Below are 57,671 nucleotides of genomic sequence, written 5' to 3' on the forward strand. Positions count from 1 at the left end.
GTTCACTCGTTGAGACTTGGTATTCATTTAGTGTCCGAAGACATTAAGAATCCATGTCACTTTGAGTGCCCACACAGATTGTCTGATAAATTGTTAAAGAGCAGTGCCGCTTCGTTTTCGCTGCGGCGCGGGGTGTGCATATTACGCTTTCCCGCTTCAGAGTCAAGCGTTTATTTTGCTTTTCTCTGCTGACCCGGCGGCTTGCGTGCCGTTGTTCCGTGTCAGTGGAGGCGCATTATAGGGAGTTCTTCTGAAGTGACAAGAGGAAATTTAAAAAAAGTTTCTGACCGTGTTTTTTTTCACCAAAAGCGATGAGATCCAGCTACAAATTGTTCTATTTGATGTATCTGCAACCACAATCACACCTGAGATGGCATAATTAGCCGCATCAATATCTAAGGAATAAAAGCGATGCCATTAAGCGCACAACAGCTGGCAGCTCAAAAAAACCTGTCCTATGTGCTGGCAGAGAAACTGGCGCAGCTGATCTTAGCGGGTAAATATGCTCCAGGTAGCATCCTGCCCAGCGAGATGGAGCTGGGAGATCAGTTTGGCGTTAGCCGTACCGCCGTTCGCGAAGCGGTAAAAACATTAACGGCGAAAGGGATGGTGCTTCCACGCCCGCGCATTGGCACCCGCGTTATGCCTCAGGGAAACTGGAACTTTCTCGATCAGGAGTTGCTCACCTGGTGGATGACCGAAGATAACTTTAATCAGGTCGTCGATCACTTTCTGGTTATGCGCAGCAGTCTTGAGCCTCAGGCCTGCCTGCTTGCCGCCACGCTCGGCACAGCAGAGCAAAAAGCGCAGCTCAATACTTTGATGGAAGAGATGGTGGATTTGAAAAAGCACTTTAACCGCGAGCGCTGGATAGCGGTCGATATGGCCTGGCATGAACATATCTATAATATGAGCGGAAATCCTTTCCTGACCTCCTTTGCTTCTTTATTCCATTCTGTGTACCACACTTACTTTACCTCTATCACACAGGATGAGGTGGTGAAGCTGGATCTGCATCAGGCGATAGTCGATGCCATTCAGGAGAGCGACGGGCAGCGAGCCCTGAGTGCGTGCCAGGCGTTGCTGGCCGCGCCAACCCACCAGCAGGTAAATAAATGACAGAGAAAAAAGCACGCAGTATGGCCGGACTGCCGTGGATTGCAGCCATGGCGTTCTTTATGCAGGCACTGGATGCCACTATCCTCAATACCGCCCTTCCCGCCATCGCCCAAAGCCTTAACCGCTCCCCGCTGGCGATGCAATCCGCCATCATCAGTTATACCCTGACGGTGGCGATGCTTATTCCGGTCAGCGGCTGGCTGGCCGATCGTTTCGGCACACGCAAAGTGTTCATGCTGGCGGTGACGCTGTTCACGCTCGGTTCTCTGGCTTGCGCCCTCTCCACCTCTCTGACGGAACTGGTTATCTTCCGCGTTCTACAGGGGATAGGCGGCGCGATGATGATGCCCGTCGCACGTCTGGGGTTATTACGCGCCTATCCGCGCAGCGAACTGCTTCCGGTGCTCAACTTTGTGACTATGCCGGGGCTGGTCGGTCCGATACTTGGCCCGGTTCTCGGCGGCGTACTGGTGACCTGGGCAAGCTGGCACTGGATCTTCCTGATTAATATTCCGATTGGTGTGGCAGGGCTGATTTATGCCCGCAAATATATGCCGAACTTCACCACGCCAAGACGCAGCTTCGATATGGGCGGCTTCTTCCTGTTTGGCCTGAGCCTGGTCCTGTTCTCCAGCGGGATGGAGCTGTTTGGCGAGAAAATCGTAGCGACGTGGCTGGCGCTGGCCGTCATCCTCAGCGGTATTCTGCTGTTCCTTCTATATATACGTCATGCGCGTCGCCATCCGACACCGCTTATCTCTTTATCTCTGTTTAACACCCGAACGTTCTCCGTCGGGATCGCGGGCAATATTGCTTCGCGTCTGGGCACGGGCTGCGTACCGTTCCTGATGCCGCTGATGCTCCAGGTCGGTTTCGGCTATCCGGCCCTGATTGCTGGCTGCATGATGGCGCCCACAGCGATGGGCTCCATTCTGGCAAAATCGACGGTCACGCAGGTGCTGCGCTGGTTTGGCTATCGTAAGACGCTGGTTGGCGTGACGATCTTTATCGGATTGATGATTGCGCAGTTCTCCCTGCAATCTGCGGCGTTACCAATCTGGATGCTGATCCTGCCGCTGTTTGTGCTGGGTATGGCCATGTCGACGCAGTTTACGTCGATGAACACCATCACCCTTGCGGATCTCACCGACGAGAACGCCAGCAGCGGCAACAGCGTACTGGCGGTCACTCAACAGCTGTCGATCAGCCTCGGGGTTGCCGTGAGCGCGGCGGTACTGCGGTTTTATGAAGGGTTTGACGGTACGAATACCGTTGAGCAGTTCCACTATACCTTTATCACTATGGGCGCACTTACCGTGGTATCGGCGGTGGTCTTTATGTTGTTAAAACCAAAAGACGGCCGGAACCTGATTAAAGAGCGTCACAAAGAGAAGGCTAAACCGAACCGCGTTCCATCAGAACAGGAGTAAGCTGCAAACGTTGCTGTTGCAGCGTGGGCTGGGCCATGCGGTGGATCAACACATCGATGGCCAGCTCGCCCAGTTCATCTTTCGGCTGATGGATGGTGGTCAGCGGCGGCGTCATGTAGCGCGCCAGTTCGATATCATCGTAACCGACGATCGCCATGTCGTCCGGAACACGTAATCCCGCCTGATACAGCGCCTGATAAGCTCCGAATGCCATCGCATCGTTACCGATAAACACCGCCTGCGGACGCGGCTCTTGCGCCAGCAGTTTCTGCATTGCTTCAAATCCACCGTTAAATTCGAAATCGCCGGTGATGCGATAGCCATCAGGAATGGCAAGCCCCGCCCGTGCCATGGCCGAAAGATAGCCTTCCAGACGCAGGCGCGCCGGGGTTTTATCCAGCGGGCCGGTAATACAGGCAATGCGGGTATGACCTTTATCGATCAGATGCTGAGTCGCCATATCGCCGCCCAGCAGCGAGTTATCCTGGATCAGATCGCTGGTGCCGTCGAACGGCGCCCAGTCCATCATCACCGTGGGAATAGAAGGGTAGCGCTGGATGATCTCTTTCGAGGGTTGATGCGTTTCGGTACAGAGCAGCAGCAGCCCGTCGACGCGTTTTTGCATCAGCGTCTCCAGGTTTCGGTTCATGCGCTGCTCATCACCTTCGGTATTACATAGCACCAGGCTGTAGCCGCGTTCGAAACAGCTGCGCTCCACGCCGCGCACCAGTTCAGAATAAAAAGGGTTGGTACTGGCCGTGATCAGCATGCCGATGGTGCGCGTCTGGTTGAGCTTCAGGCTGCGGGCCAGCGCAGACGGCGCATAGTTGAGTTCTTTAATTGCAGCGTCAACTTTCTCCCGAATCGCCTCGCTGACGAAGCGATCGTTATTGATTACGTGGGAAACAGTCGAGGTAGAAACGCCCGCCATACGGGCGACATCTTTCATTGTGGCCAAGCGTTACCCCTGCTGACTTAAGAATTCATCAATCTCTTTACGCCATGGAACAGAAGGCTGAGCGCCTTTACGCGTCACCGCAATCGCAGCGGCGGCATGCGCGAAGCGGATCGCGTCATCCATTGCTTTTCCTTCCAGCAGCGCCGTTACCAGCGCACCGTTGAAGGTGTCTCCTGCGGCGATGGTATCAATGGCTTTGACCTTAAAGCCCGGTACGCGACGGCCTTCGCCATTGACGCTAGTCCACACCCCACGGCTGCCGAGGGTGATGATCACGGTGCCGATGCCTTTATCATGCAGCGCAAGCGCGGCACGCGCTGCATCGTCATCATTTTCGACACGGATACCCGTCAGCTTTTCCGCTTCGGTTTCGTTCGGGGTGATGATATCCACCAGCGCCAGCAGCTCGTCTGATAATACACGGGCAGGCGCAGGGTTAAGTACGACAGACGTATGATTTTCATGCGCAATTTTCGCGGCGGCCAGCACGCTTTCAACCGGTGACTCCAGCTGCATCAGCAGGGCTTCCGCTCCGGCGATGATTCCACGCTGCGCTTCGACGCATTCAGTCGTTAACGCGGCATTAGCCCCCGCATGAATACCGATGACATTCTCACCTTCCGCATTGACGAAAATCAGCGCCACGCCGGTAGATTCTCCTGCAACCACGCTGACGGGTGCAATGTCGATGTTGTCACTTGCCAGCTGTTTGCGTACGCGCTCGCCGGTATCGTCATCACCCGTACAGGCGATAAACGCGATATTCGCCCCGCTGCGTCCGGCGGCAACCGCCTGGTTTGCGCCCTTACCGCCGAACGCCACCTGATACTGATTGCCAGTGACGGTTTCGCCCGGAGTGGGGAACGTTTCAAGGTTAAGAATGTGATCGGCATTGATACTGCCAAGGACGACGAGGTTGCCTGCGGTTTTCATGTATTGAGGTGTCCATCTGAGAGCGCCACCGGTATTACCCGGTGGCGTATGCCACACTTTTCTTTTATTTGGTGTCCCTCAGGCAGCCAGCGACTGCCTGAATCGCCTTTACTGCTTAATGACCAGTTTCAGGTCAACAGGATATTTGGCCTGAACTTTTTCGCCCTTCAGCACTTTATCGGCAGTTTGCACGCCAGTCGCGCCAATCTGCTCAGGCAGCTGAGCGATGGTCGCAGCCAGTTTGCCATCATTTACTGCTTTTTCACCATCCGGCGTGCCGTCAAATCCGACAACCATCACATCTGATTTACCCGCAGTCTGGAGCGCACGCAGCGCACCGAGCGCCATTTCGTCGTTCTGTGCGAATACCGCCTGCACATCAGGATGCGCGGTCAGCAGGTTCTGCATGACGTTCAGGCCCTTTGTACGGTCAAAGTCTGCCGGCTGGCTCGCCAGCACGTTGAATTTGTGCGCCGCTACAGCCTGCTGGAAGCCTTCACCACGTTCACGGGCTGCGGAAGTCCCGGCGATACCCTGCAACTCGATCACTTTCGCGCCTTCACCTGCTTTCTTCGCGATGTAGTCACCGGCGATTTTACCACCCAGGACGTTATCAGACGCAATGTGGCTGACCACATCCCCTTTCGTTGCCTGACGGTCCAGGGTGATGACCGGGATCTTCGCCTGGTTTGCCATCTTCACGGCGTTACCGACCGCGTCGGAATCGGTTGGGTTGATCAGCAGGATTTTGGTACCACGAACGGTTAAGTCCTGAACGTTAGCCAGCTCTTTCGCCGGGTTGTTCTGAGAATCCAGCACCACCAGGTTGTAGCCCAGTTTATCGGCTTCTTTCTGCGCGCCATCCTTCAGGGAGACGAAGAAAGGGTTGTTCAGGGTAGAGACAACCAGCGCGATGGTGTCCTTCGCCATGGCGTTAGCACTTACGGTTGCGCTCAGCGCGACAGCAGAAACCAGGGTAGCCAGTTTTTTCATGTTCATATCTAAGATGTCCTGTAGTGTCGTCAGTTACTGTTTTTTGTTGTCTACCAGTACCGCCAGCAAAATCACCACTGCCTTAACGATCATCTGGTAATAGGAGGAAACACCTAACAAATTCAAACCATTATTCAGGAAACCGAGGATCAGTGCGCCGATCAATGTCCCAACAATGCGACCTTTACCGCCCGCAAGACTCGTACCGCCCAGAACCACTGCCGCGATGGCATCCAGCTCATAGCCCGTACCCGCCGTTGGCTGTGCGGAAGAGAGGCGCGCCACTTCGATGATGCCCGCCAGCGACGCCAGCAGGCCGCACAGGGAGTAAACGATAATTTTGACTTTATTAACGCTGATACCGGACAGGCGCGTTGCCGCTTCGTTACCGCCCAGCGCATAGATATAACGACCCAGACGGGTATGGTGCAGCATGTACCACGCCGCCAGGAAAACGATAGCCATGATCCAGACCGGGGTCGGGACACCCAGCGGGCGTCCGATACCGAACCAGCCAAACAGATCGGCGTTATCGGTAAAGCCGGTATTAATCGGGCTGCCGTTGGTGTACACCATGGTCACACCGCGCAGCAGCAGCATCATCACCAGCGTGGCGATGAACGCCTGAACGCGACCTTTCGCCACAATCACGCCGGTTACGGCGCCAATTGCCGCACCTGCCGCCAGCGCAGCGGCAACGGCCACCAGCGCGTTGACCTCAATACCAACAATCGACGCGGCGATCGCGCCGGTGAGGGCCAGCAGGGAACCGACGGACAGATCGATACCCGAGGTCAAAATCACCAGCGTCATCCCCACCGCCATAATGGCGTTGACGGAGGTCTGCTGAAGAATGTTGAACAGGTTATTGACGGTAAAAAAGTTCGGGCTCATGGTCGACACAATCGCGATCAGCACCAGCAGGGCAATCAGCGATTTTTGTTCCATCAGCCATGCCTTTGTGAAATAGCGGCGACCAGAAACAGCCTGGGTAGTCATCTTCTTACTCCTGATTCACGCGATTAAGCTTGCCCACAGCGGCAGCCATCAGAACTTCCTGGGTGGCCTGCTCGCGAGTGAATTCACCGCCGAGATGCCCTTCATGCATGACGATAATGCGATCGCTCATGCCTAATACTTCTGGCATCTCGGAAGAGACCAGAATGATGCTCAGACCGTCGGCCTTGAACTGGTTAATCAGCTGATAGATCTCTTTCTTCGCGCCCACGTCCACGCCGCGGGTAGGCTCATCGAGGATCAGCACTTTCGGGCGCGTCATCAGCCCGCGGGCAATCGCCACTTTCTGCTGATTCCCGCCGGACAACAGGCCAATCGCCTGCTCCATCGATGGGGTTTTAACGTTAAAGAGACGGATAAAATCGCTGACCGCCTGCTGCTCATCTTTGTGTTTCAGGCTGCCGCCGCTGCGGCTGAAATAGCCTAGCGCCGTCAGGGACATGTTCTCTTTCACCGACATGCCCAGCACTAAGCCGTCGCGCTTACGGTCTTCGGAAATATAGACAATGCCGTTCGCCAGGCCATCCTGAGGCGAGCGGGTGACCACCTCATGGCCGTCAAGGGTAACGTAGCCGCTGGTGCGCGGCAGTGCGCCATAGAGCACTTTCATCAGTTCGGTACGCCCCGCGCCCATCAGGCCCGCGACGCCAAGGATCTCGCCCTTGCGCAGAGTAAAGGAGACGTCATTCACGCCCGGCCCGCAGAGGTTATCCACCTTCAGGCGGATCTCTCCCGGCGCTTTCTCCAGATGCGGATACTGATCTTCGAGCTTACGTCCCACCATCATTTCAATCAGGGTATCTTCGGTCAGGGTTGCCACTTCGCGCTCGGCAATAAACTGCCCGTCGCGAAAGACGGTGACGTCGTCGCAGATCTCGAAGATCTCTTTCATGCGGTGTGAGATATAGACAATGCCGCGGCCCTGGGATTTCAGCTCACGGATCACGCGGAACAGGGATTCGGTTTCGGTATCGGTCAGGGCGTCGGTCGGTTCATCCATAATGATGACCTTCGACTCGAAGCTCAGCACCTTCGCGATTTCCACCATCTGCTGATCGCCGATGGAAAGGTCGCCCACCAGTCGGTCGCTCTTAAAGCGCAGATTCAGCTTCGCCAGCAGTTTGTCCGCTTCGGCATACATGGTTTTCCAGTCGATTTTTCCAAACCGGTTCACGAACTCACGGCCGAGGAAGATGTTCTCCGCAATGGTGAGCTGCGGGATCAGGTTCAGCTCCTGGTGGATGATGCCGATGCCCGCTTCCTGAGAGGATTTCGGGCCGTTGAAGGTGGTCTCTTTACCCAGCCACAGCAGCGAACCGGCATCGCGTTGGTAGATACCGGTCAGCACTTTCATCATGGTGGATTTGCCCGCGCCGTTTTCGCCCACCAGCGCCATGACGCGCCCGGAATAGACGTTCAGCGCCGCGCCGGAGAGGGCTTTTACGCCCGGGAACGACTTATCGATCCCTTTGAGTTGCAGTAATGCGTCCATGATGGCCTCAGAAGGTGACGCCAGCACAGAGAATGATATTCGCATACGGGGAACACTCCCCGCTGCGAATCACCGCCTGACTGTCTGCGGTTTGTTGTTTGAACTGCTCGTGCGTTGTGTAACGAATTTCTATGGTGTTTCCCTGGTGCTGTTGCAGTTGCTCAATATGGCTGAGCAACGTTTCGTGGAGTTGCGGATTATGTTGTTTGATTTCCGCCGCGAGAATGGCCGCCTCAACCTGCATCTCCGCGGTGACCACTTCCAGTACCTGCATGAACGAGGGTACGCCCTGCGTTAACGCCATATCGATACGGGTTGTGCTGCGCGGAACCGGTAAGCCTGCATCGCAAACCACCAGCGTATCGGTATGCCCAAGACGGGAGATCACCGATGAGATTTCTGAGTTGAGTACTGTGCCTTTCTTCATTTTTTGCTCCACTAGCGAAACGTTTCGCTAAAAACAGTGTAGCCGCAGAAGTGTTCAGAAAACCATCATGACGTAACGGATTTGTGATCAACGTCGAAACGTTTCGCTAAGTGAAATGCAATAGAGGAAAATTGCCCGGCGGCGCTACGCTTGCGCGGGCCTACGGGTCTGGTAGGCCGGGTAAGCGCAGCGCCACCCGGCATATTCAGAAGGGTTAAATCTCGACCTGCGTCCCCAGCTCAATCACGCGGTTAGGCGGGATCTCAAACTGGTCAGGCGCACGCAGGGCGTTACGTTGCAGAATGAGATACAGCTTGCCGCGCAGGCGCAGATACCATGGGCGCTTGCCGATGATCAGCGACTCGTGGGACATAAAGAACGACGTCTCCATCATGCGGCAACTCAGGCCTTCCAGACCGCAGCGGTGGAACACCTCTTCCACGTTCGGCGTTTCGCGCCAGCCGTAGCTTGCCACCACGCGCCAGAAGGTTGGCGATAGCTGTTCAATCTGTACGCGACGGACGTTGTGAACGTACGGCGCATCTTCGGTACGCAGCGTCAGCAGGATCACGCGCTCGTGCAGCACTTTGTTGTGCTTGAGGTTATGCATCAGCGCAAACGGGATCACGTTCAGCGCGCGAGACATATACACCGCTGTGCCCGGCACGCGCACCGGTGGGGATTTCTCCAGCGAGGCGATCATCGCCTCCAGAGAGTTACCGTGCTCGTGCATACGACGCAGCAGGCGGAAACGTTCGCTCTTCCACGTCGTCATCACAATAAACATCACCAGACCCAGCGTCAGCGGCAGCCAGCCGCCGGAGACAATCTTGTCGAGGTTCGCAGAAAACAGCGGCACGTCGATGCAGAGGAAGCCAACCAGGATCAGCCCCACGAGGAACTTATTCCAGTGCCAGTTACGGTACGCCACGGTAGTGGAGAGAATAGAGGTCAACACCATCGTTCCGGTTACCGCGATACCGTACGCCGCCGCCAGATTACTGGAGTGCTCAAAGCTGACGATAACAATCACCACCGCGAAATAGAGCAGCCAGTTGACGAAGGGAATGTAGATCTGGCCAGACTCCATCTCCGAGGTATGGATAATGCGCATTGGGGAGAGATAACCCAAACGCACGGCCTGACGCGTCAGGGAGAATACGCCGGAAATGACAGCCTGAGAGGCAATGACCGTCGCCAGCGTCGCCAGGATCAGCATCGGAACCAGCGCCCAGTCCGGCGCCAGCAGGAAGAACGGGTTTTTAATCGCTTCAGGGTGTGCAAGCAGCAGCGCGCCCTGACCGAAGTAATTCAGCACCAACGAAGGCAAGACCACGCTAAACCAGGCGACGCGAATAGGGAGTTTCCCGAAGTGGCCCATATCCGCATACAGCGCTTCAACACCGGTAATGGACAGCACCACCGCGCCCAGCGCCACAAACGACACCACTTTATATTCAAGGAAGAAATGCACCGCCCACATTGGGTTCAGCGCGTGCAGGACATCCGGGTTGGCGATAATACTGCGTAAGCCCAGCGCCGCCAGGATCAGGAACCAGGCCAGCATAATAGGCGCGAACAGCTTACCCACCAGCCCGGTACCGTGTTTTTGTATGGCAAACAGCAACGTCAGCACGATAATAGCGAGTGGCACCACCCACGTATCAAGCTGTGGCGCGACAATCTCCAGCCCCTCTATGGCCGACATTACAGAAATCGCCGGCGTAATCACGACTTCTCCATAGAAGAAGCTGCCGCCAATCAGGCCGATGATGACCAGCACGGAGGTCATTCTTGCAGACGTATTGCGCCCGGCAAGGGACATCAGGGTCAGAATACCGCCCTCGCCCGCGTTATCAGCCCGCATTACGAAAGAGAGATACTTAAGGGAGACCACCAGGATCAGCAGCCAGAAGATGAGCGAGAGGAAACCAAATACGGCGTCACGCTCTACACCAAAACCAAACTGACCGGACAGACATTCACGAAGCGTATAAAGCGGGCTGGTGCCGATATCACCGTAGACAACCCCGATCGCCGCAAGCGTTACAGCGGGTAATGATTGCTTATTATCAGTGCTCATAGACTAGTCTTTTCGTTTGAATAACAAATGTGTGCTTAGTCCCTTGGCCCACAAAAAGCGCACAGTATGCACGATTCAATGCAAAATCGTACCCCTAAATGCAGCCGCATTAATGTAGCGCAAAGAAAATAGCGCCGCACTTCAGCCTATTACCAGGCCAGACCGAAACGTCTATACTCGCTTCAATTAGCCGCCACGACGGCGAAAGGATGCAAAACTATTATGGCTCACTCACATTTATTAGCAGAAAGAATTTCCCGCCTCAGCAGTGCGCTGGAGAAAGGCCTTTACGAGCGTAGCCACGCCATTCGCCTCTGTTTACTGGCGGCGCTGAGCGGGGAAAGCGTGTTTCTGCTGGGCCCGCCGGGCATTGCCAAAAGTCTGATTGCACGCCGCCTCAAATTCGCTTTCCAGAACGCGCGCGCATTCGAGTATTTGATGACGCGCTTCTCCACGCCGGAAGAAGTTTTCGGCCCACTCTCCATTCAGGCGCTAAAAGATGAGGGACGCTATGAACGTCTGACGGCGGGCTATCTCCCGGAAGCGGAAATCGTCTTTCTTGATGAGATCTGGAAAGCCGGCCCCGCCATTCTGAATACCCTGCTGACGGCAATTAACGAACGTCGATTCCGTAACGGCGCCAGCGAAGAGAAGATCCCCATGCGCCTGCTGGTGGCCGCGTCAAACGAACTGCCCGAAGCCGACAGCAGCCTGGAAGCGCTGTATGACCGTATGTTGATCCGCCTGTGGCTGGATAAAGTCCAGGATAAATCAAACTTCCGTTCTATGCTGGTGAGCCAGCAGGATGAAAACGAAAACCCGGTGGCAGCGTCATTGCAGGTCACGGACGAGGAATACCACCAGTGGCAGGAGGAGATCGGCAAGATAAAACTGCCCGATCCCGTTTTTGAGCTGATCTTCATGCTGCGCCAGCAGCTTGATTTACTGCCCTCCGCGCCGTACGTCTCCGATCGTCGCTGGAAAAAAGCCATTCGCCTGCTCCAGGCAAGCGCGCTGTTTAGCGGCCGCGATGCTGTCGCCCCAATCGATCTGATCCTGCTGAAAGACTGCCTGTGGCACGACGCAGAAGGGATGAATCTGATGCAACAGCAGCTGGACGTTTTGATGACCGGACACGCGTGGGGTCAGCAGTCGATGCTCAATCAGCTGGGCGCGATTGCCCAACGTCGCCTTCAGCTTCAGCAGCAGCAAAGTGACAAAACCGCGCTGAAGGTGAACCGTCTTGGCGGGATGTTTGCCCGTAAACCGCACTACGAACTGCCCGCCGGGCTGACTGACGCCTCGCTCACGCTTCTTCTTCAGCAGCCGCTGAAGCTGCATGATATGCAGGTTGTGCACGTGACGATCGAACGCGTTGCGCTGGCTCAGTGGCTGGATAAAGGCGGTGAGATCCGCGGTAAACTCAACGGTATCGGCTTTGCACAGCCGCTGTCGATGGAAGTCGACAGCAGCCAGCACCTTGTGATCCGCGACGTCAGCCTTCAGGGATCGCGCCTGGCGCTGCCGGGCACGACCTCCGATACTGTTCCGGAGGAGATCAAACAGCAGCTCGACGCGCTGGATAACGAATGGCATCAGCAGCACACGCGCTTCAGCGAGCAGCAGAAATGCCTCTTTATCCATAGCGACTGGTTAGGTCGCATTGAAGCCAGCTTGCAGGATGTCAGCGCGCAGATCAAACAGGCGCGTCAATGCTAACGCTGGACACGCTTAACGTCATGCTGGCGGTTAGCGAGGAAGGGTTGATCGAAGAGGTCGTCATTACCCTGCTCGCTTCACCGCAGCTGGCGGCCTTCTTTGAAAAATTCCCGAAGCTCCGAAAGGCAATGACGGACGATCTTCCCCGCTGGCGCGATAACCTGCGCCAGCGGTTTAAGGAGACGGAAGTCCCGCCGGAACTGACAGAGGAAGTGGCTGGTTACCAGCAGTGCCAGCGGCTTTCAACGCCGCAGTTTATTGCCCGGCTACAGCAAACCCTGACGCTGCTTAATAACGTTCACTCCCCATTTGCCAGCCAGGCCAGAGCGCTGGTCACGGATAACCCCAGCTTTACTCCCGCCCTGCATACGCTGTTTTTACAGCGCTGGCGACTGAGCCTTGTGGTCCAGGCCACGGCCCTTAATCAGCAGTTGCTGGACGAAGAGCGCGAACAGTTGCTCAGTGAGGTCCAGGAGCGAATGACCCTGAGCGGCCAGTTAGAACAGGTGCTGGTGGAGAATGAAAACGCCGCCGGCCGACTCTGGGATATGAGTGCCGGCCAGTTAAAGCGGGGCGATTATCAGCTGATCGTGAAGTACGGCGATTTTCTGGCACAACAGCCGGAGCTGATGAAGCTCGCAGAACAGCTCGGCCGCTCCCGGGAGGCCCGGTCGGTCCCAAAGAAAGATGCGCCAATGGAGACCTTCCGTACGCTGGTACGCGAACCCTCCACCGTACCGGAGCAGGTGGACGGGCTACAGCAAAGCGATGACATCCTGCGCCTGCTGCCTACGGAACTCAGCACGCTGGGCATGACCGAACTGGAGTATGAGTTTTATCGTCGGCTGGTGGAAAAACAGCTCATTACCTATCGACTGCATGGCGAAGCCTGGCGCGAGAAGATCAGCCAGCGTCCAGTGGTGCACCAGGATTTTGATGAGCAACCGCGCGGCCCATTCATTGTTTGCGTCGATACGTCTGGATCGATGGGGGGCTTTAATGAACAGTGTGCAAAAGCGTTCTGCCTGGCCCTGATGCGCGTGGCGCTCGCCGATCGTCGTCGCTGCTACATCATGTTATTTTCCAGCGAAGTGGTAGGGTATGAACTGACCAGCCCACAGGGGCTGGAGCAGGCGATCCGCTTTTTAAGCCAGCGCTTTCGCGGCGGCACCGATCTGGCCAGCTGTTTTCGCAGCATCATTGAGCGCATGCAGGGCGGAGACTGGTACGACGCGGATGCGGTGGTGATTTCCGATTTTATTGCCCAGCGGCTGCCGGACGATGTCGTGAATAAAGTGAAGGAGATGCAGCGCGTGCACCAGCACCGTTTCCATGCCGTGGCGATGTCTGCACATGGAAAACCCGGCATCATGCGCATCTTCGATCATATCTGGCGCTTTGATACCGGGTTGCGTAGCCGCCTGCTCAGACGCTGGCGACGTTAATTAAAGAAGAGAACCGACGCTCTCACGTACCTGCTGCGGCCAGACCCCACACTGTACCTGACCAATGTGAGACAGTTGCAGCAGCAGCATGGTCAGACGAGACTGGCCAATCCCACCGCCGATGGTCTGCGGCATTTCACCGCGCAGCAGCGCCTGGTGCCACTCCAGTTGCAGACGATCTTCATCACCGGTCACGGCCAGCTGACGCTTCAGTGCTTCAGCATCCACGCGGATCCCCATCGAAGAGAGTTCAAACGCATCTTCCAGAACCGGGTTCCAGACCAGAATATCGCCGTTCAGACCGGCATATTCGCTTTCGCCCACGGTGCTCCAGTCATCGTAATCCGGCGCCCGGACGTCGTGACGTTTACCATCAGACAATTTCCCGCCAATGCCGATCAGGAATACCGCACCCAGCTCTTTGGCGATCGCCCGCTCGCGGCCTTTGGCATCCAGATCCGGGAAACGGTTCAGCAATTCCTGACTGTGAACAAAGTGGATCGTTTCCGGCAGGAACGGTGCCAGACCAAACTCTTTGCTCACGGCCGCTTCGGTTGCTTTGATCCCGGCGTAGATCGCCTCAACGGTGGATTTCAGCGTACCGACGTGACGCTCGCCATCTCCCATTACGCGCTCCCAGTCCCACTGGTCAACGTAGACAGAGTGAATCGGGGAAAGGCGGTCTTCATCGGGGCGAAGGGCTTTCATGTGCGTGTAAAGCCCTTCGCCCGCGCTGAAGTCGTGTTGTCCCAGGGTTTGACGCTTCCACTTCGCCAGGGAATGAACCACTTCGAACTGGGCGTCTGGCAGTGTTTTCACTTTTACCTGTACCGCTTTTTCGCAACCAGACAAGTTATCCTGCGTCCCGTCCCCCACGCGGCTCAGAATCGGCGCCTGAACTTCAATAAGGCCAAGCTTCTCTTCCAGCTGGCGGGAAAAATGGGATTTTACGAAACTGATCTGGCGTTGTTTTGCGATGTAAGCGGTTTTCATTATTTATACTCCTGCGTCCTGTTGATACTGATTAAGCAACAGAACAGGCGCTTAATTCAATAACACATCAACAAAAAGCCGCCTTCACTTTTGATTCGTTAAAATAAGACGCTAGAATAGAAGGAATCATTAATCTTCATAAGAAAAACCTATGGAAAATTATCAGATCGACAATCTGGACCGCGGCATTCTGGAAGCGCTAATGGCCAACGCACGCACCGCGTATGCTGAACTGGCGAAACAATTTGGCGTCAGCCCGGGGACCATTCACGTTCGCGTCGAGAAAATGAAGCAGGCCGGGATCATCACCGGCGCACGTATAGATGTCAGCCCGAAGCAACTTGGCTACGACGTCTGCTGCTTCATTGGCATTATTCTGAAAAGCGCCAAAGATTACCCCTCCGCGCTGGAGAAACTGAACGCGCTGGATGAAGTCACCGAGGCGTACTACACCACCGGGCACTACAGCATCTTTATAAAGGTCATGTGCCGATCCATCGACGCCCTCCAGCAGGTACTTATCAACAAGATCCAAACAATCGATGAAATTCAGTCCACTGAAACCCTGATCTCCCTGCAAAACCCGATCATGCGTACTATCCGCCCGTGATCGGGCAATTTCATTCCCACATTTTCCACAGGTAGATCCCAGCTCGTTCACAGCGTACAATGGCCGCCTCTTTATCTGAGCGAGCGATCAATGGCGGACATTACTCTTATCAGCGGCAGCACCCTGGGCGGTGCGGAATATGTAGCGGAACATCTGGCTGAGAAGCTGGAAGACGCGGGCTTTTCTACACAAACGCTGCACGGACCGCTGTTGGAAGATCTCCCGACTGACGGGGTCTGGCTGCTGATCACCTCCACGCACGGCGCGGGCGATCTGCCGGATAACCTGCAACCTTTATATGACGAACTGCTGGAACAGCAGCCCGACCTGTCAAACGTCCGGTTTGGCGCTGTGGGGATCGGCAGCCGTGAATATGACACTTTCTGTGGCGCCATAGAGAAAGTAGAAGCTGCGGTGACCGCCTGCGGAGCAAAACAGCTGGGTGAAACGCTGAAGATCAACATCCTCGATCATGACATTCCCGAAGATCCAGCCGAGATCTGGCTCGCGGAATGGAAAAATTTACTCAAAAACGATTAAAGATTGTGCGATCAGATGTGGATAACTCTGGTTAAAAGCTCGTATTAAGCCGTAGTTATCCAAAGAACAACGTTGGTTTAGTTTTTGACCTGTGCATAAAGTGGCGATCTGATCCCAGCTTATACGGTCCAGGATCACCGATCATTCACAGCAAACGATCCTTCCTAACTGCATGATCTTATTTATGGGATCGGACTTATCCACAAAGGTCTGCGATCCTAATAAGAGATCACAATAGAACAGATCTCTAAATAAAAAGATCTTCTTTTTAATAGCCCAGGATCCCAATGCTTTCTCGAAAGACTAAAGTTGAGTAGAATCCACGGCCCGGGCTTCAATCCATTTTCATACCGCTTTACGCGAGGCAGACCACCATGTTTTATCAGGATCCTTTTGACGTCATCATCATTGGCGGGGGTCACGCAGGCACTGAGGCCGCAATGGCCGCAGCGCGAATGGGTCAGCAGACCCTGCTTTTGACACACAATATCGACACGCTGGGACAAATGTCCTGTAATCCGGCGATTGGCGGCATTGGGAAAGGACACCTGGTAAAAGAAGTGGATGCACTTGGCGGCCTGATGGCGAAAGCGATCGATCATGCAGGCATCCAGTTTAGGATACTAAACGCGAGTAAAGGTCCGGCTGTTCGCGCCACCCGTGCACAGGCAGACCGCGTGCTTTACCGTCAGGCTGTGCGCACCGCGCTGGAAAACCAACCGAACCTGATGATCTTCCAGCAGGCGGTAGAAGATCTTATCGTGGAGAACGATCGTGTTGTTGGCGCCGTGACCCAGATGGGTCTTAAGTTCCGCGCAAAAGCGGTGGTGCTGACGGTCGGGACATTCCTGGACGGTAAAATCCATATTGGTCTGGACAACTACAGCGGTGGCCGTGCTGGCGATCCGCCGTCGATTCCGTTATCTCGTCGTCTGCGTGAACTGCCGCTGCGCGTAAGCCGCCTGAAAACCGGTACGCCGCCGCGTATTGATGCGCGCACCATTGATTTCAGCGTGCTCGCACAGCAGCACGGCGATAACCCGATGCCGGTGTTCTCGTTCATGGGCAATGCGGCGCAACATCCGCAGCAGGTGCCGTGCTACATCACGCACACCAATGAAAAAACCCATGACGTGATCCGCAATAATCTCGATCGCAGCCCAATGTACGCCGGTGTGATCGAAGGGATCGGCCCACGTTATTGCCCGTCGATCGAAGACAAAGTGATGCGCTTTGCCGATCGTAATCAGCACCAGATCTTCCTCGAGCCGGAAGGGCTGACCTCTAACGAAATTTACCCGAACGGCATCTCCACCAGCCTGCCGTTCGACGTGCAGATGCAGATTGTGCGTTCGATGCAGGGCATGGAAAACGCGAAGATCGTTCGTCCTGGCTACGCTATTGAGTACGATTTCTTCGATCCGCGTGACCTGAAGCCGACGCTGGAAAGCAAATTCATCCAGGGTCTGTTCTTCGCAGGCCAGATTAACGGCACCACCGGGTACGAAGAAGCTGCCGCGCAAGGGCTGCTGGCCGGTCTGAACGCTGCTCGCTTCTCTGCCGAGAAAGAGGGCTGGGCACCGGCGCGTTCTCAGGCTTACCTGGGCGTTCTGGTCGACGATCTCTGCACGCTGGGGACCAAAGAACCGTACCGCATGTTTACTTCTCGTGCGGAATATCGCCTGATGCTGCGCGAAGACAATGCCGATCTGCGTCTGACCGAGGTAGGCCGCGAATTGGGACTGGTGGATGACGAACGCTGGGCGCGCTTCAACGAGAAGCTGGAGCGTATAGAACAGGAACGTCAGCGCCTGAAAACCACCTGGGTGAATCCGCAGGCGGAAACCGCTGCCGAAGTAAACGCTCACTTAACAGCACCGCTGTCGCGCGAAGCCAGCGGGGAAGATCTGCTGCGCCGTCCTGAAGTCACCTACGAGAATCTGGTCAAACTGACCGCGTTCGCACCGGGCCTTGAAGACGCTGAAGCGGCTGAACAGGTCGAGATCCAGGTGAAATACGAAGGTTACATCGCGCGTCAGCAGGATGAGATCGAAAAACAGCAGCGCAACGAAAACACGCTGCTGCCGGAAATGCTGGACTATCGTCAGGTGACGGGGCTTTCCAACGAAGTGATCGCTAAGCTGAACGATCACAAACCTGTGTCGATTGGCCAGGCCTCACGTATCTCCGGCGTCACACCTGCCGCGATTTCGATTCTGCTGGTGTGGCTGAAAAAGCAGGGTATGCTGCGCCGCAGCGCGTAATTGACATTGCTTTTGGCGGGTGGCGCTTCGCTGACCCGCCCTACTTATTCGTAGGCCCGGTAAGCGGCAGCGCCACCGGGCAAAAAAACTCTCAACAGGTATCCACCGTGCTCAATAAACTCTCTCGTCTGCTGGAACAGGCAGGTATTTCGCTCACCGATCACCAGAAAAATCAGCTGGTGGCCTATGTCGATATGCTGAACAAATGGAATAAAGCGTACAACCTCACCTCCGTACGCGATCCCAACGAGATGCTGATTCGCCATATCCTCGATAGCATCGTCGTGGCGCCTTACCTGAACGGTGAACGTTTTATCGACGTGGGCACCGGTCCGGGCTTGCCGGGCGTTCCGTTGTCTATTGTTCGACCGGAAAGCCATTTCACGCTGCTGGACAGCCTGGGTAAGCGCGTACGCTTTTTACGCCAGGTCCAGCATGAGCTGAAGCTGGAAAACATCACGCCCGTGCAGAGCAGGGTAGAGGAGTTCCCAGCTGAGCCACCGTTTGACGGCGTTATCAGCCGCGCATTTGCGTCACTCAATGACATGGTGAGCTGGTGCAAACACCTGCCGGCGGAGAAGGGGCGTTTTTATGCGCTGAAAGGGCAACTTCCGGGGGACGAAATCGAGCAGCTTCCGGACGGTTTTGCTGTCGAATCCATTGAGAAACTTCAGATCCCTCAGCTCGAAGGTGAGCGTCATCTGGTGATAATTAAGCCAAACACTTTTTAAAAATTAATAAAAAATGTGGAATTTGTGCTGTTCTGATCGTGTTAAAAAGCAGCACATCCCGTCTGTTTTGGCCGTTGTTAATTTAACCTTGTTATTACCATGGGTTTTCTTATGGTTAACCTGAAGTGAGTTGTTCACTCTGAGGATAATCAACCATGAAAATATCAGCCTGCTAAAAGTGGGTAAAGGCAACAAGAATGGAATTTTAAATATTTATTAAGAATGTCAATAAAAGGTTTTTGTTGTATACGGCTCTGTTTTAAAAATAGTTGCGATTTTTTTGCTTTAATTTCATACAGATGAAATAAATCGTTTTACGTCTTTGATAAATACCACTTTATCGCAAATGTGTATTTTGTGATCTCGTGCACGCTTTATCACCAACGTTTCCGCGCTGTTTGCAGTTTTGCCTGAAGGTCGGCACTTAGGTCAAAAGTTGAAAAATAGGACTGGGGAAAAATATTTAAACATTTATTCACCTTTTCGCTACTTAATGTTTGAAATCACGGGTACGCACCGTATAATTTGACCGCTTTTTGATGCTTGACTCTGAGCCTTAAAGGACGTTTTATACGACACGCGGCATACCTCGAAGGGAGCAGGAGTAAAAACGTGATGTCTGTGTCGCTCTTGAGTAGAAACGTTGCTCGTAAGCTTCTGTTCATTCAGTTTCTGGCTGTGATAGCAAGTGGACTGCTGTTTAGCCTCAAAGACCCCTTCTGGGGCATCTCCGCCGCGTGCGGAGGTTTGGCGGTGGTTCTGCCAAACGTGTTGTTTATGATTTTTGCCTGGCGTCATCAGGCGCATACACCCGCCAAAGGCCGCGTGGCCTGGTCCTTCGCTCTCGGCGAAGTGTGTAAGGTGTTGCTGACCTTTGCTCTACTGGTGATGGCGCTGGCGGTTTTGAAAGTGGTATTCATGCCGCTGATAGCAACGTGGGTTTTGGTGCTGGTGGTACAAGTTCTGGCTCCAGCTGTAATCAATAACAAAGGGTAAAAGGCATCATGGCTTCAGAAAATATGACGCCGCAGGATTACATAGGTCACCATCTGAATAACCTTCAGCTGGACCTGCGTACATTCTCGCTGGTGGATCCACATAACCCCCCGGCCACCTTCTGGACGATCAACATCGACTCCATGTTCTTCTCGGTGGTTTTGGGTCTTCTGTTCCTGGCCATGTTCCGCAGCGTTGCTAAAAAGGCGACCAGCGGTGTTCCAGGGAAATTCCAGACGTTCATCGAGATGATCATCGGCTTCGTCCATGGCAGCGTGAAAGACATGTACCATGGTAAGAGCAAACTGATTGCTCCGCTGGCCCTGACCGTGTTCGTTTGGGTCTTCCTGATGAACCTGATGGACCTCCTGCCTATCGATTTCTTACCTTGGATCGGTGAGCACGTACTCGGCCTGCCTGCACTGCGCGTGGTTCCGTCTGCCGACGTGAACATCACCCTGTCGATGGCGCTGGGCGTATTTATCCTCATTCTGTTCTACAGCATCAAAATGAAAGGCGTAAGCGGCTTTGTGAAAGAGCTTACCTTGCAGCCGTTCAACCACTGGGCGTTTATTCCGGTCAACCTGATCCTGGAAGGCGTTAGCCTGCTGTCCAAACCTGTTTCACTGGGTCTGCGACTGTTCGGCAACATGTATGCGGGTGAGCTGATTTTCATTCTGATCGCGGGTCTTCTGCCGTGGTGGTCACAGTGGATTCTGAATGTGCCATGGGCCATTTTCCACATCCTGATCATTACGCTGCAAGCCTTTATCTTCATGGTTCTGACGATCGTCTATCTGTCGATGGCGTCTGAAGAGCACTGATTTTTTACCAACACTACTACGTTTTAATTGAAACAAACTGGAGACTGTCATGGAAAACCTGAATATGGATCTGCTGTACATGGCTGCCGCTGTGATGATGGGTCTGGCGGCTATCGGTGCTGCGATCGGTATCGGCATCCTCGGGGGCAAATTCCTGGAAGGCGCAGCGCGTCAACCTGATCTGATTCCTCTGCTGCGTACTCAGTTCTTTATCGTTATGGGTCTGGTGGATGCAATCCCAATGATCGCTGTAGGTCTGGGTCTGTACGTGATGTTTGCTGTCGCGTAGTAGTTGTTTTAAAACCCCAAGCCACAGAAATTTAAGAGGTATTGTGCTGTGAACATGAACGCAACAATCCTCGGCCAGGCCATCGCGTTTATTCTCTTTGTCTGGTTCTGCATGAAGTATGTATGGCCGCCTTTAATGGCTGCCATCGAAAAACGTCAGAAAGAAATTGCTGACGGTCTGGCTTCCGCAGAACGCGCTAAGAAAGATTTGGACCTTGCACAGGCCAACGCGACAGACCAGCTGAAAAAAGCGAAAGCTGAAGCTCAGGTAATCATTGAACAGGCTAACAAACGCCGTTCTCAGATCCTGGACGAAGCCAAAGCTGAAGCAGAACAGGAACGTACTAAGATCGTGACACAGGCTCAGGCTGAAATTGAAGCTGAGCGTAAACGTGCTCGTGAAGAACTGCGTAAGCAGGTTGCGATTCTGGCTGTTGCTGGCGCCGAGAAGATCATCGAACGTTCCGTGGATGAAGCTGCTAACAGCGACATCGTGGACAAACTTGTCGCTGAACTGTAAGGAGGGAGGGGCTGATGTCTGAATTTGTTACGGTAGCTCGCCCCTACGCCAAAGCAGCTTTTGACTTTGCTGTCGAACACCAAAATGTCGATCGCTGGCAGAATATGCTGGCGTTTGCCGCTGAGGTGACGAAAAACGAACAAATGGCCGAGTTGCTTTCTGGTGCGTTAGCGCCTGAAACCCTCGCCGCGTCGTTTATCGCCGTGTGCGGAGAGCAACTGGATGCCAACGGCCAGAACCTGATTAAGGTGATGGCGGAAAATGGTCGTCTCCGTGTGCTCCCGGATGTTCTCGAGCAGTTTGAGCACTTACGTGCCCTTAGTGAAGCTACCGCAGAAGTTGAAGTAACTTCCGCGACTGAACTGAGTGACGAACAGCTTGCGAAAATCACCGCCGCGATGGAAAAACGTCTGTCACGCAAAGTTAAGCTGAATTGCAAAATCGATAAGTCTGTAATGGCAGGCGTAATCATCCGCTCGGGTGATATGGTCATTGATGGCAGCGTACGCGGCCGTCTTGAGCGCCTTGCAGACGTCTTGCAGTCTTAAGGGGACTGGAGCATGCAACTGAATTCCACCGAAATCAGCGAACTGATCAAGCAGCGCATTGCTCAGTTCAATGTTGTGAGTGAAGCTCACAACGAAGGTACTATTGTTTCTGTAAGTGACGGTGTTATCCGCATCCACGGCCTGGCCGATTGTATGCAGGGTGAGATGATTTCCCTGCCGGGTAACCGTTACGCTATCGCACTGAACCTGGAGCGCGACTCCGTAGGTGCCGTTGTGATGGGTCCATACGCTGACCTCGCCGAAGGCATGAAGGTTAAGTGTACTGGCCGTATTCTGGAAGTACCGGTTGGCCGTGGCCTGCTGGGTCGCGTTGTTAACACCCTGGGTGCGCCAATCGACGGTAAAGGTCCGGTTGAGCACGATGGCTTCTCCCCAATCGAAGTTATCGCACCAGGCGTTATCGACCGTCAGTCCGTTGATCAGCCAGTGCAGACGGGTTATAAGTCCGTTGACGCCATGATCCCAATCGGTCGTGGTCAGCGTGAACTGATCATCGGTGACCGTCAGACCGGTAAAACCGCGATGGCTATCGACGCCATCATCAACCAGCGTGATTCCGGCATCAAATGTGTGTACGTGGCTATCGGCCAGAAAGCGTCCACCATTTCCAACGTGGTTCGTAAACTGGAAGAGCACGGCGCACTGTCTAACACCATCGTTGTGGTAGCAACCGCGTCTGAATCTGCTGCACTGCAATACCTGGCGCCATACGCCGGTTGCGCAATGGGCGAATACTTCCGTGACCGCGGTGAAGATGCGCTGATCGTATACGATGACCTGTCTAAACAGGCCGTTGCTTATCGTCAGGTTTCCCTGCTGCTCCGTCGTCCACCAGGACGTGAAGCATTCCCGGGCGACGTATTCTACCTCCACTCTCGTCTGCTGGAGCGTGCTTCCCGCGTTAACGCGGAATACGTCGAGAACTTCACCAAAGGTGAAGTGAAGGGTAAAACAGGTTCTCTGACCGCTCTGCCGATCATTGAAACCCAGGCGGGTGACGTTTCTGCGTTCGTTCCGACCAACGTAATCTCCATTACCGATGGTCAGATCTTCCTGGAAACCAACCTGTTTAACTCCGGTATTCGTCCGGCGGTTAACCCGGGTATCTCCGTATCCCGTGTGGGTGGTGCTGCTCAGACCAAGATCATCAAGAAACTGTCCGGTGGTATCCGTACCGCGCTGGCACAGTATCGTGAACTGGCTGCGTTCTCTCAGTTCGCATCCGATCTGGACGAAGCAACCCGTAAACAGCTGAGCCACGGTCAGAAAGTGACCGAACTGCTGAAGCAGAAACAGTACGCGCCAATGTCTGTTGCTCAGCAGGGCCTGGTACTGTTCGCGGCTGAACGCGGTTACCTCGAAGATGTGGAACTGGCGAAAATCGGTAGCTTCGAAGCCGCTCTGCTGGCTTACGTCGACCGTGATCACGCTCCGCTGATGCAAGAGATCAACCAGACCGGTGGCTATAACGACGAAATCGAAGGCAAGCTGAAAGCTATCCTCGATTCCTTCAAAGCAACCCAATCCTGGTAATCGTCCGGCGGCTTGTCTCAGGACAAGCCGTCTGGCATTGAGGAGAAGCTCATGGCCGGCGCAAAAGAGATACGTAGTAAGATCGCAAGCGTCCAGAACACGCAAAAGATCACTAAAGCGATGGAGATGGTCGCCGCTTCCAAAATGCGTAAATCGCAGGATCGCATGGCGGCCAGCCGTCCTTATGCAGAGACCATGCGCAAAGTGATTGGTCACCTTGCAAACGGTAATCTGGAATATAAGCACCCTTACCTGGAAGAACGCGACGTTAAGCGCGTGGGCTACCTGGTGGTGTCGACTGACCGTGGTCTGTGTGGCGGCTTGAACATTAACCTGTTCAAAAAACTGCTGGCGGATATGAAAGGCTGGTCCGATAAAGGCGTTCAGTGCGATCTGGCACTGATTGGCTCTAAAGGCGTCTCTTTCTTTAACTCCGTTGGCGGCAACATTGTCGCTCAGGTGACCGGTATGGGTGATAACCCGTCCCTGTCCGAACTGATCGGCCCGGTTAAAGTGATGTTGCAGGCCTACGATGAAGGCCGTCTGGACAGACTGTACGTTGTCAGCAACAAATTTATTAACACCATGTCTCAGGTGCCTACGCTCACTCAGATGCTGCCGTTACCGGCATCAGAAGATGACGAGCTGAAACAGAAAGCCTGGGATTACCTGTATGAACCCGATCCGAAACCGCTGCTGGATACCCTGCTGCGTCGTTACGTTGAATCTCAGGTTTATCAGGGCGTTGTAGAAAACCTGGCCAGCGAGCAGGCCGCACGAATGGTGGCGATGAAAGCCGCGACCGATAATGGCGGCAGCCTGATTAAAGAGCTGCAGTTGGTTTACAACAAAGCTCGTCAGGCCAGCATTACTCAGGAACTCACCGAGATCGTCTCGGGGGCCGCCGCGGTTTAACCAGGTTTACGAATTACGTAGAGGATTCAAGATGGCTACTGGAAAGATTGTCCAGGTAATCGGCGCCGTGGTGGACGTCGAGTTCCCTCAGGACGCCGTACCACGCGTGTACGACGCGCTTGAGGTACAGAATGGTAACGAGAGCCTGGTGCTGGAAGTTCAGCAGCAGCTCGGCGGCGGTATCGTGCGTACCATCGCCATGGGTTCTTCCGACGGTCTGCGTCGTGGTCTGGAAGTAAAAGACCTTGAGCACCCGATCGAAGTCCCGGTAGGTAAAGCAACACTGGGTCGTATCATGAACGTATTGGGTCAACCAATCGACATGAAAGGCGACATCGGTGAAGAAGAGCGTTGGGCTATCCACCGCGCGGCACCTTCCTACGAAGAGCTGTCCAGCTCTCAGGAACTGCTGGAAACCGGCATCAAAGTTATCGACCTGATGTGTCCGTTCGCGAAGGGCGGTAAAGTCGGTCTGTTCGGTGGTGCGGGTGTAGGTAAAACCGTAAACATGATGGAGCTGATCCGTAACATCGCGATCGAGCACTCCGGTTACTCCGTGTTTGCGGGCGTAGGTGAACGTACTCGTGAGGGTAACGACTTCTACCACGAAATGACCGACTCCAACGTTCTGGATAAAGTATCCCTGGTTTACGGCCAGATGAACGAGCCACCAGGAAACCGTCTGCGCGTTGCGCTGACTGGCCTGACGATGGCTGAGAAGTTCCGTGACGAAGGCCGTGACGTTCTGCTGTTCGTTGATAACATCTACCGTTACACCCTGGCCGGTACGGAAGTATCTGCACTGCTGGGTCGTATGCCTTCAGCGGTAGGTTATCAGCCTACGCTTGCGGAAGAGATGGGTGTTCTTCAGGAACGTATCACCTCTACCAAAACTGGTTCTATCACCTCCGTTCAGGCGGTATACGTACCTGCGGATGACTTGACTGACCCATCCCCAGCCACCACCTTTGCTCACTTAGATGCAACCGTGGTACTGAGCCGTCAGATCGCGTCTCTGGGTATCTACCCGGCCGTTGACCCGCTGGACTCCACCAGCCGTCAGCTGGATCCACTGGTTGTTGGCCAGGAGCACTACGACACCGCGCGTGGCGTACAGTCTCTGCTGCAACGTTATCAGGAACTGAAAGACATCATCGCCATCCTGGGTATGGATGAACTGTCTGAAGAAGACAAACTGGTGGTAGCACGTGCGCGTAAGATCCAGCGCTTCCTGTCCCAGCCGTTCTTCGTTGCGGAAGTATTCACCGGTTCTCCAGGTAAATACGTTTCCCTGAAAGACACCATCCGTGGCTTTAAAGGCATCATGGAAGGCGAATACGATCACCTGCCAGAGCAGGCGTTCTACATGGTTGGTTCCATCGAAGAAGCCGTGGAAAAAGCCAAAAAACTTTAACGCCTTAATCGGAGGGTGATATGGCAATGACTTACCACCTGGACGTCGTCAGCGCAGAGCAACAAATGTTCTCTGGCCTGGTCGAGAAAATCCAGGTAACGGGTAGTGAAGGTGAACTGGGTATTTTCCCGGGTCACGCACCGCTGCTCACCGCCATTAAGCCTGGTATGATCCGCATCGTTAAACAGTTCGGTCATGAAGAGTTTATCTATCTGTCCGGCGGCATTCTTGAAGTGCAGCCAGGCAGTGTGACCGTTCTGGCCGATACCGCTATTCGTGGCCAGGATCTCGACGAAGCGCGAGCCCTGGAATCGAAGCGTAAGGCTGAAGAGCACATTAACAGCTCTCATGGTGACGTGGATTACGCTCAGGCGTCTGCGGAGCTGGCCAAAGCGATCGCGAAACTGCGCGTTATCGAGTTGACCAAAAAAGCGATGTAACACCGGCTTGAAAAGCACAAAAGCCAGTCTGGATCCCAGGCTGGCTTTTTTTTTCGGCCTTAATTCATGATGAAAAAGATGTAGAATTTTAAGCATCAAACGTTTTTACTTCTCACACAAACTACCGTCAGGATGCGTATGTTAAACAGTGCGATGAGCGTGGTGATCCTTGCCGCAGGCAAAGGTACCCGCATGTATTCCGATCTGCCTAAAGTGCTCCACACGCTGGCAGGAAAGCCAATGGTGCAGCATGTTATTGATGCAGCTAATGAATTAGGCGCCAGCCAGGTACATCTGGTTTATGGACACGGCGGCGATCTGCTGAAAAAAACGCTGCGTGACGACAATCTCAACTGGGTGCTACAGGCAGAACAGCTGGGTACAGGTCATGCAATGCAGCAGGCTGCACCCTTCTTCGCTGATGATGAAGATATCCTGATGCTCTACGGCGACGTCCCGCTGATCTCCGTTGAAACCCTCACTCGCCTGCGTGAAGCCAAACCGCAGGGCGGCATCGGTTTATTGACCGTCGTGCTGGACGATCCAACCGGCTATGGCCGCATCACGCGTGAAAACGGCAATGTGACCGGGATTGTTGAGCATAAAGATGCCACTGACGAACAGCGCCAGATTCAGGAGATCAACACCGGCATCCTGATTGCGAACGGTGCGGATATGAAGCGCTGGCTGTCTAAGCTTAATAATAACAACGCGCAGGGTGAGTATTACATCACCGATATTATTGCGATGGCGTACCACGAAGGGCGTGAAATTGCCGCCGTTCATCCGGCGCGCATCAGCGAAACGGACGGCGTGAACAATCGCCTCCAGCTTTCCCGTCTTGAGCGTATTTATCAGTCCGAGCAGGCCGAAAAGCTGCTGCTCGCGGGCGTGATGCTGCGCGATCCGGCGCGTTTCGATCTGCGTGGCACGCTGACCCACGGACGTGACGTTGAAATAGATACTAACGTTATCCTGGAAGGTAACGTCACGCTGGGCAACCGCGTCAAAATCGGCACTGGCTGTGTGATTAAAAACAGCGTGATCGGTGACGACTGCGAAATCAGCCCGTACAGCGTGGTGGAAGATGCCCATCTTGAGGCGGCATGTACCATCGGCCCGTTTGCGCGTCTGCGCCCGGGCGCTGAGCTGCTGGAAGGCGCTCACGTAGGTAACTTTGTGGAAATGAAAAAAGCGCGTCTGGGTAAGGGCTCGAAAGCCGGTCATCTGACCTATCTGGGCGATGCGGAAATTGGCGACAACGTAAACATCGGTGCTGGAACCATCACCTGTAACTATGACGGCGCCAATAAGTTTAAAACCATCATCGGTGATGACGTGTTTGTAGGCTCCGATACCCAGCTGGTGGCGCCTGTCACCGTGGGCAAAGGCGTGACCATTGCCGCCGGGACAACCGTTACGCGCGATGTGGCCGAGAACGAGCTGGTGTTAAGCCGTGTGCCGCAGGTCAGCAAGCAGGGCTGGAAACGCCCGGTGAAGAAGAAGTAACAACAAGGCGGGTGGCGCTATGCTTACCCGCCCTACGATTGAGTAGGCCTGATAAGGCGTAGCCGACATCAGGCAAACCCGGGAGAGGAGATAAATATATATCTCCCCCCACAAGCAGTACCCATAAAAATAACCCCACTCTCTACAAGGCTCGGGGCGCCCGGAAAGGGCAAATACAGGTCAGCGACAACGCATGGCATAACGCCATAATCAGGAAATCTAACTATGTGTGGAATTGTTGGCGCAGTTGCGCAGCGTGATATTGCTGAAATCCTTCTCGAAGGTTTACGTCGTCTGGAATACCGTGGTTACGACTCAGCCGGTCTGGCTGTGGTCGATGCAGAAGGTCATATGACCCGTCTGCGTCGTCTCGGTAAAGTGCAGATGCTGGCCCAGGCTGCGGAAGAACATCCGCTGCACGGTGGCACCGGTATTGCGCATACCCGCTGGGCGACCCACGGTGAGCCATCTGAAGGCAATGCACACCCGCATGTGTCTGAACACATCGTGGTGGTGCATAACGGCATTATCGAAAACCACGAACCGCTGCGTGAAGAACTGAAAGCGCGCGGCTATACCTTCGTCTCTGAAACCGACACCGAAGTGATTGCTCACCTGGTGCACTGGGAGCTGGCACAGGGCGGTACACTGCGTGATGCGGTGCTGCGCGCTATTCCTCAGCTGCGTGGTGCTTACGGTACGGTGATCATGGATTCCCGCGACCCGTCCACGCTGCTGGCCGCGCGTTCCGGTAGTCCGATGGTGATTGGTCTGGGCATGGGTGAAAACTTTATCGCTTCCGACCAGCTGGCGCTGCTGCCGGTTACCCGTCGCTTTATCTTCCTGGAAGAGGGAGACATTGCCGAGGTGACACGTCGCAGCGTGACCGTATTCGACACGAAAGGCGAGCAGGTTAAGCGTCAGGAGATCGAATCAAACCTGCAATACGACGCGGGCGACAAAGGCGCTTACCGTCACTACATGCAGAAAGAGATCTACGAACAGCCAAACGCTATTAAAAACACCCTGACCGGTCGCATCAGCCATGGCGAAGTGGATCTGAGCGAGCTGGGCGCCAATGCCAACGAACTGCTGAGCAAAGTCGAGCACATTCAGATCGTGGCCTGCGGTACCTCTTATAACTCCGGTATGGTCTCGCGCTACTGGTTTGAATCCCTGGCGGGTGTGCCGTGTGATGTGGAAATCGCGTCTGAGTTCCGCTATCGCAAATCTGCGGTGCGTCGTAACAGCCTGATGATCACCCTTTCTCAGTCTGGCGAAACGGCTGACACCCTGGCGGCGCTGCGTCTGTCTAAAGAGTTGGGTTATCTGGGCTCGCTGGCCATCTGTAACGTGCCGGGCTCTTCGCTGGTACGTGAATCCGATCTGGCGCTGATGACCAAAGCCGGTACTGAAATTGGCGTGGCTTCCACCAAGGCGTTCACCACTCAGCTGACCGTTCTGCTGATGCTGGTGGCGAAACTGGCGCGTCTGAAAGGTCTGGATGCCTCCGTTGAACACGACATTGTGCATGGCCTTCAGGCGCTGCCGAGCCGTATCGAGCAGATGCTGTCTCAGGACAAACGCATTGAGGCGCTGGCGGAAGATTTCTCTGACAAACATCACTCCCTGTTCCTGGGGCGTGGCGATCAGTATCCGATTGCGCTGGAAGGCGCGCTGAAACTGAAGGAGATCTCTTACATTCACGCTGAAGCTTACGCGGCAGGTGAACTGAAACATGGCCCGCTGGCGCTGATCGACGCGGATATGCCGGTTATCGTGGTGGCACCGAACAACGAACTGCTGGAAAAACTGAAATCTAACATCGAAGAAGTGCGCGCCCGTGGTGGTGTTCTGTACGTCTTTGCGGATAAAGACGCCGGTTTCGCCAGCAGCGACAGCATGCACATCATCGAGATGCCGCATGTGGAAGAGGTGATTGCGCCGATCTTCTATACCGTTCCGCTGCAACTGCTGGCTTATCACGTCGCGCTGATCAAAGGCACCGACGTTGACCAGCCGCGAAATCTGGCGAAGTCTGTTACCGTAGAATAACTCCTTCAGACTCCACCTTCGGGTGGAGTTTTTTTTATGACAACCTGTCATTTTCAGCTATTTTTTCAGTGTCACATAAAGAAAATATTACTGAAATCCTGCCGTCACGTTCCCATTTAAGTGGATGATAATTAAAGATATTTTTGGTTTTCTTTAAGTGAAACTTTCTTTGTCATAAAACTGTCATATTTCGTACATTTATCTGTCACCTGTTTGTCCTATTTTGCTCATCGTAGCCACTTAAACAATGATTTACGAAATCCTTGCAGGAGACATTATGAAAGTTATGCGTACCACTGTCGCAACTGTTGTCGCCGCGACCTTATCAATGAGCGCTTTCTCTGCCTTTGCAGCAGCAAGCCTGACTGGCGCTGGTGCAACCTTCCCTGCGCCGGTGTATGCCAAATGGGCGGATACCTACCAGAAAGAGACCGGTAACAAGGTCAACTATCAGGGTATCGGCTCCTCCGGTGGCGTAAAACAAATTACCGCGAATACCGTTGATTTCGGCGCATCCGACGCTCCGCTGTCTGATGAGAAACTGAATCAGGAAGGCCTGTTCCAGTTCCCGACCGTGATCGGCGGCGTTGTGCTGGCTGTTAACATCCCTGGCCTGAAATCAGGCGAGCTGGTGCTGGACGGCAAAACCCTGGGTGACATCTACCTGGGCAAAATCAAAAAATGGGATGACGAAGCCATCACTAAGCTGAACCCGGGCGTTAAGCTGCCTTCGCAGAATATCGCGGTGGTTCGTCGTGCTGACGGCTCTGGTACCTCTTTCGTGTTCACCAGCTACCTGGCGAAAGTGAACGAAGAGTGGAAATCTAAAGTCGGTTCCGGCTCTACCGTTAACTGGCCAACCGGTCTGGGCGGTAAAGGCAACGACGGTATCGCAGCCTTCGTACAGCGTCTGCCTGGCTCTATCGGCTACGTAGAGTACGCCTACGCTAAGCAGAACAACCTGGCTTACACCAAACTGGTTTCTGCCGACGGCAAACCGGTTAGCCCGACCGAAGAGAACTTCGCCAACGCCGCGAAAGGCGCTGACTGGAGCAAATCCTTCGCGCAGGACCTGACCAACCAGAAAGGCGACGATGCATGGCCTATCACGTCTACCACCTTCATTCTGGTCCACAAAGAGCAGAAGAAGCCTGAGCAGGGTGCTGAAGTGCTGAAGTTCTTCGACTGGGCATACAAAAATGGCGGCAAACAGGCTAACGATCTGGATTACGCCAGCCTGCCAGACAGCGTGGTTGAGCAGATCCGTGCTGCATGGAAAACCAACGTGAAAGACAGCAGCGGTAAAGCACTGTACTAACAGGATATATTTAACGAAGATGGCGGGTGGCGCGCAGCGATCCCGCCCTACGGTTTACTCTGTAGGCCCGGTAAGCGTCAGCGCCACCGGGCATATTCGTAAAAACGTCTCAAACAGAAGAGTAATTTATGGCTGCAACCAAGCCTGCATTTAACCCTCCGGGTAAAAAAGGTGACATGATTTTCAGCGCGCTGGTGAAACTGGCTGCGCTGATTGTGCTATTGCTGCTGGGCGGCATTATCGTGTCCCTGATTTTCTCCTCCTGGCCGAGCATTCAAAAATTTGGTTTCGCCTTCCTGTGGACCAAAGAGTGGGATGCGCCGAACGATATTTACGGTGCGCTGGTGCCGATTTACGGCACGCTGGTGACCTCTTTTATCGCCCTGCTGATTGCGGTTCCGGTGAGCTTTGGTATTGCCCTGTTCCTGACGGAACTGGCGCCAGGCTGGCTGCGACGTCCGCTGGGTATCGCCATTGAACTGCTGGCGGCCATCCCAAGTATCGTTTACGGCATGTGGGGCCTGTTTATCTTCGCGCCGCTGTTTGCGACGTACTTCCAGGAGCCGGTCGGTAACGTTCTCTCTGCCATTCCGTTTGTGGGGGCGCTGTTCTCCGGCCCGGCATTCGGTATCGGTATTCTGGCGGCAGGTGTGATCCTCGCCATCATGATCATTCCGTACATTGCGGCGGTTATGCGCGATGTCTTCGAACAAACCCCGGTGATGATGAAAGAGTCCGCCTACGGCATCGGCTGCACCACCTGGGAAGTTATCTGGCGCATCGTCCTTCCGTTCACCAAAAATGGGGTGATTGGCGGCATTATGCTGGGCTTAGGCCGCGCGCTGGGTGAAACCATGGCGGTCACCTTTATCATCGGCAACACCTACCAGCTCGACAGCGCCTCGCTTTATATGCCGGGGAACAGTATTACCTCTGCGCTGGCGAACGAATTTGCCGAAGCGGAATCCGGGCTGCACGTCGCGGCGCTGATGGAACTGGGCCTGATCCTGTTTGTTATCACCTTTATTGTGCTGGCTATCTCCAAGCTGATGATTATGCGTCTGGCTAAAAACGAGGGGGCACGCTAATGGCGACTCTCGACATGCAAAACACCGCTCAGCTTGCGGAATCCCGTCGCAAAATGCAGTCAAAGCGCCGGATTAAAAACCGCATTGCGCTGACGCTTTCCATGGCGACGATGGCGTTCGGCCTGTTCTGGCTGATCTGGATCCTGATGTCCACCATCACCCGGGGTATTGATGGAATGTCCCTGGCGCTGTTCACCGAGATGACGCCGCCGCCGAACACGGCGGGTGGTGGTCTGGCAAACGCCCTGGCGGGCAGCGGCCTGCTGATCCTGTGGGCGACCGTTTTCGGTACGCCGTTGGGCATCATGGCGGGTATCTATCTGGCGGAGTATGGCCGCAAGTCCTGGATCGCTGAAGTCATCCGCTTTATTAACGACATTCTGCTTTCTGCCCCGTCGATTGTGGTAGGTCTGTTTGTTTACACCATCGTGGTGGCGCAAATGGAACACTTCTCCGGCTGGGCGGGTGTGATTGCGCTGGCGCTGTTGCAGGTGCCTATCGTTATTCGTACCACTGAAAACATGCTGAAACTGGTACCGGACAGCCTGCGTGAAGCGGCTTACGCGCTGGGCACGCCAAAATGGAAGATGATTTCGGCGATCACCCTGAAAGCGTCCGTCTCGGGGATCATGACCGGTATCCTGCTGGCTATCGCCCGTATCGCCGGTGAAACCGCACCGCTGCTGTTTACCGCCCTCTCCAACCAGTTCTGGAGCACGGACATGATGCAGCCGATCGCCAACCTGCCGGTGACGATCTTTAAATTTGCGATGAGCCCATTCGCGGAATGGCAGCAGCTGGCCTGGGCCGGGGTGCTGATCATCACCCTTTGCGTACTGTTGCTGAACATTCTGGCGCGCGTCATTTTCGCGAAGAAGAAACACGGTTAAATTTTTACGGCGCGGCAGCTCGCGGCGCCGAATGAGGAAATGAGTCAATGAGTATGGTTGATACTGCCCCGGGTAAGATTCAGGTTCGTGATTTGAACTTCTACTACGGCAAATTCCATGCCCTGAAGAATATCAACCTGGATATCGCAAAGAACCAGGTAACGGCATTTATCGGTCCGTCCGGCTGTGGCAAATCCACGCTGCTGCGCACCTTTAACAAAATGTATTCGCTCTATCCGGAGCAGCGCGCAGAAGGTGAAATTCTGCTGGACGGTGACAACATCCTGACCAATACCCAGGATATCGCCCTGCTGCGCGCGAAGGTGGGGATGGTGTTCCAGAAACCCACGCCGTTCCCGATGTCGATCTATGACAACATCGCCTTTGGTGTGCGTCTGTTTGAGAAGCTCTCCCGTGCGGATATGGACGAGCGCGTGCAGTGGGCATTGACCAAGGCCGCATTATGGAACGAAACCAAAGATAAACTTCACCAGAGCGGGTACTCTCTCTCCGGTGGTCAGCAGCAGCGTCTATGCATTGCGCGCGGTATCGCCATTCGCCCGGAAGTCTTGCTGCTGGATGAGCCGTGCTCAGCCCTGGACCCGATCTCAACCGGGCGTATCGAAGAGCTGATCACCGAGCTGAAGCAGGATTACACCGTGGTGATCGTGACCCACAACATGCAGCAGGCTGCACGTTGTTCTGACCACACGGCGTTTATGTACCTGGGCGAGTTGATTGAGTTCAGCGATACGGACGCGCTGTTCACCCGTCCGGCGAAGAAACAAACCGAAGATTATATTACTGGCCGCTACGGTTGATTTGCCTTAGTGCATGTGGAGAAACCATGGACAACCTCAATCTTAATAAACATATTTCCGGCCAGTTTAACGCAGAGCTGGAAAGCATTCGCACCCAGGTGTTGACCATGGGCGGCATGGTCGAGCAGCAGCTTTCTGATGCGATTACGGCGATGCACAACCAGGACAGCGAGCTGGCGAAGCGCGTTATTGAAGGCGACCACAACGTCAATATGATGGAAGTCGCCATCGACGAAGCCTGCGTGCGCATCATTGCGAAGCGTCAGCCGACGGCGAGCGACCTGCGTCTGGTGATGGCGATCATCAAAACCATCGCCGAGCTGGAGCGTATCGGCGACGTGGCGGATAAAATCTGCCGTACCGCGCTGGAGAAATTCTCCCAGCAGCACCAGCCGCTGCTGGTGAGCCTGGAGTCTCTCGGTCGCCACACCGTGCAGATGCTGCACGACGTGCTGGACGCTTTCGCGCGCATGGATCTGGACGAAGCGGTCCGTATCTACCGTGAAGACAAGAAAGTTGACCAGGAATACGAAGGCATTGTGCGTCAGCTGATGACCTACATGATGGAAGATTCTCGTACCATTCCAAGCGTACTGACCGCGCTGTTCTGTGCGCGCTCCATCGAGCGTATCGGTGACCGTTGCCAGAACATTTGCGAATACATCTTCTACTTCGTGAAGGGGCAGGATTTCCGACACGTGGGCGGCGACGAGCTGGACAAGCTGCTGGCGGGTAAAGATCCGAAAGAGTGATGTGTGTGGCGGGTGGCGCTAACGCTTACCCGCCCTACGTTAATTTAACGTGTAATATCCCACCCGCGCGCCTTCCACAGCGCTGGCAGTTGCGCCAGATCGGTAAAGGTCGTCACTTTTGGATGATCGATCGGCTTGTTGTGCGGATCGGCGCAGAAGTAAAACACCTCCATTCCCGCATCAATCCCCGACTGTGCGCCCGCAGACGAGTCATCCACCAGAATGCAGTTCTCCACGTTGACGTTCATCGCCTTCGCCGCGTGGAACATCAGCGCCGGATCGGGCTTCCAGCGCTGGATATCGTAGCCGCTGAACAGTTTTTCCGGGAAGTGGTGCAACATATCCAGCTTGCCGAGCGAGTGCTGCATTTTGCTGACCGGGCCGTTTGAGACCACGCAGATCGGCACCGTCATCGCATCCAGCAGCGTGTTAGCGCCAGCGATAACTTCCAGCTCGGCGTCGAAGAGGCGTGCGACCTCGGCGCGGTACACCGGTTCCAGATCCGCTTTCGCCAGATCCACCCCGTGCTCTTCGTTAATGATGTCGATGATCTCGTACAGCTTCACGCCCTTAAAGCGTTTAAACACCTCTTCGAGATCGAGCGTAATACCAAATTCCTGGAACATGGCGACATACGCGCGGGAACAAATGACCTCACTGTCGACCAGCGTACCGTCACAGTCGAAAAATACCGCTTCAATTCCGGACATGCCTTTCCCTTTTAACAAGTTTAACGTTTTCGTACGGCAGTTCACCGGGACGCAATCGTTGCCGTATAAGCAAAATCAATGAAAAAAGTATCCCGTAACCGCCACTATTGTCGCATTTTGGTATAGGATAGCGACGAATTTTCCCTCCTTGTTCGGAAATTGATGATGAGTCAACAACACACTACCCAGACGTCTGGTCAGGGGCCGCTTGAGCGCGTGTTCAAACTGCGCGAGCACGGCACAACGGCACGCACCGAAGTGATCGCCGGTTTTACTACCTTCCTGACGATGGTCTATATCGTTTTCGTTAACCCGCAAATTCTGGGCGTGGCTGGCATGGACACCAGCGCCGTCTTTGTAACCACCTGTCTGATCGCAGCCCTTGGCAGCATCCTGATGGGTGTTTTCGCTAATCTGCCCGTGGCGCTGGCCCCGGCAATGGGTCTGAATGCGTTTTTTGCGTTCGTGGTGGTTCAGGCGATGGGCCTGCCGTGGCAGGTTGGGATGGGCGCCATTTTCTGGGGCGCGGTCGGCCTCCTGCTGCTGACCATCTTCCGCGTGCGCTACTGGATGATTGCGAACATTCCCGTGAGCCTGCGCGTGGGCATCACCAGCGGTATCGGTCTGTTTATCGGCATGATGGGGCTGAAAAACGCTGGCGTTATCGTGGCGAACCCGGAAACGCTGGTGAGCATTGGTAACCTGACCTCTCACAGCGTGCTGCTGGGCGTGCTGGGCTTCTTTATCATCGCGATCCTGGCATCGCGCAACATCCATGCTGCGGTGCTGGTCTCTATCATTGTGACCACGCTGCTGGGCTGGATGCTGGGTGACGTGCATTACAACGGTATCGTCTCTGCGCCCCCGAGCGTCTCTACCGTGATTGGTCACGTTGATCTGGCGGGCTCGCTGAACCTGGGTCTGGCCGGGGTGATTTTCTCCTTCATGCTGGTCAACCTGTTTGACTCCTCCGGTACGCTGATTGGCGTGACCGACAAAGCGGGTCTGGCAGATGAAAAAGGCAAATTCCCGCGCATGAAGCAGGCGCTGTATGTGGATAGCATCTCTTCCGTTGCTGGCTCTTTCATCGGTACCTCGTCTGTTACCGCTTACATTGAATCCTCTTCCGGTGTGTCCGTGGGTGGTCGTACCGGCCTGACGGCGGTAGTTGTGGGTCTGCTGTTCCTGCTGGTGATCTTCCTCTCTCCGCTGGCGGGGATGGTGCCACCATACGCGGCAGCCGGCGCGCTGATTTACGTCGGCGTGCTGATGACCTCAAGCCTGGCGCGCGTGAAGTGGGAAGATCTGACGGAAGCCGTTCCGGCATTTATTACCGCGGTGATGATGCCGTTCAGCTTCTCGATCACCGAAGGTATCGCGCTGGGCTTTATCTCTTACTGCGTGATGAAAATCGGTACTGGCCGCTTCCGCGAACTCAGCCCGTGCGTGATTATTGTGGCGCTGCTGTTTGTGCTGAAGATTGTGTTTATTGATGCACACTAAGATGCTGGTGGTGTCAGGTGGCGCTTCGCTTACCTGACCTACGGGCTAAGTTCCCTCTCCCCGTGGGAGAGGGTTAGGGTGAGGGCTTACGCCTTCACCCGCTTAATATAATCCCCAAACGCGGTCAGCTGGCCAGAGAGATGGTCACGCGTACTCTGATCCACCACTTCACCCGTCTGCGGGTCGACCTTGTTCTGAATCACGCCGCCCATAAATTCCGGCTTGTTCATCACCATCGCATCCAGGAACACCAGGATCTGACGCAGGTGATACTGGCAGCGCGCGCCGCCGATGGCGCCCATTGAGCTGGTCTGGATCAGCACAGGTTTACCAGACAGCGGCTGCTCCGGTAAACGGGACAGCCAGTCAATGGCGTTCTTCAGACCACCCGGCACCGAGTAGTTATACTCAGGCGTCACAATCACCACGCCGTCAGCCTGACGGATTTGCTCGGCTATCGCTTCCACGCTCTGCGGGAACCCTTCTTCCTGCTGAACGTCAGCATCATAAAGCGGGATGTCGCCAATGGACGGCAGGGCACTGATCTCCATTCCCGCAGGCGCCAGCTGCGGCAGCGTACGGGCAACCATCCCGTTAAAAGAACCTTTGCGCAGGCTTCCCAGTAACGTAACAACTTTCAACGTATCAGACATGATTACTCCTGTTTCATCATGATGATCCTGGACGGATCAGCTATGGGTGTATGCTTTTTCTGCCGGTAAACTGGTTAATCGCATCAGGCGCGCGGCGGGCTCGTTGGCGCGCTCAGGTACATCCGGAAGACTACGCCAACCGCGAGTGCTGTCAAACTCCCAGATTTTCAGCCGTTCGATGGCGGGTGTCACCGCAACGGACCAGATCAGCACGTCCTCAGCGTCGCTGAGCGCCTCTACCAGCGAGGCTTTTGTTGCGCGCAGGCGTCCGGAGCCGGGGAGCAGCTGCAACAGGCTGGCGTCGTCTGACGCCGCGCCGCTCAGTTTGCGGATGCTCTGGCGAAGGGTGATGAGCTGCGCTCTGGCTTCAACGGGGTCGTTCTGGTTACGTATCCACAGCTTTTCATTGCTTGAGAGCGGGTATTCATCGAGCGCGTTAGCACCATGGAAGCTGCGCGTGACGCGTTGTAGCTCCATATCCAGGCCGCAATCACCTTCCGTCGTCAGCGCGACGCCAACAATGTTGCCGGTGTACGCAATGGAAAAATGGGGGAGTGCCGGGTCCGCAAAAACCGGGCGACCTTCTGGCTGGGTGAGTATGTCCGGTAATTCGCTGGTGCCGTACAGCATAAAAAGCAGTTCTGCGAGGAGCGCTCTGGAAGCTAAAAACCGCGTCCTGCGGTGTTCAGGTAGTTTGAGCGCCTCACTGTGACAGGCTGAAGATATTCTGGCCGATACGAGATGCCCTTCCGTTAATGTTCCTCGTGCAAAATGCGTAGCCATTTTTCGCTCCTTGATAATGGTCGTAGTCGGTTAAACGGTTACATGATTATCGCTTAACTCAGCTTCTGTTTTAATCAGTAAATGGAAATAAGAGAAGCCTGAGCACCGAACTTTACATTATCTTAGGCAAAAACCTGACCTGGTGCGGTATACAGCGCTTTAATCGTCTCACGCAGCCAGAGGATTTTCGGATTATGGCTGTTCCGTTTATGCCAGATCAGCGTGAAGGGGACGGTGAGCTTTTCTGCCTGCGCCTCATCGATGGGAATGGGCAGACAGACCAGATTACGCTGGTGGAGTTGATTGTAGTGATGGCAGTAGTGCGGCGCAGTGGCAATGTAGTTGTGATCCGGCTGGGCTGCCATAAACATCGACTGTTCAAAACCGGGCAAACTCATGGCGATGTTACGCTCCCGGCCCATCTCCCTTAGCACCTCATCGAGCGCCCAGGTGTCGCTGCGTTCCCAGAAGATGCTGATATGCGGGTAGCGCAGAAACGTCTCCAGATCCCATGCTTCCTGGAGCGCGGGATGATCCTCTCGCAAATACACGCACGGACGGTCACTGAACAGGATTTCGTAGTCGATAAACCACGGCATCAGCTTTAGCAGTTCGCGCGAGCGAGGGTGCGTTTCACGCCCGGTGAAGCCCAGATCCACTTCTCCGCGCGTAATGGCGTCCAGCGAATCGTAATCCCATTGGCGCAGCTTCACCGTCGCCTGTGGGTAGCGTTCATTCACCTGCTCCAGCAGGGTATTAAAGCGGATCAGCATCAGCGGTGTTTCGGCGGCGAGCACAAACTTAAGCCCGCCTGGAGAGCTATGGTGGAATTTATCGAGGATCTGGTTGCCAATCTGCATCCAGTCGGCCAAATCCTGTTCCAGACTCACCGTCAGCGGTGTGGGCAATAGCCCTAAAGGCGTTTTCACAAACAGCGGATCGTCGAACCAGTCGCGCAGCTTCGCCAGCGATTTACTCACCGCGGACGGCGTCACGTTCATCCGCTTCGCGGCTTTGGTGACGCTGCGCTCCTGCAACAAAAGTTGCAGGCAAAGTAAAAGATTAAGATCGAGACTGCTGATGGGCTTCTTCATAGTGCGCTGCGGGCTGGATGACCATAAGTAAGGTAATGCAGAGTATGCTACAGCCAATCAGAACCCCGATCAGCATATTCAGCGCGTTAAGGCCGATCACCGCCGCCAGCCAAATCCACAGTGACGAACCGCAGACCTGCGCAATGCCCAGCACCGAGCTTGCCACGCCAGCCCGCAGCGAAAACGGGCCAAGCGCCTGACTCATCGCCACACCAAAGCCGACGGAGAATCCGGCGCAGATCAGAGTAATGCCCACCAGCATTACAGCGTGTGAGGTGGCGGTCGCCAGGATCACGCCTGCGGCGAGGAACAGCGTCTGTGAGGTGAGCATCAGCGTGCGCTGGCGGAAGATGTTGAGCGCAAAGGGCGTTGAGAATGAAACCGCCATGCTCACCATCGCGGTAAGCGCCATCACCGTCGAATACTCACCGCGATCGAAGCCCATCGTCTCCATCAGCAACACCGGGGAAACGTTTACATAGGTGAGGATCACCGCCACGCTAAGCGTGGTGATTGCCAGTCGACTCAGGAAAAAGCGATTCATCAGCTTTTCAGCCGGATGGAGGGTTGCGGTGTGATATGGCTGTTGCGAACCGGGATGGGTCTCTTTCAGCACCAACACGGACAGGATAAAGACGATGGCGCCCATTGCGGCCATGGTCCAGAAAAGACTCTGCCACGGAAATTTAAGCATAATCAGGTAGCCAACAACCGGTGCCAGCACCGGGATGATGCAGGTAATGCCGTTCAGCATCGACAGCACTTTAGCGCGGCGCTGGGCGCTTAAGGTATCGCGAAGAATAGCAAACGCCACCACGTAACAGCCACCCGCGCCAATGCCCTGGATAAAACGGCCTGACAGGAACATTGTGCTTTCCTGAGCTACTGAAGACAGTACTGATGCCAGCGCAAAGATAACTGCACCCGTAATGGCGACGGGCTGACGGCCTGCTTTATCCGCGATTTTCCCGGCAAATACCATCGACGACGCCATTCCCGCGAGGTAGGCCGAAAACGCGATGTGCAGTTGCGCCTCGCTGGCACCCAGATCGCGGGCAATATGCGGTAGCCCCACCAGATACATATCAATGCCGGACGGATACAGCAGAACCAGCGCAAAACTACAGAACAGAAAACGAGCCATAAATCCCCCATAGATGCAGGCAAGCAGGATAGGGGGCGTGGAGGGATTAAGCGAGTTGCCATTTGGACAATGGTGATTTCCCTGGAGGAAATCACCCTGTATTAACGGGAATTACTTACCAATGCAGAAGCTCGAGAAAATCCGTCCCAGCAGATCGTCCGACGTAAACTCCCCGGTGATCTCGCTCAGGTTCTGTTGCGCCAGACGCAGCTCTTCCGCCAGCAGTTCACCGGCCCACGCGCCGATCAGCTGGGCTTTACCCTGCTCAAGGTGGCGAGCCGCCTCTTCCAGCGCCTGCAAGTGACGACGACGCGCCAGGAAGCCCCCCTCCATGCTGGTGTCGAAGCCCATGCTCTGTTTGAGATGGCTACGCAGGGCTTCCACGCCTTCCCCGGTACGGGCCGACAGGCGAATAAGTGAGTGACCATTCACATCGCTGATGCCCAGCGTTTCGCCGGTAACGTCGGCCTTGTTGCGCACCACGGTGATCGGTAGTTTAGCCGGGAGACGGGCGATAAAGTCTGGCCAGATTTCAGCCGGGTCAACGGCGTCGGTTGTGGTGCCGTCCACCATAAACAGCACACGGTCGGCCTGCTCGATCTCCTGCCAGGCGCGTTCGATACCGATACGCTCGACTTCATCGCTCGCATCGCGCAGGCCAGCGGTATCAATGATGTGCAGCGGCATGCCGTCGATATGGATATGCTCGCGCAGGACATCGCGGGTGGTACCGGCTATGTCGGTCACGATCGCCGCTTCACGGCCCGCCAGGGCGTTCAGCAGGCTCGATTTCCCGGCATTGGGGCGACCAGCAATCACCACCTTCATTCCTTCACGCAGCAGGCTGCCCTGGCGCGCTTCGGCGCGAACGGCATCAAGATCGTTCATCACCTGGTTGAGCTGAGCTTCAATTTTACCGTCTGAGAGGAAGTCGATCTCTTCGTCCGGGAAGTCGATAGCCGCTTCGACATAGATTCGCAGGTGAGTAAGTGCTTCCACAAGGTGATTCACGCGTGCGGAAAATGCCCCCTGCAACGAGTTCAGCGCGGAGCGGGCTGCCTGTTCGGAACTGGCGTCGATTAGGTCGGCAATCGCCTCGGCCTGCGCCAGGTCGAGCTTATCGTTCAGGAAGGCACGCTCGGAGAACTCACCCGGCTTTGCAATGCGCAGGCCTGGCAGGGTCAGAATACGTTTTAACAGCAGGTCGAGGATCACCGGGCCGCCGTGACCCTGAAGCTCCAGCACGTCTTCGCCGGTAAAGGAGTTTGGGCCGGGGAACCACAGCGCGATGCCCTGGTCCAGCGGCGTGCCGTCGGCATCCTTAAACGGCAGATAATCAGCGTAGCGCGGCTTTGGCAGTTTACCCAGCACCGCTTCGGCCACCTCGCGCGCCTTCAGGCCGGAGATGCGCAGAATGCCTACACCACCGCGTCCCGGTGGGGTTGCCTGGGCGACGATAGTGTCGTTATGGCTCATGGTTGCTCTCGTTCAATACAAATAAAAAAGGCGGTCAATCGACCGCCCTTATTTTAGCGTTAACTTACCGAATCAGGACTTTTTCTTTTCGCGGCTATGCAGGCCACGTTTTTCCAGACCACGGTAAATCAGCTGCTGCTGGATGATGGTCACCAGGTTGCTGACGATATAGTACAGCACCAGACCTGACGGGAACCACAGGAAGAACACGGTGAAGATGACCGGCATAAAGGTCATGATCTTCTGCTGCATCGGGTCGGTCACGGTGGTCGGAGACATCTTCTGAATGAAGAACATCGTCACGCCCATCAGGATCGGCAGGATGTAGTACGGGTCCTGTGCGGACAGGTCATGGATCCACAGGGCGAACGGCGCGTGGCGCAGCTCAACGGAACCCATCAGCATGTAGTACAGCGCAAGGAAGATTGGCATCTGAATCAGCAGCGGGAAGCAACCACCCAGTGGGTTTACTTTCTCTGCTTTATACAGGGCCATCATCTCCTGGCTCTGACGCTGTTTGTCATCGCCCAGACGCTCACGCATAGCCTGAATCTTCGGCTGTAGCATACGCATCTTCGCCATGGAGGTGTACTGCGCTTTAGTCAGCGGGTACATGATGCCACGAACGATAAAGGTGATAACGATGATGGAGAAGCCCCAGTTACCCAGGAAGCTGTGGATGAACTTCAGCAGCTTAAACAGCGGCTGAGAGATGAACCACAACCAACCGTAATCGACGGTCAGATCCAGGTGCGGCGCAACGGCAGCCATTTTGTCCTGGATTTCCGGGCCGACCCACAGGGTGCTTGCCAGTTTACCGGTTTGACCCGGCTGCACCAGAACTGGCTGAGATTTGTAGCCGATGGCTGCAATACCGTTGCCGAGGTTCGCGGTGTAGAAGTTGTTCGTACCGTCGTTATTCGGTACCCACGCCGTCGCGAAATACTGTTGCAGCATTGCGACCCAACCGCCTTTAGAGCTGACGTTCAGGTTTTCGTTATCGGCAATGGTGTCGAATTTGTATTTCTCGTACTTGGTATCTGGCGTGGAGTAAGCCGCGCCACGGAAGGTATGCAGCGCAAAGTTGCTGCTTCCGGTATCACGGTGAGACGGCAGATTGATGGACTGCTTCAGCTGACCAAAGGTAGAGATTTCCAGCGGTTTCGCACCGGCGTTCTGTACGCTGTAGCCCACGTTCACCGCATACTCACCGCGTTTCAGGGTGAAGGTTTTGGTGAAGGTGTTGCCTGCCGCGTCGGTGTAGGTCATCGGGATAACCAGTTCGTTCTGACCATCAGCCAGCACAAACGTGTCATTCTCGACGTTATACAGTGGACGCGCACCGTTAGCCGGATTATCCGGGCCATCACGACCGGTCAGGCCGCTCTGCGCCTGGTAGATAAATTCAGGCGTGGTTTCCAGTAACTGGAACGGTTCGGTAGACTTCAGCTCTTTCGGGTAGGTCAACAGCAGCGCCTGCTCAACATCACCACCACGGGTGTTGATAGTCAGCTCAAGCACATCGGTCTTAACCGTAATCTGTTTCCCCTGGCCACTGGCCGGTACGCCCTGGTCGGCGGCGCTACCCGCTGCGGTGGTCGTGGTCTGCGTGGTCTGCTGCTGGGGTTGAGGATTTTTATCCTGCTCCCATGCCTGCCAGATCATGAAAGACACGAACAACAAAGCGATGATAAGAAGATTGCGTTGCGAATCCATCGTTAGTGTTCTCTGGTATCAAAAGGTCCTGGAGGGACGGGGTCGTCTCCACCTGGGTGTAAAGGGTGGCATTTTAATACGCGTTTCACCGTCAACCAACTGCCTTTTATCACTCCAAACCTGCGCAATGCCTCAATTCCGTAGCTTGAGCATGTTGGCGTGAAACGGCAGTGTGGCCCGAGTAGCGGACTAATCAGGCGTTGATAGACCCGAATGAGGGCTATCAGGACCCGCGAGCCAGGCGACAGTGGCGGCGCCATAATTTTTCCAACGCTTCCGAGAGAGCACGGTTATCGAGGTCGGCAACCCCTTTTTTAGCCACCACCACGAAATCCATTGAAGGCAGTTCGTGCTGACGTAAACGGAAGCTTTCACGCGTCAGACGTTTAATCCGGTTGCGTTCATGCGCACGCTTAACGTTTTTCTTGGCGACTGTGAGACCGATGCGGGGATGCCCCAGCGAATTTTGGCGGCCGAGGATGGTGATTTGCGGCGTGCCAGCCCGTAATGGCTGCTGGAAGACGAAAGTGAAATGAGTGGGAGTTAACAAACGTAACTCCCTGGGAAATGCGAGCTTAACCACTCAGGGGTTAGCTTTATTACTTGGAAACGGTCAGACGAGCGCGGCCTTTAGCACGACGACGTGCCAGAACCTGACGACCATTTTTAGTAGCCATACGAGCACGGAAGCCGTGAGAACGGTTGCGCTTCAGTACAGACGGTTGAAAAGTGCGTTTCATGGCGATTTCTACCTAAACTTGAAAAAATTCATGACTTTTGCGGATGCCCGACCGAGTTTCGAATGACGGACGCCGAAGCCGTGGGTGATTAAAGAGGCCGGATTGTAATAATTGTACACTCCGGAGTCAATTCTCTTTCCTTAAATCCCTGTGTATTTCCGCACGTTTTCGCGTGGAAAATGAGCAGCGGACGACGCAGGAAGATGAGCATCACGCGCCGGGTCGAGGATTATACGGGCTCAACGATAAAGCGCAAGGATCGTCCCGGATCTTCGTTAGATCATTTAAGCCAAAAATTGTCTGTGCTCATTAAATTTTCCAATATGCGGCCTAAATCGCGAGGCACTCGCGTCAGGATCGTTTACACTTACCCGATTCCGGATCTTCCTGTGGATAAATCGGGAAGAATCTGTGAGAAACAGAAGATCTCTGGCTCAGTTTAGGCTATGATCCGCGGTCCCGATCGGGATCCAGCGATCCTGGTCGGGCATAAACACAACATCGTTCAGGTTGTATCAACGATAGCGTGTATAACCGCAGATAGCGGTTCGCACATCACCCTGATGGGGTCATGTCGATGTGCGCCAACAATCATGAATATTCAATAGTTTTCTTTTATTGTTCGAGTGGAGTCCGCCGTGTCACTTTCGCTTTGGCAGCAGTGTCTTGCCCGATTGCAGGATGAGTTACCAGCCACAGAATTCAGTATGTGGATCCGCCCGTTGCAGGCGGAACTGAGCGATAACACGCTGGCTTTGTATGCGCCAAACCGTTTCGTGCTCGATTGGGTAAGGGATAAATACCTTAATAACATCAATGGACTGCTGAACGATTTCTGCGGGTCAGATGCCCCACAGCTGCGTTTTGAAGTGGGCACAAAGCCGGTCACCCAAACCGTTCGTGAAGTTGTCAATGTGGCAGCCCCTGCACAGGCGGCGCCCGCGCCAGCGCCTCGCGTTGCACCGGCTCGTCAGGGCTGGGATAACGTTCCGGCCCCCGCTGAGCCTACCTACCGCTCTAACGTTAACGTGAAACACACGTTCGATAACTTCGTTGAAGGTAAGTCGAACCAGCTGGCACGCGCGGCGGCTCGCCAGGTTGCCGATAACCCCGGTGGCGCTTACAACCCGCTGTTCCTGTATGGCGGCACGGGTCTCGGTAAAACGCACCTGCTGCATGCGGTGGGCAACGGCATTATGGCGCGTAAGCCCAATGCCAAAGTGGTGTATATGCACTCCGAACGCTTCGTTCAGGACATGGTAAAAGCCCTGCAAAACAATGCGATCGAAGAGTTTAAACGCTACTACCGTTCCGTTGATGCGCTGCTGATCGATGACATTCAGTTCTTTGCCAATAAAGAACGATCGCAGGAAGAGTTTTTCCATACCTTTAACGCCCTGCTGGAAGGCAATCAGCAGATCATTCTGACCTCGGATCGTTATCCTAAAGAGATCAACGGCGTTGAAGATCGTCTCAAATCCCGCTTCGGCTGGGGCCTGACCGTGGCGATCGAGCCGCCGGAGTTGGAAACCCGCGTCGCGATCCTGATGAAGAAAGCCGACGAGAACGACATTCGCCTGCCGGGTGAAGTGGCGTTCTTCATTGCCAAGCGTCTGCGTTCCAACGTGCGTGAACTGGAAGGGGCGCTGAATCGCGTTATCGCCAACGCCAACTTCACCGGTCGTGCGATCACCATCGATTTTGTGCGTGAAGCGCTGCGCGATTTATTGGCTTTGCAGGAAAAACTGGTCACTATCGACAATATTCAGAAGACGGTGGCTGAGTACTACAAGATCAAAGTGGCAGATTTACTGTCTAAACGTCGTTCCCGCTCGGTGGCGCGTCCGCGTCAGATGGCGATGGCGCTGGCAAAAGAGCTAACCAACCACAGTCTGCCGGAAATCGGTGATGCGTTTGGTGGCCGTGACCATACGACCGTGCTGCACGCTTGTCGCAAGATCGAGCAGTTACGCGAAGAAAGCCACGACATAAAAGAAGATTTTTCCAATTTAATCAGAACATTATCATCGTGACGCTATGAAATTTACCGTTGAACGTGAACATTTATTAAAACCGCTGCAACAGGTGAGTGGCCCATTAGGCGGCCGCCCTACGCTGCCTATTCTTGGAAACCTGCTGCTTCAGGTCGCGGACGGTACGCTGTCGCTGACCGGCACAGATCTGGAAATGGAAATGATCGCGCGCGTTACGCTGACTCAGCCGCACGACGCGGGCGCGACCACGGTTCCGGCACGTAAATTCTTTGATATTTGCCGTGGGCTGCCGGAAGGCGCTGAAATCGCCGTGCAGCTGGAGGGCGACCGCATGCTGGTGCGCTCTGGCCGCAGCCGTTTCTCCCTCTCCACGTTGCCCGCTGCGGACTTCCCGAACCTGGATGACTGGCAGAGCGAAGTTGAATTTACTCTGCCGCAGGCGACGATGAAGCGTCTGATCGAAGCCACGCAGTTCTCCATGGCGCATCAGGACGTTCGTTACTACTTAAACGGCATGCTGTTCGAAACCGAAGGTGAAGAGCTGCGTACCGTGGCGACCGACGGTCACCGTCTGGCGGTCTGTTCTATGCCGATTGGTGATTCACTGCCGAACCATTCGGTGATCGTGCCGCGTAAAGGCGTGATTGAACTGATGCGTATGCTCGACGGCGGCGACACGCCGCTGCGCGTGCAAATTGGCAGCAACAATATTCGTGCCCATGTGGGCGATTTTGTCTTCACATCGAAGCTGGTAGACGGTCGTTTCCCGGATTATCGCCGCGTATTGCCGAAGAACCCGGATAAAACGCTGGAGGCGGGTTGCGACATCCTCAAGCAGGCGTTCGCGCGTGCCGCTATTCTCTCCAACGAGAAATTCCGCGGCGTACGTCTGTACGTGAGTGAAAACCAGATCAAAATCACCGCCAACAACCCGGAGCAGGAAGAGGCAGAAGAGATTCTGGACGTCACCTACGCCGGGGCTGAGATGGAAATCGGCTTCAACGTCAGCTATGTGCTGGATGTGCTGAATGCACTGAAATGCGAGAACGTTCGCATCCTGCTGACTGACTCCGTTTCGAGCGTACAGATTGAAGATGCCGCATCACAGTCGGCTGCCTATGTTGTCATGCCAATGAGACTGTAATGTCGCTCACCCGTCTGTTGATCCGCGACTTTCGCAATATCGAAAGCGCGGATCTCGCTTTATCCCCTGGCTTTAACTTCCTGGTTGGCGCGAACGGCAGCGGCAAAACCAGCGTGCTGGAAGCCATCTATACGCTCGGCCACGGCCGGGCGTTTCGCAGTTTGCAGATTGGTCGCGTGATTCGCCACGAGCAGGACTCTTTTGTTCTGCACGGGCGTTTGCAGGGCGCAGAGCGGGAAACCGCCATCGGCCTGACCAAAGACAAGCAGGGCGACAGCAAGGTGCGCATCGACGGCACCGATGGCCACAAGGTGGCGGAGCTGGCGCTGCTGATGCCGATGCAGCTGATTACGCCCGAGGGGTTTACTTTACTCAACGGCGGCCCCAAATACAGAAGAGCGTTCCTCGACTGGGGATGCTTTCACAATGAAGCCGGTTTCTTTAACGCCTGGAGCAACCTGAAGCGTCTGCTTAAACAGCGTAACGCCGCATTGCGCCAGGTCACGCGCTACGCCCAGCTGCGTCCGTGGGACATGGAACTCATTCCTCTTGCGGAACAAATCAGCCACTGGCGTGCCGAATACAGTGCAGGTATCGCCGAAGACATGGCCGACACCTGCAAACAGTTTTTACCCGAGTTCTCTCTCACCTTCTCTTTCCAGCGTGGCTGGGAAAAAGAGACGGAATATGCCGAGGTGTTAGAGAGAAGCTTCGAGCGCGATCGCATGTTGACCTACACCGCGCACGGCCCGCACAAGGCGGATTTCCGCATTCGTGCCGACGGTGCGCCGGTGGAAGACACGCTGTCGCGCGGGCAGCTGAAGCTCCTGATGTGCGCGCTGCGCCTGGCGCAGGGGGAATTCCTCACCCGCGAAAGTGGGCGACGCTGCCTGTACCTGATAGATGATTTTGCCTCGGAACTTGACGACGCGCGGCGCGGGCTGCTTGCCAGTCGCTTAAAAGCCACGCAGTCGCAGGTTTTCGTCAGCGCCATTAGCGCTGAACACGTTATGGACATGTCGGACGAAAATTCGAAGATGTTTACCGTGGAAAAGGGTAAAATAACGGATTAACCCAAGTTGAAATGAGCGAGAAACGTTGATGTCGAATTCTTATGACTCCTCCAGTATCAAAGTCCTGAAAGGGCTGGATGCGGTGCGTAAGCGCCCGGGTATGTATATCGGCGACACGGATGACGGCACCGGTCTGCACCACATGGTATTCGAGGTGGTAGATAACGCTATCGACGAAGCGCTCGCGGGTCACTGTAAAGACATCGTGGTCACGATCCATGCGGACAACTCCGTGTCCGTTACCGATGACGGTCGTGGCATCCCAACCGGTATTCACCCGGAAGAGGGCGTATCTGCTGCGGAAGTGATCATGACCGTTCTGCACGCAGGCGGTAAGTTCGATGATAACTCCTATAAAGTTTCCGGCGGTCTGCACGGCGTAGGCGTATCCGTAGTAAACGCCCTGTCGCAGAAGCTGGAGCTGGTTATCCAGCGCGAAGGCAAAATTCACCGTCAGATCTACCAGCATGGCGTGCCAGAAGCGCCGCTGGCCGTCACGGGCGATACCGAGAAAACCGGTACCATGGTGCGTTTCTGGCCGAGCCTTGAAACCTTCACCAACGTCACCGAATTCGAGTACGACATTCTGGCGAAACGCCTGCGTGAACTGTCGTTCCTGAACTCCGGCGTGTCGATTCGTCTGCGCGACAAACGTGACAACAAAGAAGACCACTTCCACTACGAAGGCGGTATCAAGGCGTTCGTTGAGTATCTGAACAAGAATAAAACGCCGATTCACCCGAATATCTTCTACTTCTCTACTGAAAAAGACGGTATCGGCGTGGAAGTGGCCTTGCAGTGGAACGACGGTTTCCAGGAAAACATCTACTGCTTCACCAACAACATTCCACAGCGCGACGGCGGTACGCACCTTGCGGGCTTCCGCGCGGCGATGACCCGTACCCTGAACGCCTACATGGACAAAGAAGGCTACAGCAAAAAAGCGAAAGTCAGCGCCACCGGCGACGATGCCCGTGAAGGCCTGATTGCCGTGGTCTCCGTGAAGGTGCCGGATCCGAAGTTCTCCTCACAGACCAAAGACAAGCTGGTCTCTTCTGAGGTGAAATCGGCGGTTGAACAGCAGATGAACGAACTGCTGAGCGAATACCTGCTGGAAAACCCGTCCGACGCGAAAATCGTGGTGGGTAAAATTATCGATGCGGCGCGTGCCCGTGAAGCGGCGCGTAAAGCGCGTGAAATGACCCGTCGTAAAGGCGCGCTGGACCTGGCAGGCCTGCCGGGCAAACTGGCTGACTGTCAGGAACGCGACCCGGCGCTGTCTGAACTGTACCTTGTGGAAGGGGACTCCGCGGGCGGTTCTGCGAAGCAGGGCCGTAACCGCAAGAACCAGGCGATTCTGCCGCTGAAGGGTAAAATCCTTAACGTTGAGAAAGCGCGCTTTGACAAGATGCTCTCTTCTCAGGAAGTGGCGACGCTTATCACCGCGCTGGGCTGCGGCATTGGTCGCGACGAGTACAACCCGGACAAACTGCGCTATCACAGCATCATCATCATGACCGATGCGGACGTCGACGGCTCGCACATTCGTACGCTGCTGTTGACCTTCTTCTATCGTCAGATGCCGGAAATCGTTGAGCGCGGCCACGTCTACATTGCCCAGCCGCCGCTGTACAAAGTGAAGAAAGGCAAGCAGGAACAGTACATTAAAGATGACGACGCGATGGATCAGTACCAAATCGCGATCGCCCTTGATGGTGCGACCCTGCACGCAAACTCCAGCGCGCCAGCGCTGGCCGGTGAGCCGCTGGAGCGTCTGGTCTCTGAGTTCAACGCCACGCAGAAAATGATTGGCCGTATGGAGCGTCGCTATCCGAAAGCGCTGCTGAAAGAGCTGATTTACCAGCCGACCCTGACCGAAGCCGATCTGAGCAACGAGCAGACCGTCACCCGCTGGGTGAACACCCTGGTGAGCGAGCTGAACGAGAAAGAGCAGCATGGCAGCCAGTGGAAGTTCGACGTCCAGCAGAACGCTGAGCAGCAGTTCGAGCCGATCGTCCGCGTGCGTACCCACGGCGTCGATACCGACTACCCGCTGGAGCACGAATTTGTGACCGGTCCGGAATACCGTCGTATCTGCACCCTTGGCGAGAAGCTGCGCGGCCTGATCGAAGACGACGCGTTCATCGAACGTGGCGAACGTCGTCAGCCGGTAGCCAGCTTCGAACAGGCGCTGGAGTGGCTGGTGAAAGAGTCCCGTCGTGGTCTCTCTATTCAGCGTTATAAAGGCCTGGGCGAAATGAACCCGGATCAGCTGTGGGAAACCACCATGGATCCGGAAAGCCGTCGCATGCTGCGCGTCACCGTTAAAGACGCAATCGCAGCGGATCAGCTGTTCACGACCCTGATGGGCGATGCGGTTGAACCACGTCGCGCCTTCATCGAAGAGAACGCCCTGAAAGCGGCGAATATCGATATTTAATCGTCGCTTTACGACAGCATAACTGGCCGCGCTTCAGCGCGGCTTTTTTATGGACGCAGGAAACTCCAGCGACATCACTGCCGGTAAACGTTTGACCAGCATATCTATGGCAATTCTTACCCTTAGCGGCAGGTGTGGCGTCTGCTGCCAGACGGCATGAACGTCGAAGCGTACATCCGGGGCCTGCTTTAAGAGCGGGGCAAGGTTTCCCTGATGAATTTCTTTGATGACCATCCAGCAGGGTAGCCATGCAAGGCCGTGGCCGGCCAGCGCCGCGTCGCAGATCGCCTGCAAATCATCCATATTGAGCGATGAGCGGGGAATAAACGTGCGCGACGTGCCATCGTAATCCATCAGCTGCCAGGGTAGGACTCTGCCCGCACGCGTGTAGTTAATGGCCGTATGCTGGCGTAGATCATCAACGGTTTGCGGCTGGCCATTCTTAAACAGGTAATCCGGCGCGGCGCACAGCACCATCCGGTGCTCACCCAGCCTTCTGGCGACCAGCACGCTGCTGTCAGCCAGAGCGCCATTGCGCACCGCCATATCAAACCCTTCTTCCACGAGATCCACGACGCGGTCGCTGAAGGACATTTCAAGCTCAAGCCCGGGATGCTCCTGCGCCAGCTCTATTAGCAGCGGGGCGATACACTGGCGACCAAACAGCACCGGCACGGCAACACGTAGCCGACCATTGACCTGATGTTTTCCGGTTTCAAGCTGCGATTCAGCGCCACGGATCTCCTCCAGCGCGCGCAGGCAGCGTTCATAAAAAAGCGCGCCGTTATCGGTCAGCCTCTGACTGCGGGTGGTCCGATGAAACAGACGAACCCCCAGCCTCTCTTCAAGACGAGCAATGCTTTTTCCTACCGCCGAGCGCGACAAATGCAGTCGGACGGCGGCCTGGGCAAAACTTCCTGCCTCAACGGAGGCAACGAAAACGGGAATATCTTTCAGCGTATCGGTCATGGACGGATTGTGTCAATTTGGTCATCAATGAAGGGAAAACTTATCGCCACTGGCGACGCTGAGTCAACGGTAGACTGTCAGAACTGAAAATCATCTGATGACAGGAGAAAAAAATGACTGAAACAATGCAACGCTGGTCAATGGATGCCCTTGGTCGTGAAAGCCTCAGGCTCGTTCAGGAGCCTGTTCCACAGCCAGGCCCGGGGGAGGTTCGCGTAAGGGTTAAAGCCGTTGCGCTCAACTACCGGGATAAAATGGTGATTGAAGGCACGATGCCGATTCCGCTTTCCTTCCCGTTTACTCCAGCATCTGACATGGCAGGCGTGGTGGACAGCATCGGCGAAGGCGTTACGCGTTTCAAGCCCGGCGCACGCGTCATCTCAACCTTCTTCCCGGAATGGATCGACGGCAAGCCGCAGGCAGACGCGCGCGATTTGCCCTATAAAACGTCCGGTGGATACTTCCAGGGCATGCTGGCCGAATATGTGATTGTGAGTGAAAATGCGCTGGTGGCGTCCCCGGAAAGCCTGGATGACGCTGAGGCCAGCACGCTTCCTTGCGCGGGGCTCACCGCCTGGTTTGCGCTGGTGGAACGTGGTCAGCTGCGCGCCGGGCAATCGGTGCTGGTACAAGGGACGGGCGGTGTGGCGCTATTCGCTTTGCAGATAGCAAAAGCGCACGGCGCAGAAGTTATTGTTACGTCGGGGAGTGATGAAAAACTGGCGCGGGCCAAAAAGCTGGGGGCCAGCCAGGGCATCAACCGGCTGAAAGGCGACTGGGCAGAAGATACGCTGGCGCTCACGCAGGATCGCGGCATCGACCATATTATTGAAACCGTGGGTGGGGAGAACCTGAGACATTCCCTGCGCGCCGTTGCCGTTCATGGGCGGATATCGGTCATTGGCGTGCTGGCCGGGACAGAAATTTCTCTGCCTGCAAGCGAGCTGTTGCTGAAATCTCCCGTCATTCAGGGGATTGGGGTTGGACACCGCCGGGCGCTGGAAGATTTTGTCCGTGCTGTTGATGTCACGGAGTTAAAACCGGTGATTGAGCATCGCTACCGCTTTGACGAGCTGGAACAGGCGCTTGAACATCTGGATCGCGGTGCGTTTGGCAAAATCGTTCTCACCCGCGAGTGAGTTCCCGTTCCCGGGATAAACGTAAAAGGGGCTTTTTGTTGCGCAAGGTAGCTCTATTTTTGTGTGCTTAATCGCGTTAGCATGAGGTAGCACTCATTTATCCCGGGGACCTCATGGCTATCAAACTCATTGCAATCGATATGGACGGCACGCTGCTGCTGCCGGACCACACTATCTCTCCTGCCGTTAAAAATGCGATCGCCGCCGCACGCGAAAAAGGCGTGAACGTGGTGCTCACCACCGGACGCCCGTATGCCGGGGTGCACAGTTACCTGAAAGAGCTGCACATGAACCAGCCTGGCGATTACTGCATCACCTATAACGGCGCGCTGGTGCAAAAGGCAGCCGATGGCAGCACGGTGGCGCAAACTGCACTGAGCTATGATGATTACCGGTTCCTGGAAAAACTCTCCCGCGACGTGGGCTCTCACTTCCACGCGCTCGATCGCAATACGCTTTACACCGCCAACCGCGATATCAGCTACTACACGGTGCACGAGTCCTACGTAGCAACCATTCCACTGGTGTTCTGCGAAGCGGAGAAAATGGACCCGGCGACCCAGTTTCTGAAAGTGATGATGATTGATGAACCTGCGGTTCTCGACAAAGCCATCTCACGCATTCCGGCTGAGGTAAAAGAGAAATACACCGTGCTGAAAAGTGCGCCGTACTTCCTCGAAATCCTCGATAAACGCGTCAATAAAGGCACGGGCGTCAAATCGCTTGCCGATGCGCTGGGCATCAAGCCTGAGGAGATTATGGCGCTGGGCGACCAGGAAAACGATATTGCGATGATCGAATATGCGGGCATGGGCGTGGCGATGGATAACGCCATCCCGTCGGTAAAAGAAGTGGCGAACTTCGTGACCAAATCTAACCTGGAAGATGGCGTTGCCTGGGCGATCGAGAAATTCGTTCTGTCGTAACAAGTGCTTTGAAAGATTAGCCCTGGTTATTAACCGGGGCTTTTTTTGGCCCTGAATTTATCGAATTGTTCTTTTTGTGATCTGGATTGTAGTACAACATTAATTGATTGTACTACATTATCACCACAGCAAAGGCGGAAGGCCTCACGTTTGTACTGCAAAAGTGAGGCGAAATTCAGCGGTCGCGGTAAAGTAGTGATGGACTTACAGAGCACAAGGACTCTCCATGACACTCAATAAAACCGATCGCATTGTCATCACGCTGGGCACCCAGATTGTGGGTGGCAAATACGTTCCCGGTTCGCCGCTACCAGCAGAGGCGGAACTGTGCGAGGAGTTTGAAACCTCGCGCAACATCATCCGGGAAGTGTTCCGCTCGCTGATGGCGAAGCGGCTGATTGAAATGAAGCGCTATCGCGGCGCGTTTGTGGCGCCGCGTAACCAGTGGAACTACCTCGATACTGACGTTCTGCAATGGGTACTGGAAAACGACTACGACCCACGGCTCATCGGCGCGATGAGCGAAGTCCGAAATCTGGTGGAACCGGCCATCGCCCGCTGGGCGGCAGAGCGCGCAACGTCAGGCGACCTGGCACAGATTGAGTCGGCTTTAAACGACATGATCGCCAATAACCAGAATCGGGAGGCGTTCAACGAAGCGGATATTCGCTACCACGAAGCGGTATTGCAGTCGGTGCATAACCCGGTTTTACAGCAGCTTAGCGTGGCGATCAGCTCGCTACAGCGAGCAGTATTTGAACGTACCTGGATGGGCGATGAGGCCAACATGCCGAAAACGCTTCAGGAACATAAAGCGCTGTTCGATGCGATACGGCATCAGGACGGCGATGCGGCAGAGCAGGCGGCGCTGACCATGATCGCCAGCTCGACACGAAGGTTGAAGGAAATCACATGACATCACGCTACATCGCAATTGACTGGGGATCGACCAATCTGCGCGCCTGGCTCTACCAGGATGAGCAGTGCCTGGAAAGCAGGCAATCAGAAGCAGGTGTGACGCGCCTGAACGGTAAATCCCCCGCAGCGGTGTTAGCAGAGGTGACACAAAACTGGCGCGACGGTACAACGCCAGTGGTGATGGCCGGAATGGTCGGCAGTAACGTGGGCTGGAAGGTCGCGCCTTACCTGTCAGTTCCGGTGCATTTCACCGCCGTTGGCGAGCAGTTAACGTCCGTTGGCGACAATGTCTGGATTATTCCCGGTTTATGCGTCTCTCGCGACGATAACCATAACGTGATGCGCGGCGAAGAGACGCAGCTGCTCGGGGCGCGCACCCTTTCTCCTTCTTCTGTCTACGTCATGCCCGGGACGCACTGCAAATGGGTCCAGGCGGATGCTGAGCAAATTCATGATTTCCGCACCGTGATGACCGGCGAACTGCACCACTTGCTGCTTAAGCATTCGCTGGTGGGGGCCGGTTTGCCGGAGCAGACCCCTTCGCCGGAAGCGTTTGCCGCCGGGCTTGAGCGCGGGATCGCCTCCCCTGTCGTTTTGCCGCAACTTTTTGAGGTTCGCGCCTCGCACGTGCTGGGAAATCTTCCGCGCGAACAGGTCAGCGAATTTCTGTCCGGCCTGCTGATTGGCGCAGAAGTCGCCACCCTGAGCGACGCGTTCGCCGGGCAGCAGGCCATCACGCTCGTCGCGGGTTCATCGCTGACGTCTCGTTACCGCCAGGCGTTCCACGCTATCGGACGGGATGTTGCTGCGGTGGAAGGCGACACGGCATTTCAGGCAGGCATAAGGAGCATCGCTCATGCAGTGGCAAACTGAACTTCCCCTGATCGCGATTTTGCGCGGTATCACGCCCGGTGAGGCCTTAGCGCACGTTGGCGCGGTGATCGACGCCGGGTTCGACGCGGTGGAAATCCCGCTCAACTCCCCGGAGTGGGAAAAAAGCATTCCGGCAGTTGTGAAGGCGTTTGGTGATAAGGCGCTGATTGGCGCTGGCACCGTATTACAGCCGGAGCAAGTGGATGAACTGGCGAAAATGGGCTGCAAGCTTATCGTCACACCGAATATCAACCCCGAGGTGATCCGCCGGGCGGTGGATTACGGCATGACCGTCTGCCCGGGTTGCGCCACGGCCACAGAAGCCTTTGCCGCCCTCGATGCGGGCGCACAGTCTCTCAAAATTTTCCCGTCGTCGGCCTTTGGTCCGGATTACATCAAAGCGCTGAAAGCGGTCTTACCCGCCAGCGTGCCGGTCTTTGCCGTGGGTGGCGTCACGCCGGAAAACCTGGTGCAGTGGATAAAAGCGGGCTGTGTGGGCGCCGGGCTGGGCAGCGATCTCTATCGTGCAGGTCAGCCCGTTGAGCGTACCTCACAGCAGGCGGCAGCATTTGTGAAAGCGTATCGAGAGGCAGTGCAATGAAAATAACCAAACTCACCACGTACCGTTTACCCCCGCGTTGGATGTTCCTGAAAATCGAAACCGACGAAGGCGTGGTTGGCTGGGGCGAGCCGGTGATTGAAGGCCGTGCGCGCACCGTTGAAGCCGCGGTTCACGAGCTGGGCGAATACCTGATTGGCCAGGATCCGGCGCGCATCAACGACCTGTGGCAGGTCATGTACCGGGCGGGATTTTACCGTGGCGGTCCGATCCTGATGAGCGCCATCGCCGGTATTGATCAGGCGCTGTGGGATATCAAAGGCAAAGTGCTGAATGCCCCGGTCTGGCAATTAATGGGCGGCCTGGTGCGCGACAAAATCAAAGCCTACAGCTGGGTGGGCGGTGACCGCCCTGCGGAAGTGATCGACGGTATCCGGCAACTGCGCAACATCGGTTTTGACACCTTCAAACTCAACGGCTGCGAAGAGATGGGCGTTATAGACAACTCGCGCGCGGTAGACCGGGCGGTGAACACCGTGGCGCAAATCCGCGAGGCTTTCGGCAACGAGATTGAGTTTGGTCTGGATTTCCACGGCCGCGTCAGCGCGCCAATGGCCAAAGTGCTGATTAAAGAGCTGGAGCCGTATCGCCCGCTGTTTATCGAAGAGCCGGTGCTGGCCGAGCAGGCGGAATACTATCCGAAACTGGCTGAACAGACGCACATTCCCATCGCGGCGGGGGAACGCATGTTCTCGCGCTTCGAGTTTAAACGCGTGCTGGAGGCGGGCGGCATTGCGATCCTGCAACCGGACCTCTCCCACGCGGGCGGCATCACCGAATGCTACAAAATTGCCGGAATGGCAGAAGCCTGGGATGTGGCGCTGGCGCCGCACTGTCCGCTTGGACCGATTGCGCTGGCGGCCTGCCTGCACGTCGACTTCGTCTCCCGCAATGCGGTGTTCCAGGAACAAAGCATGGGCATTCACTATAACAAGGGCGCGGAGCTGCTCGACTTTGTGAAAAACAAAGAAGACTTCAGCATGGAAGGCGGTTTCTTTAAACCGTTAACGAAGCCGGGCCTTGGCGTGGAGATCGATGAAGCCAAAGTCATTGAGCTGAGTAAAAGTGCGC

General features: G+C 55.2%; 54 protein-coding genes (1 of these 54 running past the window's edge). 35 read left to right on the forward strand and 19 right to left on the reverse strand.

The genetic code is table 11. The annotated features are described in order from the left end of the window. The first annotated feature begins 411 nt into the window (after nt 1–411). Nucleotides 412–1,119, forward strand: coding sequence for a FadR/GntR family transcriptional regulator (locus tag ACOTW6_RS08770; RefSeq protein ID WP_003862405.1), 708 nt, complete (start codon nt 412–414; stop codon nt 1,117–1,119). Then, nucleotides 1,116–2,549 carry a multidrug transporter subunit MdtD gene (gene mdtD / locus ACOTW6_RS08775; protein WP_062933816.1) on the forward strand — a complete coding sequence of 478 codons (1,434 nt, stop codon included), beginning with the start codon at nt 1,116–1,118 and terminating at the stop codon, nt 2,547–2,549. The genes ACOTW6_RS08770 and mdtD overlap by 4 nt, the downstream gene beginning before the upstream one ends. On the opposite strand, the gene rbsR is transcribed toward mdtD, so the two are convergent. The 7 genes from rbsR to kup all read right to left on the reverse strand — a co-directional run bounded on the left by rbsR (nt 2,515) and on the right by kup (nt 10,452). Further along, nucleotides 2,515–3,507 carry a ribose operon transcriptional repressor RbsR gene (gene rbsR, locus ACOTW6_RS08780; protein ID WP_072190029.1) on the reverse strand — a complete coding sequence of 331 codons (993 nt, stop codon included), beginning with the start codon at nt 3,505–3,507 and terminating at the stop codon, nt 2,515–2,517. The genes mdtD and rbsR overlap by 35 nt on opposite strands. A 3-nt stretch (nt 3,508–3,510) precedes the next feature. After that, complete coding sequence (gene rbsK, locus ACOTW6_RS08785; RefSeq protein ID WP_062933815.1) at nt 3,511–4,440, reverse strand: ribokinase; 930 nt, start codon at nt 4,438–4,440, stop codon at nt 3,511–3,513. A gap of 108 nt (nt 4,441–4,548) precedes the next feature. Next, entirely contained in the window at nt 4,549–5,439 is an 891-nt protein-coding gene (gene rbsB / locus ACOTW6_RS08790; RefSeq protein ID WP_003862397.1) for a ribose ABC transporter substrate-binding protein RbsB, read from the reverse strand. 27 nt (nt 5,440–5,466) lie between these two features. After that, nucleotides 5,467–6,432 carry a ribose ABC transporter permease gene (gene rbsC / locus ACOTW6_RS08795; protein WP_003862395.1) on the reverse strand — a complete coding sequence of 322 codons (966 nt, stop codon included), beginning with the start codon at nt 6,430–6,432 and terminating at the stop codon, nt 5,467–5,469. Nucleotides 6,433–6,436: 4 nt separating this feature from the next. Next, nucleotides 6,437–7,942, reverse strand: coding sequence for a ribose ABC transporter ATP-binding protein RbsA (gene rbsA / locus ACOTW6_RS08800; protein ID WP_015570154.1), 1,506 nt, complete (start codon nt 7,940–7,942; stop codon nt 6,437–6,439). Between the two features lie 7 nt (nt 7,943–7,949). Further along, the gene (gene rbsD, locus ACOTW6_RS08805) at nt 7,950–8,369 is read right to left on the reverse strand and encodes a D-ribose pyranase (RefSeq protein WP_003862392.1); all 420 of its coding nucleotides are present in this window, start codon (nt 8,367–8,369) and stop codon (nt 7,950–7,952) included. Nucleotides 8,370–8,583: 214 nt separating this feature from the next. Continuing rightward, nucleotides 8,584–10,452 carry a low affinity potassium transporter Kup gene (kup, locus tag ACOTW6_RS08810; RefSeq protein ID WP_006808744.1) on the reverse strand — a complete coding sequence of 623 codons (1,869 nt, stop codon included), beginning with the start codon at nt 10,450–10,452 and terminating at the stop codon, nt 8,584–8,586. A gap of 222 nt (nt 10,453–10,674) precedes the next feature. On the opposite strand from kup, the gene ravA reads away from it, so the two are divergent. After that, nucleotides 10,675–12,171 carry an ATPase RavA gene (gene ravA, locus ACOTW6_RS08815; RefSeq protein WP_121479434.1) on the forward strand — a complete coding sequence of 499 codons (1,497 nt, stop codon included), beginning with the start codon at nt 10,675–10,677 and terminating at the stop codon, nt 12,169–12,171. After that, on the forward strand, nt 12,165–13,616 hold the full coding sequence (gene viaA / locus ACOTW6_RS08820) for an ATPase RavA stimulator ViaA (RefSeq protein ID WP_121479435.1): 1,452 nt from the start codon (nt 12,165–12,167) through the stop codon (nt 13,614–13,616). Before ravA ends, viaA begins: the two co-directional genes overlap by 7 nt. Here viaA and asnA read toward each other — a convergent pair whose 3' ends face one another. Further along, nucleotides 13,617–14,609, reverse strand: coding sequence for an aspartate--ammonia ligase (gene asnA, locus ACOTW6_RS08825; RefSeq protein ID WP_121479436.1), 993 nt, complete (start codon nt 14,607–14,609; stop codon nt 13,617–13,619). A gap of 151 nt (nt 14,610–14,760) precedes the next feature. Between asnA and asnC the strand changes: the two genes are divergently transcribed. From asnC to phoU, 20 genes are all read left to right on the forward strand, one after another. Then, nucleotides 14,761–15,219: a transcriptional regulator AsnC gene (asnC, locus tag ACOTW6_RS08830; protein WP_003862383.1), complete on the forward strand. Its 459-nt coding sequence runs from the start codon at nt 14,761–14,763 to the stop codon at nt 15,217–15,219. A gap of 90 nt (nt 15,220–15,309) precedes the next feature. Then, entirely contained in the window at nt 15,310–15,759 is a 450-nt protein-coding gene (mioC, locus tag ACOTW6_RS08835) for an FMN-binding protein MioC (RefSeq protein ID WP_003862381.1), read from the forward strand. 374 nt (nt 15,760–16,133) lie between these two features. Further along, nucleotides 16,134–18,023: a tRNA uridine-5-carboxymethylaminomethyl(34) synthesis enzyme MnmG gene (gene mnmG, locus ACOTW6_RS08840; RefSeq protein WP_003862379.1), complete on the forward strand. Its 1,890-nt coding sequence runs from the start codon at nt 16,134–16,136 to the stop codon at nt 18,021–18,023. 107 nt (nt 18,024–18,130) lie between these two features. After that, nucleotides 18,131–18,754 (forward strand): 16S rRNA (guanine(527)-N(7))-methyltransferase RsmG, encoded by a 624-nt coding sequence (rsmG, locus tag ACOTW6_RS08845; protein WP_047050599.1) that lies wholly within the window; start codon nt 18,131–18,133, stop codon nt 18,752–18,754. Between the two features lie 615 nt (nt 18,755–19,369). Continuing rightward, the gene (gene atpI, locus ACOTW6_RS08850; protein WP_003862375.1) at nt 19,370–19,750 is read left to right on the forward strand and encodes a F0F1 ATP synthase subunit I; all 381 of its coding nucleotides are present in this window, start codon (nt 19,370–19,372) and stop codon (nt 19,748–19,750) included. An 8-nt stretch (nt 19,751–19,758) separates the two neighbouring features. Beyond that, complete coding sequence (atpB, locus tag ACOTW6_RS08855) at nt 19,759–20,574, forward strand: F0F1 ATP synthase subunit A (RefSeq protein ID WP_003862373.1); 816 nt, start codon at nt 19,759–19,761, stop codon at nt 20,572–20,574. Nucleotides 20,575–20,623: 49 nt separating this feature from the next. Beyond that, nucleotides 20,624–20,863, forward strand: coding sequence for a F0F1 ATP synthase subunit C (atpE, locus tag ACOTW6_RS08860; RefSeq protein WP_000429386.1), 240 nt, complete (start codon nt 20,624–20,626; stop codon nt 20,861–20,863). 48 nt (nt 20,864–20,911) lie between these two features. Further along, complete coding sequence (atpF, locus tag ACOTW6_RS08865) at nt 20,912–21,382, forward strand: F0F1 ATP synthase subunit B (RefSeq protein WP_003862370.1); 471 nt, start codon at nt 20,912–20,914, stop codon at nt 21,380–21,382. A gap of 14 nt (nt 21,383–21,396) precedes the next feature. Beyond that, the gene (gene atpH, locus ACOTW6_RS08870) at nt 21,397–21,930 is read left to right on the forward strand and encodes a F0F1 ATP synthase subunit delta (RefSeq protein ID WP_003862369.1); all 534 of its coding nucleotides are present in this window, start codon (nt 21,397–21,399) and stop codon (nt 21,928–21,930) included. A 12-nt stretch (nt 21,931–21,942) separates the two neighbouring features. Beyond that, nucleotides 21,943–23,484, forward strand: a complete 1,542-nt coding sequence (gene atpA / locus ACOTW6_RS08875) for a F0F1 ATP synthase subunit alpha (RefSeq protein WP_003862367.1) — start codon at nt 21,943–21,945, stop codon at nt 23,482–23,484. A 51-nt stretch (nt 23,485–23,535) separates the two neighbouring features. Further along, nucleotides 23,536–24,399: a F0F1 ATP synthase subunit gamma gene (atpG, locus tag ACOTW6_RS08880; RefSeq protein WP_003862364.1), complete on the forward strand. Its 864-nt coding sequence runs from the start codon at nt 23,536–23,538 to the stop codon at nt 24,397–24,399. 31 nt (nt 24,400–24,430) lie between these two features. After that, entirely contained in the window at nt 24,431–25,813 is a 1,383-nt protein-coding gene (atpD, locus tag ACOTW6_RS08885; RefSeq protein ID WP_003862362.1) for a F0F1 ATP synthase subunit beta, read from the forward strand. A gap of 20 nt (nt 25,814–25,833) precedes the next feature. Further along, complete coding sequence (locus tag ACOTW6_RS08890; protein WP_003862360.1) at nt 25,834–26,253, forward strand: F0F1 ATP synthase subunit epsilon; 420 nt, start codon at nt 25,834–25,836, stop codon at nt 26,251–26,253. 138 nt (nt 26,254–26,391) lie between these two features. After that, entirely contained in the window at nt 26,392–27,762 is a 1,371-nt protein-coding gene (gene glmU, locus ACOTW6_RS08895) for a bifunctional UDP-N-acetylglucosamine diphosphorylase/glucosamine-1-phosphate N-acetyltransferase GlmU (RefSeq protein WP_121479437.1), read from the forward strand. Nucleotides 27,763–27,987: 225 nt separating this feature from the next. Continuing rightward, nucleotides 27,988–29,817, forward strand: a complete 1,830-nt coding sequence (gene glmS, locus ACOTW6_RS08900) for a glutamine--fructose-6-phosphate transaminase (isomerizing) (protein ID WP_121479438.1) — start codon at nt 27,988–27,990, stop codon at nt 29,815–29,817. A gap of 277 nt (nt 29,818–30,094) precedes the next feature. Next, a complete protein-coding gene (pstS, locus tag ACOTW6_RS08905; protein WP_017383706.1) occupies nt 30,095–31,135 on the forward strand; it encodes a phosphate ABC transporter substrate-binding protein PstS in 1,041 nt (346 codons plus the stop codon). Between the two features lie 128 nt (nt 31,136–31,263). Then, entirely contained in the window at nt 31,264–32,223 is a 960-nt protein-coding gene (gene pstC, locus ACOTW6_RS08910) for a phosphate ABC transporter permease PstC (protein WP_015570141.1), read from the forward strand. Then, nucleotides 32,223–33,113 (forward strand): phosphate ABC transporter permease PstA, encoded by an 891-nt coding sequence (gene pstA, locus ACOTW6_RS08915; RefSeq protein WP_003861156.1) that lies wholly within the window; start codon nt 32,223–32,225, stop codon nt 33,111–33,113. The genes pstC and pstA overlap by 1 nt, the downstream gene beginning before the upstream one ends. A 47-nt stretch (nt 33,114–33,160) precedes the next feature. Continuing rightward, nucleotides 33,161–33,934 (forward strand): phosphate ABC transporter ATP-binding protein PstB, encoded by a 774-nt coding sequence (pstB, locus tag ACOTW6_RS08920; protein ID WP_003861154.1) that lies wholly within the window; start codon nt 33,161–33,163, stop codon nt 33,932–33,934. A gap of 26 nt (nt 33,935–33,960) precedes the next feature. Continuing rightward, nucleotides 33,961–34,686 carry a phosphate signaling complex protein PhoU gene (phoU, locus tag ACOTW6_RS08925; protein WP_213789095.1) on the forward strand — a complete coding sequence of 242 codons (726 nt, stop codon included), beginning with the start codon at nt 33,961–33,963 and terminating at the stop codon, nt 34,684–34,686. A gap of 44 nt (nt 34,687–34,730) precedes the next feature. Here the strand turns inward: phoU and yieH are convergent, their stop codons facing one another. Beyond that, nucleotides 34,731–35,396, reverse strand: a complete 666-nt coding sequence (gene yieH / locus ACOTW6_RS08930) for a 6-phosphogluconate phosphatase (protein WP_047716928.1) — start codon at nt 35,394–35,396, stop codon at nt 34,731–34,733. Between the two features lie 165 nt (nt 35,397–35,561). On the opposite strand from yieH, the gene adeP reads away from it, so the two are divergent. Then, complete coding sequence (adeP, locus tag ACOTW6_RS08935) at nt 35,562–36,899, forward strand: adenine permease AdeP (protein WP_213789127.1); 1,338 nt, start codon at nt 35,562–35,564, stop codon at nt 36,897–36,899. 86 nt (nt 36,900–36,985) lie between these two features. Here the strand turns inward: adeP and ACOTW6_RS08940 are convergent, their stop codons facing one another. The 9 genes from ACOTW6_RS08940 to rpmH all read right to left on the reverse strand — a co-directional run bounded on the left by ACOTW6_RS08940 (nt 36,986) and on the right by rpmH (nt 44,505). Then, on the reverse strand, nt 36,986–37,552 hold the full coding sequence (locus ACOTW6_RS08940) for an NADPH-dependent FMN reductase (protein ID WP_003861147.1): 567 nt from the start codon (nt 37,550–37,552) through the stop codon (nt 36,986–36,988). 36 nt (nt 37,553–37,588) lie between these two features. Continuing rightward, on the reverse strand, nt 37,589–38,335 hold the full coding sequence (locus ACOTW6_RS08945) for a 4'-phosphopantetheinyl transferase family protein (RefSeq protein WP_047050618.1): 747 nt from the start codon (nt 38,333–38,335) through the stop codon (nt 37,589–37,591). Nucleotides 38,336–38,457: 122 nt separating this feature from the next. Next, nucleotides 38,458–39,429, reverse strand: coding sequence for an HTH-type transcriptional regulator YidZ (yidZ, locus tag ACOTW6_RS08950; RefSeq protein ID WP_017383702.1), 972 nt, complete (start codon nt 39,427–39,429; stop codon nt 38,458–38,460). After that, complete coding sequence (locus ACOTW6_RS08955; protein ID WP_213789096.1) at nt 39,398–40,573, reverse strand: MFS transporter; 1,176 nt, start codon at nt 40,571–40,573, stop codon at nt 39,398–39,400. The genes yidZ and ACOTW6_RS08955 overlap by 32 nt, the downstream gene beginning before the upstream one ends. A 111-nt stretch (nt 40,574–40,684) precedes the next feature. Then, the gene (gene mnmE, locus ACOTW6_RS08960; protein WP_015570136.1) at nt 40,685–42,049 is read right to left on the reverse strand and encodes a tRNA uridine-5-carboxymethylaminomethyl(34) synthesis GTPase MnmE; all 1,365 of its coding nucleotides are present in this window, start codon (nt 42,047–42,049) and stop codon (nt 40,685–40,687) included. A 72-nt stretch (nt 42,050–42,121) separates the two neighbouring features. Further along, nucleotides 42,122–43,765 carry a membrane protein insertase YidC gene (yidC, locus tag ACOTW6_RS08965; protein ID WP_003861138.1) on the reverse strand — a complete coding sequence of 548 codons (1,644 nt, stop codon included), beginning with the start codon at nt 43,763–43,765 and terminating at the stop codon, nt 42,122–42,124. Between the two features lie 2 nt (nt 43,766–43,767). Further along, a complete protein-coding gene (gene yidD / locus ACOTW6_RS08970) occupies nt 43,768–44,025 on the reverse strand; it encodes a membrane protein insertion efficiency factor YidD (protein ID WP_001307474.1) in 258 nt (85 codons plus the stop codon). Continuing rightward, entirely contained in the window at nt 43,989–44,348 is a 360-nt protein-coding gene (gene rnpA / locus ACOTW6_RS08975; RefSeq protein ID WP_006808764.1) for a ribonuclease P protein component, read from the reverse strand. The genes yidD and rnpA overlap by 37 nt, the downstream gene beginning before the upstream one ends. Before the next feature lie 16 nt (nt 44,349–44,364). Next, entirely contained in the window at nt 44,365–44,505 is a 141-nt protein-coding gene (gene rpmH, locus ACOTW6_RS08980) for a 50S ribosomal protein L34 (RefSeq protein WP_000831330.1), read from the reverse strand. A gap of 638 nt (nt 44,506–45,143) precedes the next feature. Between rpmH and dnaA the strand changes: the two genes are divergently transcribed. Genes dnaA through gyrB form a run of 4 tightly spaced genes read left to right on the forward strand, consistent with a single transcriptional unit; the run spans nt 45,144 to nt 51,156 of the window. After that, nucleotides 45,144–46,538, forward strand: coding sequence for a chromosomal replication initiator protein DnaA (gene dnaA, locus ACOTW6_RS08985; protein WP_003861124.1), 1,395 nt, complete (start codon nt 45,144–45,146; stop codon nt 46,536–46,538). A gap of 4 nt (nt 46,539–46,542) precedes the next feature. Next, nucleotides 46,543–47,643: a DNA polymerase III subunit beta gene (gene dnaN / locus ACOTW6_RS08990; protein ID WP_003861122.1), complete on the forward strand. Its 1,101-nt coding sequence runs from the start codon at nt 46,543–46,545 to the stop codon at nt 47,641–47,643. Continuing rightward, nucleotides 47,643–48,716 carry a DNA replication/repair protein RecF gene (gene recF, locus ACOTW6_RS08995; RefSeq protein ID WP_213789097.1) on the forward strand — a complete coding sequence of 358 codons (1,074 nt, stop codon included), beginning with the start codon at nt 47,643–47,645 and terminating at the stop codon, nt 48,714–48,716. Before dnaN ends, recF begins: the two co-directional genes overlap by 1 nt. Before the next feature lie 28 nt (nt 48,717–48,744). Continuing rightward, nucleotides 48,745–51,156 (forward strand): DNA topoisomerase (ATP-hydrolyzing) subunit B, encoded by a 2,412-nt coding sequence (gene gyrB / locus ACOTW6_RS09000; protein ID WP_003861119.1) that lies wholly within the window; start codon nt 48,745–48,747, stop codon nt 51,154–51,156. 33 nt (nt 51,157–51,189) lie between these two features. On the opposite strand, the gene ACOTW6_RS09005 is transcribed toward gyrB, so the two are convergent. Further along, complete coding sequence (locus ACOTW6_RS09005) at nt 51,190–52,125, reverse strand: LysR family transcriptional regulator (RefSeq protein WP_047729022.1); 936 nt, start codon at nt 52,123–52,125, stop codon at nt 51,190–51,192. A 113-nt stretch (nt 52,126–52,238) separates the two neighbouring features. Between ACOTW6_RS09005 and ACOTW6_RS09010 the strand changes: the two genes are divergently transcribed. The 6 genes from ACOTW6_RS09010 to dgoD form a co-directional block, all read left to right on the forward strand. Continuing rightward, nucleotides 52,239–53,264: a zinc-dependent alcohol dehydrogenase family protein gene (locus ACOTW6_RS09010; RefSeq protein WP_062933066.1), complete on the forward strand. Its 1,026-nt coding sequence runs from the start codon at nt 52,239–52,241 to the stop codon at nt 53,262–53,264. A gap of 113 nt (nt 53,265–53,377) precedes the next feature. Then, on the forward strand, nt 53,378–54,190 hold the full coding sequence (gene yidA, locus ACOTW6_RS09015) for a sugar-phosphatase (RefSeq protein WP_023295661.1): 813 nt from the start codon (nt 53,378–53,380) through the stop codon (nt 54,188–54,190). Between the two features lie 226 nt (nt 54,191–54,416). Then, nucleotides 54,417–55,106, forward strand: a complete 690-nt coding sequence (gene dgoR / locus ACOTW6_RS09020; protein WP_003861109.1) for a D-galactonate utilization transcriptional regulator DgoR — start codon at nt 54,417–54,419, stop codon at nt 55,104–55,106. Then, nucleotides 55,103–55,981, forward strand: coding sequence for a 2-dehydro-3-deoxygalactonokinase (locus ACOTW6_RS09025; protein WP_062933067.1), 879 nt, complete (start codon nt 55,103–55,105; stop codon nt 55,979–55,981). The genes dgoR and ACOTW6_RS09025 overlap by 4 nt, the downstream gene beginning before the upstream one ends. Continuing rightward, the gene (locus tag ACOTW6_RS09030) at nt 55,965–56,582 is read left to right on the forward strand and encodes a 2-dehydro-3-deoxy-6-phosphogalactonate aldolase (RefSeq protein ID WP_062933068.1); all 618 of its coding nucleotides are present in this window, start codon (nt 55,965–55,967) and stop codon (nt 56,580–56,582) included. The genes ACOTW6_RS09025 and ACOTW6_RS09030 overlap by 17 nt, the downstream gene beginning before the upstream one ends. Then, on the forward strand, nt 56,579–57,671 hold the 5' portion of the coding sequence (dgoD, locus tag ACOTW6_RS09035; protein ID WP_017383695.1) for a galactonate dehydratase. 56 nt of this gene lie beyond the right edge of the window; the window shows 1,093 of its 1,149 coding nt (coding positions 1–1,093); its start codon is at nt 56,579–56,581; its stop codon lies off the right edge, out of view. The genes ACOTW6_RS09030 and dgoD overlap by 4 nt, the downstream gene beginning before the upstream one ends.

It is taken from the genome of Enterobacter cloacae complex sp. IR5403 (assembly GCF_049238705.1).
Taxonomy (GTDB): Bacteria; Pseudomonadota; Gammaproteobacteria; order Enterobacterales; family Enterobacteriaceae; genus Enterobacter; species Enterobacter hormaechei_C.

Excerpts from the sequence above, each read along its gene's own strand:
- ACOTW6_RS08770 (WP_003862405.1), top strand. The coding sequence starts at position 412 with ATGCCATTAAGCGCACAACAGCTGGCAGCTCAAAAAAACCTGTCCTAT.
- mdtD (WP_062933816.1), top strand. The coding sequence starts at position 1,116 with ATGACAGAGAAAAAAGCACGCAGTATGGCCGGACTGCCGTGGATTGCA.
- rbsK (WP_062933815.1), bottom strand. The coding sequence starts at position 4,440 with ATGAAAACCGCAGGCAACCTCGTCGTCCTTGGCAGTATCAATGCCGAT.
- rbsB (WP_003862397.1), bottom strand. The coding sequence starts at position 5,439 with ATGAACATGAAAAAACTGGCTACCCTGGTTTCTGCTGTCGCGCTGAGC.
- rbsC (WP_003862395.1), bottom strand. The coding sequence starts at position 6,432 with ATGACTACCCAGGCTGTTTCTGGTCGCCGCTATTTCACAAAGGCATGG.
- rbsA (WP_015570154.1), bottom strand. The coding sequence starts at position 7,942 with ATGGACGCATTACTGCAACTCAAAGGGATCGATAAGTCGTTCCCGGGC.
- rbsD (WP_003862392.1), bottom strand. The coding sequence starts at position 8,369 with ATGAAGAAAGGCACAGTACTCAACTCAGAAATCTCATCGGTGATCTCC.
- kup (WP_006808744.1), bottom strand. The coding sequence starts at position 10,452 with ATGAGCACTGATAATAAGCAATCATTACCCGCTGTAACGCTTGCGGCG.
- ravA (WP_121479434.1), top strand. The coding sequence starts at position 10,675 with ATGGCTCACTCACATTTATTAGCAGAAAGAATTTCCCGCCTCAGCAGT.
- viaA (WP_121479435.1), top strand. The coding sequence starts at position 12,165 with ATGCTAACGCTGGACACGCTTAACGTCATGCTGGCGGTTAGCGAGGAA.
- asnA (WP_121479436.1), bottom strand. The coding sequence starts at position 14,609 with ATGAAAACCGCTTACATCGCAAAACAACGCCAGATCAGTTTCGTAAAA.
- asnC (WP_003862383.1), top strand. The coding sequence starts at position 14,761 with ATGGAAAATTATCAGATCGACAATCTGGACCGCGGCATTCTGGAAGCG.
- mioC (WP_003862381.1), top strand. The coding sequence starts at position 15,310 with ATGGCGGACATTACTCTTATCAGCGGCAGCACCCTGGGCGGTGCGGAA.
- mnmG (WP_003862379.1), top strand. The coding sequence starts at position 16,134 with ATGTTTTATCAGGATCCTTTTGACGTCATCATCATTGGCGGGGGTCAC.
- atpI (WP_003862375.1), top strand. The coding sequence starts at position 19,370 with ATGTCTGTGTCGCTCTTGAGTAGAAACGTTGCTCGTAAGCTTCTGTTC.
- atpB (WP_003862373.1), top strand. The coding sequence starts at position 19,759 with ATGGCTTCAGAAAATATGACGCCGCAGGATTACATAGGTCACCATCTG.
- atpE (WP_000429386.1), top strand. The coding sequence starts at position 20,624 with ATGGAAAACCTGAATATGGATCTGCTGTACATGGCTGCCGCTGTGATG.
- atpH (WP_003862369.1), top strand. The coding sequence starts at position 21,397 with ATGTCTGAATTTGTTACGGTAGCTCGCCCCTACGCCAAAGCAGCTTTT.
- atpA (WP_003862367.1), top strand. The coding sequence starts at position 21,943 with ATGCAACTGAATTCCACCGAAATCAGCGAACTGATCAAGCAGCGCATT.
- atpG (WP_003862364.1), top strand. The coding sequence starts at position 23,536 with ATGGCCGGCGCAAAAGAGATACGTAGTAAGATCGCAAGCGTCCAGAAC.
- atpD (WP_003862362.1), top strand. The coding sequence starts at position 24,431 with ATGGCTACTGGAAAGATTGTCCAGGTAATCGGCGCCGTGGTGGACGTC.
- ACOTW6_RS08890 (WP_003862360.1), top strand. The coding sequence starts at position 25,834 with ATGGCAATGACTTACCACCTGGACGTCGTCAGCGCAGAGCAACAAATG.
- glmU (WP_121479437.1), top strand. The coding sequence starts at position 26,392 with ATGTTAAACAGTGCGATGAGCGTGGTGATCCTTGCCGCAGGCAAAGGT.
- glmS (WP_121479438.1), top strand. The coding sequence starts at position 27,988 with ATGTGTGGAATTGTTGGCGCAGTTGCGCAGCGTGATATTGCTGAAATC.
- pstS (WP_017383706.1), top strand. The coding sequence starts at position 30,095 with ATGAAAGTTATGCGTACCACTGTCGCAACTGTTGTCGCCGCGACCTTA.
- pstC (WP_015570141.1), top strand. The coding sequence starts at position 31,264 with ATGGCTGCAACCAAGCCTGCATTTAACCCTCCGGGTAAAAAAGGTGAC.
- pstA (WP_003861156.1), top strand. The coding sequence starts at position 32,223 with ATGGCGACTCTCGACATGCAAAACACCGCTCAGCTTGCGGAATCCCGT.
- pstB (WP_003861154.1), top strand. The coding sequence starts at position 33,161 with ATGAGTATGGTTGATACTGCCCCGGGTAAGATTCAGGTTCGTGATTTG.
- phoU (WP_213789095.1), top strand. The coding sequence starts at position 33,961 with ATGGACAACCTCAATCTTAATAAACATATTTCCGGCCAGTTTAACGCA.
- yieH (WP_047716928.1), bottom strand. The coding sequence starts at position 35,396 with ATGTCCGGAATTGAAGCGGTATTTTTCGACTGTGACGGTACGCTGGTC.
- adeP (WP_213789127.1), top strand. The coding sequence starts at position 35,562 with ATGAGTCAACAACACACTACCCAGACGTCTGGTCAGGGGCCGCTTGAG.
- ACOTW6_RS08940 (WP_003861147.1), bottom strand. The coding sequence starts at position 37,552 with ATGTCTGATACGTTGAAAGTTGTTACGTTACTGGGAAGCCTGCGCAAA.
- ACOTW6_RS08945 (WP_047050618.1), bottom strand. The coding sequence starts at position 38,335 with ATGGCTACGCATTTTGCACGAGGAACATTAACGGAAGGGCATCTCGTA.
- yidZ (WP_017383702.1), bottom strand. The coding sequence starts at position 39,429 with ATGAAGAAGCCCATCAGCAGTCTCGATCTTAATCTTTTACTTTGCCTG.
- ACOTW6_RS08955 (WP_213789096.1), bottom strand. The coding sequence starts at position 40,573 with ATGGCTCGTTTTCTGTTCTGTAGTTTTGCGCTGGTTCTGCTGTATCCG.
- mnmE (WP_015570136.1), bottom strand. The coding sequence starts at position 42,049 with ATGAGCCATAACGACACTATCGTCGCCCAGGCAACCCCACCGGGACGC.
- yidC (WP_003861138.1), bottom strand. The coding sequence starts at position 43,765 with ATGGATTCGCAACGCAATCTTCTTATCATCGCTTTGTTGTTCGTGTCT.
- yidD (WP_001307474.1), bottom strand. The coding sequence starts at position 44,025 with ATGGCGCCGCCACTGTCGCCTGGCTCGCGGGTCCTGATAGCCCTCATT.
- rpmH (WP_000831330.1), bottom strand. The coding sequence starts at position 44,505 with ATGAAACGCACTTTTCAACCGTCTGTACTGAAGCGCAACCGTTCTCAC.
- dnaN (WP_003861122.1), top strand. The coding sequence starts at position 46,543 with ATGAAATTTACCGTTGAACGTGAACATTTATTAAAACCGCTGCAACAG.
- recF (WP_213789097.1), top strand. The coding sequence starts at position 47,643 with ATGTCGCTCACCCGTCTGTTGATCCGCGACTTTCGCAATATCGAAAGC.
- gyrB (WP_003861119.1), top strand. The coding sequence starts at position 48,745 with ATGTCGAATTCTTATGACTCCTCCAGTATCAAAGTCCTGAAAGGGCTG.
- ACOTW6_RS09005 (WP_047729022.1), bottom strand. The coding sequence starts at position 52,125 with ATGACCGATACGCTGAAAGATATTCCCGTTTTCGTTGCCTCCGTTGAG.
- ACOTW6_RS09010 (WP_062933066.1), top strand. The coding sequence starts at position 52,239 with ATGACTGAAACAATGCAACGCTGGTCAATGGATGCCCTTGGTCGTGAA.
- yidA (WP_023295661.1), top strand. The coding sequence starts at position 53,378 with ATGGCTATCAAACTCATTGCAATCGATATGGACGGCACGCTGCTGCTG.
- dgoR (WP_003861109.1), top strand. The coding sequence starts at position 54,417 with ATGACACTCAATAAAACCGATCGCATTGTCATCACGCTGGGCACCCAG.
- ACOTW6_RS09025 (WP_062933067.1), top strand. The coding sequence starts at position 55,103 with ATGACATCACGCTACATCGCAATTGACTGGGGATCGACCAATCTGCGC.
- ACOTW6_RS09030 (WP_062933068.1), top strand. The coding sequence starts at position 55,965 with ATGCAGTGGCAAACTGAACTTCCCCTGATCGCGATTTTGCGCGGTATC.